Here is a 56,489-nt window from a genome sequence, read left to right on the forward strand (position 1 = left end):
TGTTCGACGCGCCCCGGATGCGGATCGGTCGCCACCCTGCGGGTCAGCTCCGCGACCTTCGGCGCCACGTCCGAGGCGAGCAGGACGGCGTTGCCGAAGCGGCGTCCGCGGAACACGGTCGGGTCGGCGGCGAGCGCCAGCTCGGGGAAGACGGTCGCGGCGGTGGCGATCTGGCCGCGCAGATGTGCCAGCGGCGGCCCGTCGGCGAGGTTGGCCACGTAGCTCCCGCCGGGCTTCAGGACGCGGCGCACCTCGGCGAGGAACTCGGTGCTGGTGAGGTGGGCGGGGGTGCGGGCCCCGCTGAAGACGTCGGCGATGACGAGGTCGGCCCAGCCGTCCTGGATCTTCCCCAGGCCGGCGCGGGCGTCGGTGGCCCGGACCCGGATCCTGGCCTGCGGGTCCAGCGGCAGTTCCCGGCGCACCAGTTGGACGAGGGCGGCGTCCACCTCGACGATCTGCTGGGTGGAGCGGGGGCGGGTCGCGGCGATGTAGCGGGCGAGGGTGAAGGCCCCGCCGCCCAGGTGCACGACGTGCAGCGGCTGCCCCGGGGGCGCGACCAGGTCGGCGATGTGGCCGATCCGGCGCTGGTACTCGAACGAGAGGTACGTCGGATCGTCCAGGTCCACATGGGACTGCGGGGCGCCGTCGATCGTCAGGGTCCAGGCGCGCCGGCGCTCCCGGTCGGGCACCAGCTCGGCGGCACCGCCGTCCACGGCCTCGGTGACGTTGCCGGCGGGGCGCTCGGAGCCGCGCGCCGCCTTGCGGTCGGTCCTGCGGTCCGTGCGCTGCTTGCGGTCGCCCGCGCCGCCGGCCGCTCCTCGACGTGCCACTGCCCTCGCCCCTGCTCACTGCTCATCACGTCCGGGGCCGGTCGGGGACCGGCCGTGACGGGCTGATTCAAGGCGCCCGCCGTCCGGCCATTATGGGCTCAGCGGCAGTTGTCGGCCGCTTCGATCAGGCGGGCGGCCTGGTCGAGCGCGGCCCGCAGCGCGACGGGGTCGGTGACCGGGGTGTCGACGGCGGGAGGCAGCAGCCAGCCGCTGCCCTGGACCGGCGGCTCGGCGGGGAGGCGCAGCCCGCGGCCGTCGGTCCGCGTACAGGCGCTGCCCGGTACGTCCCACGCCTGCGCGGTGCCCGGGGGCACCAGGAAGCCGAGGGTGGCGCAGGCCCCGTCGTGGAGCACCGGGCCGACGGCCTCCTGGTGGGCGCCGCGCCGCAGGATGTCGACGGCCTCCAGCCCCTGGCGGGCCGGGACGGTCACCAGGTCGCAGGGCTCGGGTTCGGGGGGCGTGCCGCATCCCTCCGCGGGCGCCGTGGTGCCGGTCGGCGCGGGCGCCGTCTCCCCGGTCGTCGCGGTCGTTCGCGATCCGGTCGCCATGCCGAGGTGCAACAAGGGACCTCTCCTCTCATCGCCGGGCGGAGCCGGACTCCGTCTCCGCATGGACCAACGCGGCGACCGCGTCAAGGGCTACGGTGCAGCACCGCCGCAAAGGGTGGCAGTTCATGGCAGATCGTGGGCGAGATGCCTGTTTTGTAACCATACGGAGCGTGTGCGACCTGTCACAGCAGGTACGTTCTTGCTCCGCCGGGACACCGGAAACAGCGCCCGGCTCGCACCAGAGAGGGCGCCGCCATGGTGTCGACAGGGGCAGTTCCCAACCTCGCTTTCCGGCGGCTGCGCGGACAGCGCTCCGCCGGGGAGTTCGCTGCCGCGGTACGCAGGTCCGCTCGCGAGATCGGTGAGCAGGTCGCGTGCGACGCCCGGTACATCGGCCGCGTGGAGTCCGGCGAGATCCGCTGTCCCAACTACGCGTACGAGCGGGTCTTCCGGCACATGTTCCCCGGGGCGACCCTGGCGGACCTGGGCTTCTCACCGCGCGAATCGGTACGCGGCCGGGGAGCCCGGCCCGCGGCCGACCCCCCACCACCGACTTCCCCGCTGCTCGTGCTCGGCAGCGACACCGACGAGGAGAGCGACGTGCTGCGTCGCGCATTCATGACGAGCGGCACCACCGCGGTGGCCGCCGCCTCCCTGGGCCTCGGACTCGGCGGCCCGGCGGCCGCCTCCGTGCCGGCGCAGCGCCGGGTGGGCGAGGCCGAGGTGAGTGCCGTCGAGAAGGCGGTGCGGCAGATCCGCCTGCTGGACGACCGGCACGGCGGTGACGGCTTGTACCGGCGGGCCTCGCAGCCGCTGAGGGCGGCGTACGCGCTGCTCGACTCCGGCACCACGACCCGCCGCTCCACGGCGGACCGGCTGCACGCCGGCGCCGGGGAGCTGGCCATCTCGGTGGGCTGGCTGGCCCATGACTCGGGCCGGTTCGACGACGCCCGCTCCCACTACGCGGAGGCGCTGGCCACCGCGCGGCTCGCCGGGGACCCGGCGCTGGAGGCGCACGCGTTCTGCAACGCGTCGTTCCTGGCCCGCGATACGGGACGGCCTTGCGAGTCCGTGCGCGCGGCGGAGGCGGGGCAGCGGGCCGCCCGGCCGCTGGGCTCGCCGCGCCTGCTGGCGCTGCTCGCGCTGCGCGAGGCGGGGGGCCGGGCGGGGCTCGGGGACCGTACCGGCTGCGAGAAGGCCCTCGGCCGGGCACACACCGCGTTCGGGAAGGGGCCGTCCGCGGCGGACCCGGAGTGGATGACCTTCTTCCGCGAGGCGGAGCTGGAGATGCTGGAGGCGCAGTGCTGGTCGGCGCTGGGCGACTGGTCGCGGGCCGCACGCCACGCACGACGGGCGACGCGGCTCCAGGACCCGCACTTCACGCGCAACCTGGCGCTCTACCGGGCCGAGCTGACCTGGGACCTGGCGAGGGCGGGCCTCACGGAGGAGGCGGCGGCGACAGGCCACCGGGTCCTCGACCTCCTGGACCAGGTCCAGTCCACCCGCATCCGGTCGATGCTGTCCGACGCGGTCACGGTCCTGCGCCCCCAGGGCCGGGGCTCCGTGGACGTCAAGGACTTCCTGGACCGGCATGCGGTGTCGGCGGCGGGGGGGTAGGGGGGCAGGCTCGGCCCGTCCGCGCGCGCCCGGACGAGTACGCCCGCCCCATCAAGCCGGCCCGCCCGCCCCCCGGGCGGAACGAGAACGCCGGCCCCATCAAGCCCGTCCGGCGTTTGAGGACGGAACCCTCGGCCTGCACCGGGGCGCACCAACCAGCCCGCCCGGCGCTTGAGGGCAAAGGCCCGCGCCCCGGAACGGGCGCACCGGTTCCGTCCTCAAGCGCCGGACGGGCTGGAAATCGCACCCCGGCCACGATTCCGCGCCCACCCCCGGGGCCAAGGGTTCCGTCCTCAAACGCCGGACCGGCTGGAAGGCACCGACCCGCCGAGCGCACCGCGTGCTACCGCTCCAGGTGCCCTGTGTCGTTCCACCGCTCCAGGGCCGGCGCCCCGTACGCCCAGCCCAGGACCGACAGCGACGTCGGGTCCAGGCGGATGCGGGCCGCGAACGACGCGTCCTCGCCCAGCCACCGCGCCGCCAGCACCCGCAGGATGTGGCCGTGGCCGAAGACCAGGACGTCGCGGTCGGCCGAGCGCGCCCACGCGACGACCTCGTCGGCGCGGGCCGACACCTGGGCCATGGTCTCCCCCGACGGCACCCCGTCGCGCCAGATGAACCAGTCCGGGCGGATCGCCTTGATCTCCGCGGGCGTCATGCCCTCGTACGCGCCGTAGTCCCACTCCATCAGGGCGTCCCACGGCTCGGCCCGGTCGCCGAACCCGGCGATCTCACACGTCTCGGACGCCCGCACGAGCGGGCTGGTGCGGACTTCCAGGCCGGGCAGGTCCGCCCACGGTCCGCGGTGCAGTCGCTCCCCGAGCAGCTTGGCCCCCTCGCGCCCGGAGTCGAGCAGTGGAATGTCCGTCCTGCCGGTGTGATTGCCCTTGACGGACCATTCCGTGCGGCCGTGCCGGGCCAGCAGGATGCGCGGTTCCATGTACAGCTCTCCCTGAAAAACTGAGACCTGAGATGCGGGATCTGAGATCTTGGACGTCGGCGGGGACGAACGGGGAACGGATCGTCCGGATTTCCATCATCGCGTACCTTCGCGGGAGGCAACCCGTGGGGCCGCCCCGGCGTCCCACTGACCACAGACGAATCCGAGCAGCTGTGCAGCGCCCGAAAGTCCACCCCGGGCGAACGGCGGCCGACCCGCACCGTACGGTGGAACGCCCGCCGTCGGCCGCGTGAACACATGATGGAGAACTTCCGGATGCCGCATGCCACCACCGCGCCCGCGCCGAGCCCCCGGCCCCGCTGGTGGACCGAGCTCCCGCTCCTGGCCCTGGTGTACGGGGCGTACTCGGGCGGCAGGCTCCTGGTCCGGGGCGACGTGTCCACCGCCGTCGACCACGGACTGCGCATCCTGGATCTGGAGAAGGCCCTCTTCCTCAACGCGGAACACCCGCTCAACCGGCTGTTCACCGCGCACCCGTCCATAGGCATACCCGCCGACTTCGCGTACGCCTCCCTGCACTACCTGGTCACCCCCGCCGTCCTGATCTGGATGTTCCGCCGCCACGCGGCCGCGTACCGCAGGGCCAGGACCTGGCTGATGACGTCGACGATGCTGGGCCTCATCGGTTTCACGCTGATGCCGACCTGCCCGCCGCGCCTGCTGGCCGCCGGGCACGGTTTCGTCGACACGATGGCCCAGTACAGCTCGTACGGCTGGTGGGGCGCGGAGGCGAGCGCACCGCGCGGCATGGGCGGCATGACCAACCAGTACGCGGCGATGCCGAGCCTGCACGTCGGCTGGGCCCTCTGGTGCGGCATCCTCCTGTGGCGCCACGGCAGGCATCCGCTCCTGCGGGCCGCCGGCATCGCCTATCCGCTGATCACCGTCATCGTGGTGATGGGCACAGCCAACCACTACTTCCTCGACGCCGTCGCCGGAGCCGCCGTCATGGGCGTCGGCGCGCTGCTGGCCAGGCCCGTGCTGCGCCTCGCCGACCGGGTCAAGGACGCCGCCCGGGCCCGCTTCGCACGGGTGTCCCCCGCCACGGGGTCCCCGGATGTCAGTGCCGGATGCAAGACTTCCGCGGGTGAGCGAATCCCCGGCCAGCGGACCTCCTCCGCAGACCCCGCCGATGCAGCAGCACCGGCCGGCCCGCCTGCCCCGGCCGATGTCCCCGCCCCCGCGGGAAGAGCCGCAGGCGGTGACGCTGCGACGGCGGCTCGCTGAGCTGAGGGGCCCGGCCGTCGCACCCCGTCCGCTGGACGCCCGCGCGCTGGCCGCCCTGGCCGCCAACCCCGGCTGCAAACGGCGCGCCCTGCTCGACGGCGCCGGGGTCGACAAGGGCGCGCTCGCGGCCGCGCTCGGTTCGCCGGCCGCCTTCGGCCAGTCCCAGTTCGCGTTCATGCGGGGCAACGCCTTCGAGGCCCGGGTCAAGGCCGACGGGGGTACGGAGCTGATGCGCCTGCTGCACCAGGCGTTCGGCGTGCCCGGCGAACCGCCGGGTGACGTGTCGGCGCCCGACCTGACCGCCGCCGGCCCCGAGGGCCGCGCGGCCCGCACCGCGCTCGCCCTGCGCGAGGCGACCGCCTCCGGCGGCTGGGCGCTGCTCGACCACCCGATGCTGGCCCTGGAGGTGGCGGGGTCCCCCGCCTATCTCGAGCCGGACGCCGTGGTGGTCCACCCCGACGGCACCTGGACGGTCGTCGAGATCAAGTCGTTCCCCCTGATCGACGGCTCCGCCGACGCGGCGAAGGTGGGCGCGGCCGCCCGCCAGTCCGCCGTGTACGTGCTGGCGCTGGAGCGGGTCGCCGAGGTGACCGAGGGCGCGGAGGTCGGCCACCGGGTGCTGCTCGTGTGCCCCAAGGACTTCTCCAACCTGCCGGCCGCGTCCGTGGTCGACGTACGCAAGCAGCGCGCGGTCACCCGCCGGCAGCTGACCCGGCTCACCCGTATCGAGGACATCGCGGCGGCCCTGCCCGAGGGCACGACCTTCGATCCGGAATGCTCGCCGGAGGAGCTGGACACCGCGGTCGAGTCCGTCACCGCGGCGTACGCGCCGGAGTGCCTGGCCGCCTGTGAGCTCGCGTTCCACTGCCGGGCCAGGGCCCGCGCCGCCGGTGCGGTCGAGGCGCTCGGGCGGAGTGTGCGCGGTGAGCTCGGCGGGCTGACCACGGTCACCGGCGTGCTCGCCGCGGCCGCCGGCAAGGAGGGCGACCCGGCGGACCCGACGGTCGCCGCACTGCTCCGCGCGGCCGCGCTGCGCGCCGAGGCACTGGAGGGCAGCACCGCATGTCGCTGATCGGCACCCTGGCCCGGCTGGAGGCCGTGGAGAGCGGCCGCGCCCAGCCGATGGCCACCGTCCGCCACCGTCACCTCGGCGACCGCCCGCTCGTGCTGGTGCCGCTCACCACGGCGGGAGAGGCGGGCGCTCCGCTCGGCGCGCTCGTCGGCACCGACCGGGACGCGCCCCGCCTGCTGGCCGTCGCCCAGCCGCGCGACCGCGACCTGCGGTTCGCGTTCCTCGCCGAGCTGGCCGAGTCGGTCCTGCCGTACATCGAGTCGTACGCCGACGGGGTCGAGCCCGCCGAGCGGAGTGAGACCGACCCCGGCACCGGCAAGAAGGTCAAGGTCGAGACCGAGCTGTGCACCGACGCGGCACAGCTGATCGTGCCGAGCCGGGCGGGCATCGAGTTCGTCCGGCTGCTCGGCCGCTCCATGCGGTTCCGGCGCACCGCCGAGGACGACCCGGACACCCCGTATCCGGCGCCCGCCCGCGTCCCGCTGCTGGGCCGCTGGCTGACGCACTACGGCGAGCGGGCCCGGGTGCCCGGCTCCTCGCTGCTGCTGGCCTGCACCGATCTCCTCAACCGGCACTGGGCGACCGGCCAGTCCTCCCTGGAGGACCAGCACCTGGGCGCCCTGCTCGCCTGGATCGACCCGCCGGCCGGCGGCTCCGGGGCCGAGGCCGCGCTCCACGCCGAACTGGCCCGGGACGCCGGGGGCCAGCTGCTGTGCCCCCCGGCCGGACCGGCGACCGATCCGGACTTCGACAACCGGCTGCTGGCCCCCGCGATCGAGAGGTACGACCGGGCCCGCACCTCGCTGGCGGCAGCCGAGGACGGTCTGGCGGCCGATGCCCGCCTCGCCGCACTGACGGCCGCGGAACGCGAGATCCGAGGACTGCTGGCCGGCGTGCTGCGGCCGACGTGGGACGCGGTGTGGCGGGGCCTGGACCTGCTGCGGGAACTGCCGGAGGGATCCCGGGCCGAGGACCGCTGGACCCGCGACCGCTGGTCGTTCACCGGCCATCGCGACCGGGTGCGCGCCGGTGAGCCGCCGCAGCCCCGCCGGGACGACGCGGTGACGGCGGCCCGCAAGCTGGCGGCGCGGGAGACGGCGCAGGCCCAGCTGGAGGCCCAGGAGGCGCTGGACGATCCGCTGGTGCTGGCCGGCCGGAGGCTGGCGGGCGAGGCGTTCCTCGGCGAGGTCACCGCGGTGGAGATGGCGTACAGCGAGTCCAAGCGCCCCTCCCCGCGCCCGCTGGTCACGGTCCGCACGGCCGAGCAGCCCCATCTGGGCGAGCGCGTGAAGGTCTACCGCTCGCTGGACGGCAAGCCGCAGACCGCCGAGTTCGCGGGCCGGGCGGTGACGGACGACGGCGGGGAGGCCGGCGGCGACGGCGGCACGCAGTCCTTGGTGCTGCGGATCACCGACCGGATGGGCCGCGGCAAGGAGCCCGCCCCGGGCTCGGTGCCGGAGCCCGGTGACGTCATCGCCTGGACGCTCTTCGAACACGATCAGCGCGGCGGCCCGCAGCTCCCGGACCCCGAGGACACGCCGTGGACCCACGGCGGCCCGCCGGGCGGCGCGACGGCTGCCGAGCACCCCGACCCCGTGACCACGGAGGACCTGCTGTGACGGCGGTATTCGACCCGGGCGCGGCGGCGGGCCTGGCCACCGAGCGCATCCTGGACGACACACTGAACGGCTCCGCCCGCGGCATCGTGGTCGACTCGCCGCCCGGGGCGGGCAAGTCGACCCTGGTGGTGCGCGCCGCGCGGGAGCTCGCGGCGGCCGGACGTCCGCTGATGGTGGTCGCGCAGACGAACGCCCAGGTCGACGACCTGGTGGTGCGGCTCGCCGAGAAGGATCCCGGCCTGCCGGTCGGCCGGCTGCACAGCAACGACTCCGATCCGTACGACAAGGTGCTGGACGGCCTGGCCAACGTACGGAAGTCGGCAAAGGCGGCGGACCTGGCCGGGCTCGACATCGTCATCTCGACGGCGGCGAAGTGGGCCCATGTGAAGAACGTCGAGCCGTGGGGCCACGCGATCGTCGACGAGGCGTACCAGATGCGTTCGGACGCGCTGCTCGCGGTGGCGGGACTCTTCGAGCGGGCGCTGTTCGTCGGGGATCCCGGCCAGCTGGACCCGTTCTCGATCGTCGGCGCGGACCAGTGGGCGGGGCTGAGCTACGACCCGTCGGCGAGCGCGGTCACCACCCTGCTCGCGCACAACCCGGAACTGCCGCAGCACCGGCTGCCGGTCTCGTGGCGGCTGCCGGCCTCGGCGGCGCCGCTGGTTTCGGACGCGTTCTACCCGTACACCCCCTTCCGCAGCGGTACGGACCACGGCGACCGGCTGCTGTCGTTCGGGGTCCCGTCGGACGGGTCGGCGGCGGACCGGGTGCTGGACGAGGCGGCGGAGTCGGGCTGGGGCCTGCTGGAGCTGCCGGCCCGGCACACCCCGCGCACGGACCCGGAGGCGGTGCGGGCCGTGGCGCTGGTGGTGCGCCGGCTGCTGGACCGGGGCGGCGCGGCGACCAGCGAGCGTTCCCCGGACCCGGCTCCGGTGACGGCGGACCGGGTGGCGGTCGGCACGGCCCACCGGGACCAGGCGGCCGCGGTCCGGGCGGCGCTCGGCGAGCTCGGGGTGACGGGGGTGGCCGTGGACACCGCGAACCGGCTCCAGGGCCGCGAGTTCGATGTGACGGTGGTCCTGCACCCGCTCTCCGGCCGCCCGGACGCCACCGCGTTCCATCTGGAGACCGGCCGGCTGTGCGTGCTGGCCTCCCGCCACCGGCACGCCTGCATCGTGGTGTGCCGGGAGGGGGTTTCGGACCTGCTGGACGAGCACCCGTCGACGGAACCGGTGCAGCTGGGCGTCACCGTGAAGTTCCCGGACGGCTGGGAGGCCAACCACGCGGTACTGGCCCATCTTGCGGAACACCGGGTGGGCTGGGCGCGTTGAGCACGGGGGCGTGTGCGGGCGCGGGCCGTCGCACGCCCCCGGGAGTTCGCGAGGACCGCAGGCGCCCTTGCGGGGGGCTGGACAATGGAGGGTGGCCGATCGGGCCCACCGGAGGAGGAAGAACCCCATGGCACAACCCGAGCGGAACGAGCAGCAGCGGCTGCGCCCCGCACCCCTGCTCTTCGAGCCGTCGGCCGCCGTCGCCGATCCCGAGCACTTCTTCGACCTGGAGTCGATGGATGACCCGAAGGAGCTGCTGAGCCGCGCCACCGAGCTGACGCTGGCCTTCCGTGCCGCGACGGACCGGGCGGTCGAGTTCCAGGCGATCGCGGCGGCGCAACTGGCGGACCCGCGCCGGTTCGACCGGCTGACGACCGCGGACATCGCGCGTCGGGCGGAGTGGACCGAGGACTACGCGGTGAAGATGGTCGAGTTCGGCCGGAGCCTGCTGAACGAGCCGAAGCCCTGACGCCGCGGCGGTCCGCCCGAGACTCCTCGCCCGGGCGATCACTCCGGGTACAACCGTTGGCATATGCCAGGTGGGCAAGATACCCCTCGCGACCCCGCCCTGTCCCGACTTTCGGCAACTCATCGAATCCGGTCGATCACGCCCGGTACACCTGGGTGCATGACCGCATGGCTGCCAGACGAAACGACCCTGCATCTCGGCGACGGACCCCGCCGTCACGATCACACCGGTGAGGGCGCCGACCTCTTCGCCGTCCTGCGTGAGCAGGCCGGCCATCAGACGGCCCAGGTGACCGCGGCCGGCGCGGCCTGGCTGGCCGGCGCCACCGCGTATCCGCGCAGCACCCTGGCGCAGTGGGAGTCGCACCCCTGCGCGCCCGGGGTCCTGCCGTGCGGTTCCGCCTTCGACGTGGTGAACGTGCCCACGCTCTTCGGGCGACGGATGCTGGAGCACCTGTGGGCCGACGGTCCGGGCTCCGGCCCGGTCGCCACGCACCGGGGCAGGATGCTGCTGTTCGCCTCCCCCGGCACCGCCCAGCGCCTCCCCTCACTGCTGGACTGGGAGGAGTGGGGATCCGGCCCGCGAGGCCGGGCCGCCGGGCGTCCGGCGGCGTCGGACGACGACGGCCCGAAGGTGCCCCCGCTGCTCTGTCACGGTTCCGGGGACGCGGTGACGGTGCCGCCGCTGACCTGCGGACCGTCCGCTTCCGGGCCTCGCTGGCTGGTCGCTCCCGACACCCGCAGTCCCTGGCTCCCGGGGCCGGACGTACTGCTCTGGGCCTGCGTCCGGGTGGCCAGATCGGTGCCCGCCCCGTCGCCCAGGATTTCGATTTTTCCTCCCACGGATCAGGGTGCTAATGTCTACGACGTCAGCAGGCGCCGCTAGCTCAGTTGGTTAGAGCAGCTGACTCTTAATCAGCGGGTCCGGGGTTCGAGTCCCTGGCGGCGCACAGACGGAAGAAGCCCCCTCGCGAGAGCGAGGGGGCTTCTTCGTTGGCGTGGCCCGCTCTACGTTCCCGTCGTGATCCGGACCGTCCAGGCCCCCGACGGCGTCCGGTCCGTGACTTCGACCGTGGTGTGGACGCCGGGGACGGAGAACGTCTCACCGACCCTCAGCGGGGCGTCCGCGAGCGGCGGATAGACCGAGCGGTCCCAGCAGGCGTCGGTGTCCGGGTGGGTGTCGAGGACGTCGACGGGTCCGCCGCCGGACGGCGTCTCGTTGCGGATCCGGTAGAGCAGGACGCCTTCGGTGCAGGTGGCGCTGTCGTTGCCGGTGGCGCTGCGGGCCTCGACGGCCACGACGCTGCCCTCGCCGGTCCGGATCACGGCGAGCCGGGTCCCGATCGACGCGCCGGGCACGGGCACGGCCGCCATCGGCTCCAGGGTGACGAGCCGGTCGCCCTGGATGCAGGTCACCTGCCGGTCGTCGAGCCAGCCCAGCTTCCACTTGTGCCAGCCGAAGAGGTCCGGTGCGAGGCCGAACTGGCTGCCCATGACGTCCCAGTCGCCGACATAGGTGTCCCAGTCCCCCTTGCCGTCCGAGGGCCGGTGGTACAGGTCCGGCAGGTCGAAGACGTGGCCCGTCTCGTGGGCGAGGACGTTGTGGTCGGGCGGGTGCTGTTCGAAGACGGTGACGACGCGCCTGATGTCCGTCCCGTCGGCGCTCAGCGGCCGGTCGAAGTTGACGACCTTGGTGGCGTCGGAGTCGACGCCCGGGGCGTCCGGGTCGGCCACGAGGTAGACGACGTCGTACTTCGAGAAGTCGACGTGGGGGTCGGCGGCCTCGATCGCGTCGCGCAGATAGGCGCTGCGCCGGCCGCCTTCCCAGTCACGCTGTATCCCGTAGCTGACCGAAGGTTCGGGCATCCGGATCCACTGCCGCTGGGGGTGCGGGCGCAGGGTGAACTTTCCGTACGAGGCGCGCTGGAAGAACCGCGTGGTGGCGGGGAAGTGGTCGGCGGCGAGTTCGGCGGGCGTGGTGACGGGCCGGGAGTCGGGGAACGAGAGGAAGAGCATGACCGCGTCGAGGGTGTGGTCGGGCCGCGGGTAGGCGCCGTTCCAGTCGTCCAGGCCGAGCGAGTGGTGGACGCCGGTCCGGGGCAGCGCGCAGGGGGCCGCCTCTCCGCCGACGGCCGCGGCGGGGCCCGCGACGAGAGAGGTGGCGACGAGCGCCAGGAGGGAGACCAGCCCGGCCGCCACCGCGCGGGGAGTGGGTCGCTCCATCCCTGCGGGCCCTTGCTGACGCGGCACGTCTACCTCCGGTGCGGGGTGCGGCCTCCAGGACCCTCCTGACCCTGCTGACCCTTCTGACCACCTTGTGGCGTCGAGGGAGGTACGTCCTGTTGAGCTGCCCCAGTCGGGTCAGCGACCGATCCGGCCCACCTCCTTCACGTACAGTCACAATCGATCACCGGAACATCCGGAGGGAACAGAACCGCGCAGAAACAATCAGTCACGGGCAAACCGGATCACCCGGCGAATGGCTCAAGTACGGCGGACGCGAGGCCCGTAACGGTCGGGGCGCTGGAACGGCCGAGGTGCCAGCCTCTATGCTTCACCTCGCTTTCCTGCGCGGTTTCCGCCCCTGACAACGGCACTCCACGCGGCGGGCCAGGCCGACCTCAGGTGTCCGGGACAGAGACTGCACGGCGGGAGCGAACGGTGAGCGGAACCTCCGAAGGGCCCAGGCTCGCGGCAGGCACAGCCCCTCCTCCCCTCCCACCGATCCTCACGGAGAGTGACGGCACGTGGCCGTCCGCCGGGTCCCCCTCCGAGGCGCACGACTACCGCGCCGCGTTCCGGGTGGCCACCCTCCCGATGGCCGTCGTCGACCGCGAGGGCCTGATCGTCACCGCCAACGAGGCGCTGGGCACGCTGGCCGGGGTCGGCGCCGCGGCGCTGACGTCGCAGTCCGCGTCCGATCTGGTCGATCTCGCCGCCGACGGCCGCACCTGGCGCGCGTACCGCGAGGTCCTGCACGGCCGGCGCTCCCGGTTCCGCTGCACCCGGCGGCTCAAGCACCCCGACGGGCGCTCGCTGTGGGCGGAGATCACCCTCGTGCCGATGGCCGCGCCCGCCGGGCAGGGGGCCGGCGACGTCCCCGGACAGGTGCTGCTCACCGTCGCCGACGTCAGCGACCGGCGCGAGCTCCAGAAGCGGCTGCGCCACCTGGAAATGCACGACCCGGTGACCCGGCTGCCCAACCGGACGCTGTTCTTCGAGCGCCTGTCGGCGGTTCTCGAGTCCGTGCCGTACCAGGACGACAGCCTGCCCGGGCGGGGCCGGATCGGGCTCTGCTACCTCGACCTGGACGGCTTCAAGGCCGTCAACGACACCCTGGGCCACCGCACCGGCGACCGGCTGCTGGCCGCCGTGGCCGCCCGGCTCACGGACTGCGCCGAGCAGGAGGCTCCGCACCCCACCGGCGCACATCTGGTGGCACGCCTGGGCGGGGACGAGTTCGCGATCCTCGTCGAGGAGTCCACCGGTACGGAGCAGCTGACCGATCTCGCACGGACGGTGCTCGCCGCGTTGCAGCAGCCCTTCGACCTGGCCGGTCAGCGGCTCTCGGTCTCGGCGTCGATCGGCGTGGTGGAGCGGCCCGTCGCGGGCACCTCGGCCACGGGCCTGATGCAGGCGGCGGACACGACGCTGTACTGGGCGAAGGCGGACGGCAAGGCCCGCTGGACCCTCTTCGACCCCGAGCGCAACGCGCACCGGATGACCCGGCAGGCCCTGTCGTCCACGCTCCGGCCGGCGGTCGAGCGGGGTGAGTTCACCATCGAGTACCAGCCGCTGGTCTGCATGGCCGACGGTGTCGTACGGGGGGTGGAGGCGCTGGTCCGCTGGAACCACCCGCAGTTCGGCATGCTCTCGCCCAACCGGTTCGTCGCGATCGCCGAGGAGGACGGCTCGATCGTCCAGCTCGGCCGCTGGGTGCTGCGGGCGGCCTGCCGGCAGGCAAGGCGGTGGCAGCTCGACCACCCGGACGAGGCGCCGCTGTTCATCAGCGTCAATGTCGCCGTACGGCAGGTCTGGGACTCGGACCTCGTCACCGACGTCGCGGAGATCCTCGCGGAGACGGGTCTGGACCCGGCGCTGCTGCAACTGGAGCTGACGGAGTCCGCCGTGATGGGGTCGGCGGGCCGGCCGCTGCAGGCCCTCCAGTCGCTCAGCGACATGGGCGTCCGGATCGCCATCGACGACTTCGGCACCGGCTACTCCAACCTCGCCTATCTCAGCCGGCTGCCGGTCTCCGTACTGAAACTGGACGGCGCGTTCGTCCGCGGCTTCCGGTACGAGGACGGTACGCACCCCAGCCCCGCCGACGAGACGATCGTCGAGGCCATGGTCCAGCTGGCCCACCGCCTGGGCCTGACCGTCACCGCGGAGTGCGTGGAGACGGCCGGCCAGGCGGAACGGCTGCGCCGGATCGGCTGCGACACCGGGCAGGGGTGGCTCTACTCCCGCGCGGTCGCCCCGGAGCGCATCACGGAACTCCTCGGCGCGAGGGCCCTGAACGGCTCCTGACCCCGTCGGGCGCCGGGAGCCGTCAGGCTCCCGGCAGGCCGTACGCGTCCGCGATGAGGCCGTAGCTGCGCAGACGGGCCTCGCCGCCGTGCGCGTTCGCGGTGATCATCAGCTCGTCGGCGCCGGTGCGCTTGGCCAGGCCGTCGAGGCCCGCGCGGACCTCGTCGGCGGTGCCGTGGACGATGTTGCCGAGCCAGCCGTCGACGAAGTCCCGCTCCACCGGGGTGAAGGAGTACGCCTCCGCCTCCTCCGGCGTCGGCACGAGTCCGGGGCGGCCGGAGCGCAGGCGCAGCATCGACAGCGCGCCGGTCAGCACTTGGCGGCGGGCCTCCCGCTCGTCGTCGGCGGCCAGCGCGGCGACGCCGATCAGGGCGTACGGCGCGTCCAGCACCGCGGACGGCTTGAAGGACTCGCGGTACAGCTCCAGGGCCGGAATCGTGTTCTGGGCCGAGAAGTGGTGGGCGAAGGCGAAGGGCAGCCCGAGCATGCCGGCCAGCCGGGCGCTGAAGCCGGACGAGCCCAGCAGCCACAGCGGCGGGCGGTTCGGGGACTGGACACCGCCCTCCGAGGTGGCCTGCACGGGGCCGGGGACCGCGTGGATCCGGGCGTAGGGGTGGCCGTCGGGGAAGTCGTCGTCCAGGAAGCGCGTCAGCTCCATCAGCTGCTGCGGGAAGTCGTCGGCGCCCTCGTTCAGGCGCTCGGTGCGGCGCAGGGCGGCGGCGGTGGCGCCGTCCGTGCCGGGCGCGCGGCCGAGACCCAGGTCGATGCGGCCCGGGGCCATGGCCTCCAGGGTGCCGAACTGCTCGGCGATGACGAGCGGCGCGTGATTGGGCAGCATGACGCCGCCGGAGCCGAGCCGGATGCGCTCGGTGACGGCGGCGGTGTGCGCCAGGATCACGGCCGGCGAGGAGGAGGCGACACCGGGCATGGAGTGGTGCTCGGCGACCCAGTAGCGGTGGAAGCCGCGGCGTTCGGCGAGCTGTGCGATCTCCACACCGGTCCGCAGGGCCTGGGTCGCGGTGCGGCCCTGGCCCACGGTCACGAGGTCAAGGACCGAAAGGGGCACGGGTGCCGTCCCCTCCGCCTTGCCACGGATCTCGTCGCCTCGAATCTCGTCCACGTCCTGACCTCTCCGGTGGTGCGTCTGGTCCGGAGCAGATCAACAGGAGGTGGGCTCCGTTTATTCCGCCGACGGATACCGGCCCGTTGTGCCTTCGGCCGGTCCGGCCCCGCTAGGACGGATTGCCGTGGGCGTACGAGCGGCCGCTGCCCCACTCCACCGGCGCCGGCGGCGCTTCGCGGGCCTCGAAGAGGGTGCCGAGTCCGGGCGCCCAGGCGGGCCGGTCGGCGAGCCGGAGGGCTTCCCGGGCGGCCACCTGGTTCGCGGTGAGGACCGGCTTTCCGAGGAACTCCTCCAGCGCGGGGAGGTGGCTGACGGTGTGCAGGGCCGTGTCCGGCAGCAGGACGGCGTCGGCCTCGGGGCGGTCCGCCGCGGCGACCAGCTCCTTCAGCCGGTCCAGCCCCCAGCCTGCGGCCTCGGCGGCGCCGGTCGCGCCCTCCGCGTGGGTGGCGACCACCTCCATGCCGGTGGCGCCGAGGAAGGCGGTGAACCGTGCGGCGATGTCCTCGGGGTAGGTCGCGGCGACGGCGACCCGGTTGGCGCCCAGCTTCCGGACGGCGTGGACGAAGCCGAGGGACGTGCTGGAGGCCGGCACGCCCACCGCCCGGGCCACGGCCATGACCTGGTCGTGGGCGCCCTCGTGGCCGTAGAGGAAGCTGCCGCCGTCGCACGCCCAGACGACGGACTGGGCCCCGGAGCGCTGGAGGTCCTCGACGCCGGCGGCGAGCCTCTCGGGAGTGCCGAGCGCACGCAGGGCGTCCTCGCGGTAGGCGTCGTCGGGGCACTCGGTGTGGCGGACGACGAGCCTGATGGTGCTGTCGAGCAGGATCTCCATGCGCGGGTAGTCGTCCTCCGCGAAATGGCCCGGGTAGAGGAATCCGACGGTCGTCATGTCCACCCTTCCTGTACTGCCGTGCTGCCTGGGCTGCCTGTACCTGCCAGCTTTGCCGCTACTCATCCAAGTATTCCCCCATCCGCCCGTTCGCCGCTGCGACCGGTTGACGGGCCGGGGCGAGGCTGCGAGCGTGGTGCGTCCACGGCCCCTGCGGACCCAGCCGACGCGGAGGAACCGCCCTCATGCCGGAGCCCGTCCTGCTCGTCCTGGACGCCGATCCGCCGCCCCGCCTCGGCGCGCTGACCGGGCGGGTGCGGGTCCGCCACACCGACGGACCCGGTCTGGCCGGGGCGCTCCCCCGGGCCGACGTCCTCCTCGTCTGGGACGTCGCCTCGGACGCGGTGCGCGCCGCCTGGCCGGGCGGCGGACCGCGTCCGGCCTGGGTCCACACGGCGAGCGCGGGCGTGGACCGGCTGCTCTGCCCGGAGCTGGTGGAGAGCGGCACGGTGGTGACCAACGCGCGGGGCGTCTTCGAGCAGCCGATGGCCGAGTACGTGGCGGGCCTCGTGCTGGCGTTCGCCACGGACCTTCCCGGCACCCTGGACCTCCAGCGCCGCCGTCGGTGGCGGCACCGCGAGACCGCCCGGGTCGCGGGGTCGCGTGCGGTGGTCGTCGGGGCGGGCCCCGTCGGGCGCGAGATCACCCGGCTGCTGATGGCGCTCGGCGTCGAGGTGGCGCTGGTGGGCCGCACGGCCCGGCGCACGATCCACGGCGCCGGGGACCTGGACCGGCTGGCCGCCCGCGCCGACTGGGTGATCTGCGCGGCGCCCCTGACCCCGCGGACGTACGGGATGTTCGACAGCCGGTTCTTCGGGCTGATGCAGCCCTCGGCCCGGTTCATCAACGTGGGCCGCGGCCCGATGGTGGTCGAGGCCGATCTCGCCGGCGCGTTGCGCAAGCGGTGGATCGCGGGGGCGGCGCTCGACGTGTTCGAGCATGAACCGCTCGGCCCGGACAGCCCGCTGTGGGACGTGCCGGATCTGATCGTGTCGCCGCACATGAGCGGTGACGCCGCGGGCTGGCGGGACCGGCTGGGCGAGCAGTTCGTCGCGATGTACGACCGGTGGGCGGCCGGGGAGCCGTTGCCGAACGTGGTGGACAAGCGGCTCGGCTACATCCCGGGTACGGATGCGGAGGACTGACCCCGCCTCACCCGGACGTGCGCCCCGATTCGCCACCACATGACGGATATCTGCGAATGATGCCCCGTCACCCTCCTTATGCCGCAACGGAATACGGGCCGCACCCAATCCGTCGCACTCCGCCCGCATCAGGACACGGGAAGGTCACCCTCCGGCCGCCGTTCGGTTACATGCGACCGCCTCCTGCATAGACGTACCGGATCGGGCAGGCGCTCACCCTGTCCGGACCGTCCGACCCCTCCAGGAGATCGTGAACCATGGCTGACTTCCCTCACCTGTCCCGCCGGAGCTTCCTCAACCGATCGGCAGCTGTGGGTGGTCTGCTCGTCGTCCCGGGCCTGCTCACCGCGTGCAGCAAGACCGGTGCCGACTCCGCGGACGGCGAGGGGGCGCTCGCCAAGCTCCGCAAGCAGGGATTCGTCCGGGTCGCGTACGCCGACGAGGCCCCGTACGGGTACATGGAGGGCAAGGAACTCAAGGGCGAGGCGCCCACCCTGCACCGGGAGATCTTCAAGGCGCTGGGCGTGGACGAGCTGCGCCCGACCCTGTCCGAGTGGGACGGGCTGATCCCCGGCCTCCAGGCCGGCAAGTACGACGTGGTCAGCGCCGGCATGGCGATCACTCCCGAGCGCTGCGCCAACGCCCTGTTCTCGGAGCCCGAGTTCATCTCGCCGACCGCGCTGATGGTGAAGAAGGGCAACCCCAAGAAGGTCACCGACCTGGCGTCCGCGAAGGCCGCCGGGATCACCGTCGGAGTGATGGCGGGCGCCGTCGAAGGCTCGTACGCCGAAGGCGCCGGCATACCCAAGGACAGGATCAAGTCCTTGCAGAAGCCGCAGGACGGTGCGGACGCGGTCAAGGGCGGCCGCGTCGACGCGTTCCTGCTGACCGGCATCTCGCTGCGCTGGCTGGCCAGGACCAACCCGGAGACCGAGGTCACCGAGGCCTTCCTCCCGGAGCTCGACGGGGTGAAGCAGTACAGCCCGGGCGGCGCGGTCTTCCGCAAGGGCAACGAGGAGCTGCGGGACGCCTTCAACCGCGAGCTGAAGAAGATCGTCTCCGACCGGTCGCGCTATGGGGAACTGCTGCGGGACTACGGCTTCGGGGCCACCGAACTCCCGCCGGGCACGCTGAAGACGGCCGAACTGTGCAAGGGCTGACGGGAACGGGGCCCGCCGCATGAATGATTTCCTCTCCGCCTTCGCCGACGACCTGCCCCAACTGCGCTCGGGCCTGTGGGTGACCCTGGAGGCCACCGTTCTCGGCGCGCTGCTCGCGCTGCTTCTCTCGTTCGTCCTGGGCCTGATGTCGATCAGCCGGCTGCTGGTCGCGCGGGGCGTCTCCCGCGTGGTCGTGGAGTTCTTCCGCGGGACCTCGCTGTACGTCCAGCTGTTCTGGCTCTACTACGCGATGCCGCCGCTGACGGGGTACGAACTGACACCGCTGCTCTGCGGGGTCGTCGCCTTCGGCCTCAACTACGGGGCCTACGGCGCCGAAGTGGTGCGCGGGGCCATCAACTCCGTGCCGCGCGCGCAGTACGAGGCGGCGGTCGCGCTGAACATGACGCCGCTGCACCGGATGCGCAAGGTGATCCTTCCGCAGGCGTGGGTGCAGATGATCCCCTCGTTCACCAACCTCCTGATCCAGCTTCTGAAGTGCACGCCGCTGCTGTGGCTGATCTCGGCGGCCGACCTCATGACCGTGATCGAGAAGCTGCGCAGCCGCACCGGTGAGACGCTCACCGCGTATGTGACCCTGCTGGCCTGCTACTTCGTGCTGGCCTACGCGCTGACCCTGCTGATGAACCTGCTGGAGCGGTCCGCCAAGCGGCGGCTCGGCCTGGCGAGCGGCGGGGCGAGCCTGCTCAGGACCCGCAGCGCCGTGACCGCCCCGGCCGCCGGAGGTGCCCGGTGAACGACGGATTCGACTGGAACGCCGCCGGCGAGGCACTGCCCCTGCTCCTTCAGGGGTTCAAGGTCACCCTCCTCGCCACGGTGCTCGGCACGCTCGTCGCCGCGGTGCTCGGGCTGGCGATCGCGGTCGCCGGGCGGGCCCCCACCCGCTTCGTGACCGTGCCGGTGAGGGCGGTGATGGAGTTCATCCGCTCCACCCCGCTGCTGGTCCAACTGGTCGGAGCGGCAGCGGTCTTCACCTCGGTGGAGCCGCTGACGATCGGCATCGTGGTGCTGGGCGTCCACTACGCCACGTACACCTCGGAGGTGTACCGCGCCGGGATCGACGCCGTCCCGAAGGGGCAGTGGGAGGCCTGCCGGGCCCTGTCGCTGACGCCCCGGCGGACCTGGCAGGCGGTGATCCTGCCGCAGGCGGTGCGCAACGTGCTGCCCGCACTCGGGAACTACGCGATCTCGATGTTCAAGGAGACCCCGTTCCTCGCCGTGATCACGGTGCAGGAAATGGTTTTCGAAGCCCGTACGTACGGGGGCGACCACTTCGCGTACACCGAGGTGTTCACACTTGCCGGACTGGTCTTCCTGGTCGCGAGCTACCCCACGTCACTCCTGATGAGGAAGCTGGAGAAGCGCCTTGGCCACTGAACCCCTCCCCCTGCAGAAGACCGCGGCGACCGCCGCCGAGGACGCCGTCGCCGTTCCCGCCCCCCTGGACACCGGGCATCCGCTGGTCCGCTTCGACAAGGTCGTCAAGCGGTACGGGGACCACGTCGTCCTGGACCAGCTGGACTTCACGGTCGAGCGCGGCGAGCACGTCACCCTGATCGGGCCCAGCGGCTCCGGCAAGACCACGATCCTGCGGCTGCTGATGACGCTGGAGAAGGTCAGCGACGGCGTGATCCGGATCAACGGCGATCCGCTGTCGCACATGCCGGCGGCGGACGGCTCCCTGAAACCGGCCTCCGAGAAGCATCTGCGCGAGGCGCGGAAGAAGATCGGGATGGTCTTCCAGCAGTTCAACCTCTTCCCGAACATGAAGGTGCTGCAGAACATCACCGAGGCCCCGGTCAACGTCCTCGGCATGGACCGCGACCGGGCGGAGACCCGCGCGCGGGAGCTGCTGGACCTCGTCGGGCTGTCCGCGAAGACCGACGCCCATCCCTCCCAGCTCTCCGGGGGACAGCAGCAGCGGGTCGCGATCGCGCGGGCGCTGGCGATGGAGCCGGAGATCCTGCTCCTGGACGAGGTGACGTCCGCGCTCGACCCCGAGCTCGTGGCGGGCGTGCTGGAGCTGCTGGGCGACATCGCCAGGAACACCGACATCACCATGCTGTGTGTGACCCACGAGATGAATTTCGCCCGGGACGTGTCGGAGAAGGTACTGATGTTCGACGCGGGGAGGGTCGTGGAGTCGGGTTCGCCGGAAAAAATCTTCTCCGACCCCACACACGAACGTACTCGCGAATTCCTCAACGCGGTGCTGTGACCTCGGCATCCGTCGAACGGACTTGACGCTGGCATATGCCAAGAGGGTGCGCCGCAGCTTACGGGGCCGGGGCGCACCAGCCAGTAGTCAACAGCCGCCCCTGAACAGCCTCTTGGCGGCTATCGTGGTGGCAGAGCTTGCGGTCACAACCTGGTAGGGGGAAACCGTGGCGTTGAAGCCCGAACCGATCGCGCCGTTCCATTCGGTGCAGTACGCCCTTCGCGTGCTCGAAACGGTCTCCAAGCACGGCAACGGCGTGATGGACGCCCAGATCGCCCGGGAGACGGGGCTGCCCCTCGGGCATCTCACCTCCCTGCTCCTGACGCTGCGCCGCGAGGGGTACGTCGAGCAGATCACCGACGGCGCCTATGTCATCGGCGCCTCGCTGCTGCTCCTCGGCTCGGGCGCGGCCCGCCGGCAGGCCCTGGAGGCGCGGCTCCAGCAGACCCTGGTGCAGCTGCGGGACTCGGTGGGCGCCGCGGTCTACATCAGCCGGTACGTGGACGGCGAGATCCGGGTGACGCAGTACGCCGACAGCCCCGGGACCCCCGCGGTCAACGAGTGGGTGGACTTCCGGTCGGCGGCGCACGCCTCGGCGATCGGCAAGTGCCTGCTGACCCAGCTCGACCAGAACGGGCGGCGCGACCACCTCTCGCGGCACAAGATCGCCCGGTTGACCTCACGGACGATCACGAGCGAGAAGGCTCTCCTCTCCAAGCTGGACAGCCAGCCGGCGACGGTGCCCGTGCTCGACCTCCAGGAGTACGCGGTCGGCACGGTGTGCGCCGCCGTACCGCTGACGGCCGGGTCGTCGGCGGGCTGCCTGGCCCTGTCCCTGCCGGTCGAGGACGCCCACCGGCTGCGCGCGGCGGCCGACACGCTGAACCGGCGGGCGGCTCCGATGCTGCTCTCGCTGGCCCTCTAGGGCGCGTTTCGAAAGTCCCGCCTGCTCGGCGACGCCTGGCACTTCCCCGAGCTCTCGGCTTCGCTCGAGCAGGGGAGACCCCATTGCTCGCCGCGTTGTCGGGGTCGCCCCGATACAGCCAGTATCGGGGCGACCCTCCGCCTTGCGATCGCACGCACCAGACGCCGCCGAGCCCGCCCTCCGGGCGGACGGCGCTACTTTCGAAACACGCCCTAGCAGGTCCGCGGCGGGCCCATGGGCACGTGTCATCAGCACCCCTGAGGACCAGGTATTATTTTCGAGTCAGCAGGCGCCGCTAGCTCAGTTGGTTAGAGCAGCTGACTCTTAATCAGCGGGTCCGGGGTTCGAGTCCCTGGCGGCGCACAGACACCACACGAGGCGGTCTCCGTTCCACGGAGACCGCCTCGTGTGTTTTGTGCTGCCCGCGCTCATGTACAAGCGTTTTACACATACGTACTAGACAAACGTCATACACGCTCGTATATTTCCTGGCATGACGAATCCCACGAGCACGACCGCCCGTCCCGGCGATCTCGCCGGCCGTCGGGAGTGGACCGCCTTCGTGGTCCTGCTCCTCCCTCTCCTCCTGGTCGCCATGGATGTGTCCGTCCTCTTCTTCGCGATCCCGTCCATCGACCGGGACCTCGCCCCCAGCGCCACCCAGCAGCTCTGGATCTTCGACGTGTACGCCTTCGCGCTCGCCGGGCTCCTCATCACGATGGGTTCGCTCGGCGACCGGATCGGCCGCCGCAAGCTCCTGATGTTCGGCGCGGTCGCCTTCAGCACGGCGTCGGTGGGCGCCGCCTACGCCACCAGTCCGGAGATGCTGATCGGGGCCCGGGCCCTGCTCGGGATCGGCGGGGCGACGCTGATGCCGTCGACCATGGGCCTCGTACGGAACATGTTCCGCGACGAGCGGCAGCGCGGCCGGGCCATCGGCATCTGGTCCGGCGCGATGGCGGGCGGGATCGCGCTGGGGTCGGTGCTCAGCGGCGTCATGCTGGAGCACTTCTGGTGGGGTTCGGTCTTCCTGATCAACGTGCCCGCGATGGTGCTGCTGCTGGTCCTGGTGCCGGTGCTGGTGCCGGAGTTCAAGGACCCAGCCCCCGGGCGCTTCGACTTCCTGAGCGTGCCCCTGTCCATGGGGGCCGTGCTGCCGGTCGTCTACGGGCTCAAGGAGACCGCGGCCGAGGGGCTGGATCCACGCAACGGCCTGATCATGGCCGCCGGCCTCGTCGTCGGCCGGGTCTTCGTCCGCCGCCAGCGCACCCGCACCGACGCGATGATCAGCCGCGAGCTGTTCCGCGACCGGAACTTCGCCGCCGGGATCGGGCTGAACGCGCTGGCCGCGTTCGCCATGATGGGGTCGTCCTTCTTCACCACGCAGTACCTGCAGTCGGTGCTCGGGATGAGCACCATGGAAGCCGCCCTGTGGAGTCTGGCCCCGTCGCTGGCGGTGGGGGCGGCCGCACCGGCGGCCACCGCGATCGCCCAGCGGACCGAGCGCGCCCTGGTGATCTGCGCCGGGTTCGTCATCGCGGCCGCCGGTTTCGGTGTCCTCGCCCTGTCGGGGACGGACTCCCTGGCGCTCCTGCTCATCGGCTCGGCCGTGATGAGCAGCGGCATCGTCACCGTGATGGCGCTCGTCTCGGATCTCGCCCTGGCCGCCAGCCCGCCGGAGAAGGCGGGGTCCGCGGCCTCACTGCTGGAGACGGGGCAGGAGTTCGGCGGCGCGATGGGGATGGCACTGCTGGGCGCGGTGGCGACCGCCGTCTACACCGCGGACATGCCGGACGCGGCCCCGGAGGCGGCCCGCAAGACGCTGCCGGGGGCCCTGTCCACCGGTGACGGCTCACTGATCGCCGTCGGGCGGGACGCCTTCGTGCACAGCATGCAGTACGCCTCGGTGGCCGGAGGAGTGCTCCTGCTGGTGGGGGCGGTGCTGGCGGCGACGCGTCTGCGGCGGGCGGCCGCCCCGGGCCCGTCCACCACGTGAGGACGGCAGGCCGTGACGCCCGCCCGCCTTCCCCGCACTCCCGCAGCGGCGGCCCCGGCCGGGGCCGCCGCGCTCAGCCGACGGGCGAACCCGGTGGCGTGGTCCTCCGACCGGGCGTCAGAACTGGACGTCCGAGCACGCGTAGAACGCGTTGGCCGTGTCGGCTATGGTCCAGACGCTCAGGATGATGTGCTTCCCGGTCTTCTGGGTGGGGATGGTGCCCTGCTGGGTCAGGGTCGACGGCGGCTGCTGATTGCCGTACGGCACCGTCATGAAGGGCTGGGACTCCAGGTCGGACCTCTTGAGCGGCTTGGTGGGGTCCCAGCCGTTCTTGGTGATGTAGTAGCGGAAGTCCGTCGTGGCGTGGCGGGCGGTGAACTGCCAGCGGAAGCTGAAGCCCTGTCCGGCGGTGACCTTGGTGGCCGGCCACTTGCCGCCCCGCGGGTCGTCGAGCTGGGCGAACTCACCGTGGCCGCCGGAGCAGATCGCCCCGTCGGCGGGGCCGGCCGCCGGGAAGCCCTTGGGGCCCTCGACGCTCTGCGGCTCCCACTGGATGTTGCCGCAGCCCGTCACCGTGCCGTTGGCACAGAGCTTCTGGCGGCTGATGGGGTTGTCCGTGTACCCGTGGCTGCCGGCACTGCTGGTCGCGAACATCGAGACGCCCGCTACCGCGAGCCCGACCAGGGCCGCACCTGTCTTCTTACGCATTGCTGCCGCTCCTCGGAGACGTGGGGGAGGTTCCATGAGCACTGCTACGCGCGGTTCTGCGGTCTAGACCAAGTCCCAGATTATGGACCCGGCATGAACATGTCCAGACCAATGTGCGCGGGATTCCCGTGGTCTCCGAGGTGACGGAAGATCGGCTCAGGCGCCGTCACCACCGGTGCGGCCGGTGTAGAAGGCCACCGTCAAGTCCTTGACCAGGGACTTGCGTTCGTAGTCGTCCAGCTCCACGAGGCCCCGGGCGGTCAGCCGGTTGACGGTGTCGTCCACGGCGTCCACCACCGAAGTCAGCACGCTGTCGCGGTGCTTGGCGTCGATCGCCGCGATCCGGCGCCGCTGCATGGCCGCCGCCACCTCGGGCGCGTACTCGATGCCGGTCGGCTGCGCCGAGTACACCTCGACGCCGACCGGTTCGCAGTCCGCCTTCAGCATCCGGGTCAGCGCGTCGCCGACCGCTTCCGCGTTGCGCAGGGTGTGCGCGTCCTCGTGGAAGGCGTCGGCGGGCAGCTGCGAGAGGACCCGCGCCATCGCCGCCTCGACCTGCTCGCGCAGGTACTCCTCGTGGTCCTCGATCCCCAGCGTCGCCCGCGCGGTGTCCTTGACCCGCCATACGACGAGGACGACGACCCGCAGCGCGGTGCCGTTGGCGTCCATCGCGGGGAGCGGCTCGCTGCGCCAGTGCCGCAGCCGTACGTCGACCCGGCGGCGCAGCAGCAGCGGGCTGACCCACATCAGCCCGGTCCGCCGCACGCTCCCCCGGTACCGGCCGAAGAGCGTGAGCACCCAGGCGTACCCGACCCGTCCCCGGCTCAGACCTCCGAACGCGAAGAGCACCACGGTCACCAGCAGTGCGAGCCCCGCCCAGGCGCCGACGCCGAGACCGTCGTAGGGACGCGGGCCGATCCCGGTCCGCGCCAGCAGCCGGGCAGGCAGCGCCCCGGTCCACCACAGGGCTGCGCCGATCATCGCGATGCCGCCGAAACCGGTGAGCAGCGCGGCCCAGCCGGGCAGCGACGGCCCCGGCCGTTCGTGGAGCCGGGGGTCGGCGACGGGCGAGGGCCGGGTCGAGGGCCGCACCTGCGGAGCCCTCGCCACCGGCGCCCGCCGGACACCGGCCGGCTGCTCGCCGCCGGGGGCCCTGCGCACGACGTCGGCGGGCAGGGCCGCGGCGTCGGCCCCGGCCTCGGGCTCCTGGCGGAAGAGCAGGTGGACGGGGATGGAGGCCGTGCGCTCGTTGGCGATGACCGCCTGGTGCCGGCCGGTGTCCACGCGGGCGTCGGGGTCCCCCCAGGGGTCCGTACGGAACTCGTCGGCGTCCTCACCGGTGTGCTCCGGGGCCTGCTCGGGGTCCGGGGGAGGAGGCGGTACGGACTCGGGGGCTTCGGGGGCTTCCGTCGGCTCGGAGGGCGGGGCGACCGCGCGGGCCTCAGCAGCCTCGAAGAGCTCAGGGTTCTCCCGGGCCTCAGCAGCCTCGGAGACCTCAGGGTTCTCCCGGGCCTCAGGGTTCTCCCGGGCCTCAGGGAGATCCCGCGACTCAGGGAGATCCCGCGACTCGCGGGTGTCCCGGGCCTCAGTGACCTCATGGGCCCGGGAGGTCTCCCCGGCCTCAGGGGCCGCGTGCACCTCGGAGCTCTCCCAGACCTCAGGCACTGCGAGCGCCCCGGGTCCGGAGGCGGCTCGCTGGCCGGCCTCCGGCGCGGGAGCGGGGAGCAGGTGCGCTGCGTGCCCGCCGGCATCGCGGGGTCCCGTCTGCCCGCCGGCACCACCAGCTTCGGCACCGGCTCCGATACCGGCCTCGGCACCGGCTTCGGCGGCCCGGCGGACCCCCGGGCCGGGGGCGGCGGCCTCCCGCGCCGGGGCGCTCCCCGCCGCTTCCACGGCCTGCCCCGCCACGGACGCCGGTACCGACACCGACGCCGAGGCCGCCCCGAAGCCGGCACCCCGACGCTCGCGTTCACCCTTGCCGGGCAGCAGGTCGAGCACGAGGTCGACGACGGACTCCGCCCCGGCCGCCGACGGCCCGGACACCTCCGCCCCCGACGCGGACGGCCCAGCCTTCGCCCCGGACACCTCGGCGGGACGGTAGACGGCCGACGCCCCGGACACCTCGACCGGCCCGGGCGCCGGCACTCCGCGCACCTCGACCGGCCCGGAAGCACGCGCGCGCGAACCGGAAGCACGCCCGCCCGGATCGGAACCACGCACGCCCGGACCGGAAGCCGGCGCGCCCGCCCGTTCCGCCGCGGCCGCCCAGGCGTCCGTGACCGTCCCGACTCCCTCCGGTCCCACCCATTCCCGTACCGGCACCGCCCCGTACCGTCCCTCCCCGTACTCCAGGTCCTCCCGGTTCTCCGGGTTCCCGGAGCTGTCCGACACCGTGGATCGCATTCCCGCCTCCGTCATGTGCGTCGTGTCACGCGAAGAGTCGCCGCCAGGTCTCCGGACCCGGATAGCCGTCGGCCTCCGAGCCCTTCCATCCCTGGGCCTTCTGGAAGGCCTCGACATTGCGTCGGTCCGCCTCGGTCCACCGGGGACCGGGGCCCGACAGGTAGTGCTTGCCGTATCCCTTCTTCACCAACTGCCTGCCGAGCCTGTCGACATGGCTGTTGGACTGACCCGGCCGGAAATAGGCCCGTCCGGGGAAGCCCGGAACCGACGAGGAGCCGCCCGGCCCGGCCGCACCGCCCGCGGCGGGGATGTCGTGGCCGGTCCCGTTCACCAGGAGGCCCCAGGTGTCGGGACCCGGGAGGCCGTCGGCCTCCGAGCCCTTCCATCCCTGGGCCTTCTGGAACGCCTGCGTGGCGAGCCGGTCGGCGCTGCTCCAGGCGGGGCCGGGGCCCACCTTGTAGAAGCGCTTGCCGCCGCGGCCGACGAGCATCTCGCCGAGCCGGGTGACGTAGTCGTTCTTCGCGCCCGCGCCGAACATCCCGGCGCCCGGGAAGGGGGTCTTCGACGGGGTGCTGCCGCCGGTTCCGCTGGTCAGCCCCTTGTAGCGGTAGGCGACGTAACTTCCCGAGTGGGTCCAGTACGCCATGGGCGTCGTCTGCTTGCGGGCGTGCGGCTTGGTCTGCTCGTACGCCGTGTAGTGGGTGTGCGTGTAGTCGGTCCAGCCGCCGAAGATCGTGACGTGCGAGCCCTTCGCCGGGTCGGCGAGGTTGTGGAAGAGCAGGATGTCGCCGGGCTGGAGGTCCTCGCGGGCGATGCGCGTCCCGTACGCGGCGAGGCTGCCGGTCCACTCGTTGCCGGCCAGGTTCCAGGCCATCGACACATAGCCGGAGCAGTCCTGGCGGTATCCGTCCGACCAGTACTTCGTCATGCTGTACGGAACCTGGGCGGTGACCCATTTCTTCGCCCGGTTGATGATGTCGGCCCGGGTGGTCGTGCGCGGCGCGGCCGCGTCCGTCCGGGCCGGCGGGCCCGAGGCTCCCACCCCGCGCAGCGGCCCCGGTCCGCCCTGCGGACTGTCCGGCCCGGACGCGGCCGCGTCGGCCCCCGGGCCGGGGTCCGTCACCGGGGCCGGGTCCGCCACCGCCCCCGCCGCCTCCGCGAGACCGGCGCTCAGCACCACTCCGGCAGCGGTCACCAGCACCATCGCGCGCCGTGCGCCGTGCGCCGCCGGATGCCCTCCGTACCGCGCGGGCAGTCCGGCGGCCGCGGTGCGCCGCTGCACGGCGCACCCCGCACAGGTGCAGTCGATGGCGGGCACGTACTCCTCGAAAGCCGGCACAGTCATGCGATTCCCTCCGCACTCGTCAAGATCTTTGGGCGCATCTGCACGGGCGCCAGCGTGGCAACTCTGCTGACATATGGCATTTTGACGGATAGAAGAGAAAAAACGACCATCCGACAGGCCGTCACCGACGGGAAATGGTCAGGAGCACGGCCGGGGATCGGGTAGAGTTCTCCAGGTCAGCAGGCGCCGCTAGCTCAGTTGGTTAGAGCAGCTGACTCTTAATCAGCGGGTCCGGGGTTCGAGTCCCTGGCGGCGCACGCAGAGTAAGGCCCCCTCACCACGCGTGAGGGGGCCTTAGTCGTTTCGACGCGCTCCGCGGTCCCTCGCACGGGCGGCCCGCAGCCCGCCACGTCCGGGGCATCACGCCTCCGCCGGCCCTCCACGTCGCACCTTGCCCGCTCCCCTCACCCCCAGCGCGCGCGTCCGTGGCGGCCGCCGCCTCCGGGTGAGCCGACGGCACGGCGAGCTCTCCCCAGGCCCGTACCGCCCCCGCTCCACCCCCTCCCCCTCCCCGCCGCCGGGCCGTCGGCCGCGCTCCAGGGGGACTCGCGCCGGACGAGGGAGACGACCGGCCGACCACGCGGCCGCGCGGGCGTGCAGGGGGATGACCCAGGAGGTCGACGCCGCCGGGCGCCCGGCAGGACCACGCCTCCTCGGACCACGCAGCTCCGGAGACCCCCGCACCTGCGACCCGGGACCCGGCGGCGACGGCAGAAGAATGCGCTGCCCGGCCACGACTACGAGCACTCCAGCCGGCTCGCCGGGCCTCCGGCCCAGCCCCGGCCCCACCCGGCCCGCACCGCGAGCTTCCGCTCGCCCCTGCCCCAGGAGCCTCACCGCATCCGTTCGGCAGCCCTGCCAGGGGTCCGCCCCGCTCGTCGCGCTGAGCCTCTTCGCCCGGCCGGCACAGCCCGGGCCCCGGGCCCCCGAAGACCCCGGAGCGGATGCCCGGCTGCTTCCGCGCCCCGGACGTCGGCTTCGCCATCGGCCCGCAGGCCTGCGCACCAGGGCCACCCCCCGCCCTCACCGCGTCACCACATCACCGCGTCACCACGTCACCACGTCACCACGTCACCGACGAGCCGATACGGCGAGTTCACCCCACTCTGCCCGGCCCGTCCGCGTGCGGAGGGTGACCGGTTATCGACGTACCGTCAGAAATCCGCTGGGCGCGCGGAGTTCACGCCCCTACAGTGGGGCGTGCGGCGGACCGGACGCCCCCGGTGCGGCGGCCTCGGACGCCCCCCGACCTCCCGTGTCCGCGCCGGGCCACTCCCGCGGCCCGCGCCCCGCGGTCGAGGACCGGCCCGGCCGGCGCCCGGAGAACCGGGCAGCCGGCCGGGCCGGGTACCGAAGGGTCAGCCGCTCCAGCCGGCCGCCGCCAACGGCCACGGCGACCGGACAGCGATCGGGGCGCCCGCCCCGGCGCGGTCCTGAGCGGGCGGACCCGCCTGCTCGCGCGTCTCTTCCCGCGCCTCCTCCTTGGCCTTCTCCTGCGACTTCTCGCCCGTGAGGTACGCCGAGACGACCACGTTCGCCGTGTACGACTTCGACGCCCGGTCGTACGTGCCGCCGCAGGTGATCAGCCGGAGCTCGGCCCGGCCGTCCTTGCGGGGGCCGTACGCCTTCTGGGCGTTGAAGCGGGCGCGGGTGAAGACCTGGACGTCGTCGACGGTGAACTCAGCGACGGTGCCGTCGGTCCGGGTCACTTCGACCTTGGCGCCGGGGCGGGCCGCGCTGAGCCCGTAGAAGACGGCCGGCTTGGTCTCGGTGTCGACGTGGCCGACGAAGAGGGCCGGGCCCTTGGCGCCGGGCTCGGTGCCCGACCCGTACCAGCCGACCGTCTGGGGCGTGTCGAAGGACGGCGGTTCGATCGCCCCGTCCTTGTCCAGGCCCCGGGAGACGACCGGGGCCCGGATCCCGATCGACGGGATCGCGACACTCTGCGGCGCGACGCCCTCGATCGGGTCGTGAGCCGGGGGCAGCGGTACGCCGAGGGGCCGGCCGACCGCGGCCACGTCACCGGTGGTCGGCGCGGAACTGGCGCCGGAGCCACCGGTGATGCCGCGGCCCCAGAGCCACAGACCCAGCAGGAGTACCGCCCAGGCCACTCCGGTGAGCAGCCTGCCGTGCCCCGCCGGGCGGTCCGAGGCGGACACGTCAGCCGGAGGCCGGGCGGCGGCGTCGCACGCTGCGGAAGGCGACGGCGACGGCGGCAACGGCGGCCAGTCCGAGGCCGACCACGGCGTGAACGGTGCCGGGACCGTCCTGCTGGGCAGCGGCCTGGTCGGCGGCGAGTACGGCGGTGCCTCCGCCGCCCGCACGGACCGGGGCCAGCGGCATGGGCCGGCTGCGGTGGACGACGGTCAGCACGGCGGACGCCTTGGTGTGCTTGTCCTTGCAGACCACCTGGACGTCGTAGTCGCCGGGCTCGGCGTCCGAGCGGACGCGGGCCTCGGCGAAGAGCGTCCTGTCCTCGCCGGGCGAGAAGCGCACCTCGGAGTCGAACGCGTCGGAGCTTCCCTTGGCCTCCTTGCCCTTGCAGCCGTCGACCTCGAGGTCGACCTCGCCGCCCGGGGAGACGGAGGACGGGGAGAGTGTGAGGGTGGCCCGGGACCGCGAGTCCTCGTGGTCCGAGTCGGAATTGGCCAGTGCGACGGAAGCGGGCATCAGGGTCGCCGCGACCGCCGCGGCGGCACAGAACGTGAGCGGTATGGAACGCATCGTGAACCTCCTTATGGCAGGTTCACGCGGCCACCCGGATTCCGCATCCGCAGGGGGGCGGCACTGGGCCGGTGGAGTGGGGCGGTTCCGCTCGCACCCCACTCCCCCCGGCCGGTGTCAGCCCAGTTCGATCAGGTCGACGAGGTCGGCGATGGAGTCGACGACCGTGGACGGCCGGAACGGGTACTTGTCGATGTCGGCCACCGTGGTGAGCCCGGTCAGCACCAGGAAGGTCTGCATTCCCGCCTCCAGACCGGCGAGCACATCGGTGTCCATCCGGTCGCCGATCATGGCGCTGGACTCGGAGTGGGCGCCGATCGCGTTGAGCCCGGTGCGCATCATCAGCGGGTTGGGCTTGCCCGCGAAGTAGGGCGCCTTGCCGGTCGCCTTGGTGATGAGGGCGGCGACGGAGCCGGTCGCCGGCAGCGGGCCCTCGGCGGACGGGCCGGTCTCGTCCGGGTTGGTGCAGATGAAGCGGGCGCCGCCGTTGATCAGCCGGATCGCCTTGGTGAGCGCCTCGAAGGAGTACGTACGCGTCTCGCCGAGGACCACGTAGTCGGGCTCGTGGTCGGTGAGGACGTAGCCGATGTCGTGCAGTGCGGTCGTGAGGCCGGCCTCGCCGATGACGTAGGCCGTGCCGCCGGGCCGCTGGTCGTCCAGGAACTGGGCGGTCGCGAGCGCGGAGGTCCAGATGTTCTCGACGGGGACGTCGAGGCCCATGCGGCTGAGCCGGGCGTGCAGGTCACGGGCGGTGTAGATCGAGTTGTTCGTGAGGACCAGGAAGGGGAGCCCCGAGTCCCGCAGCCGCTTGATGAAGGCATCGGCGCCGGGGATCGGCGTCCCCTCGTGGATGAGGACTCCGTCCATGTCGGTGAGCCAGGACGAGATCGGCTTGCGCTCTGCCATGTGGGACTCCAGTTGCCGTACGCCAAGTGCGGGGACGCCGGCGGCACCGCGTTGTGCAGCGCCGACGGCCCCGATTTTAGGGTGCTCGTTCGACCGGGAGTACTGCCTGATCACAGGGAAGCGATCTTCGTACCGATTTCTTTCGTGGGCGGTAGGCGATTTCGGGTACGTGTCGCGGGCGGGCGCCCTGCGCGGCTCGGGGCCGGGATCAGCCGCGGCGGGTCCTGCGGGACCTGACGACGATGGCTCCGGCGCCGATCAGGAGGCTGGAGACGGTGAGTGCCGCGGGCAGCGGGACCGGCAGGGAGGCCCCGGTGCTGGCGAGTTCCGGAATGGCGGCCGGGTCACGGCCGGGGGCGACCGGGCGCGGGCGCGTGGTGCCGGTGCTCCCCGTGGGGCGGGGGTCGGCTGCCCCGGGGGTCGCGTCGGCGTCGGGGCGGGTGAAGCCGTCGCTCCCCTTCTCCTTGCCGGCTTCCGCCGTGCCCGTCTTCTCCTTGCCCACGTCTTCCCTGCCCATGTCTTCTTTGCCCATGTCTTCTTTGCCCACGTCTCCGGTCCCGGCCGGCTCGTCGGCCCGGCCCTCGCCCGTATCGGTCTCACCGGGTTCGTCCGTGCCGGTAGCGCTGCCGTGGTCCTCGACGACGGTGAAGGGGTAGTCCTCGGACTCCCCGACCCATTCCCCGTCGAGGCCCTGGGTCGCGGAGCCACCGTCGCTCGTGTCGCCGCCGGCGCGCTGGCGCTGGACGATCGCGGCGTTCGCGGTGATCCGGCCGGGGCTGGTGTCGGAGGTGAACGCCAGCCTGACCTGGACGGTGACGGTGCGGCCGGCCGGCACGGTGAAGCCGGGGAAGGAGTCGTCGCCCTCGCCGCCGAAGACGCCGATGTGCTCGTCGCGGTCGGTCGTCTCCCAGTGGACGCGGTGTTCGACGCCGGGCCGGGTGCGCTCGGAGAACTCCAGCTGGATCTGGTCCGAGGTCAGGGCGCGGTCCTCGTCGGTGAGGACCAGGACCGGGTGGATCGCGCGGCAGGACTCCGCGGTGGTGTTGGTCAGGTCCAGGAACCAGGTGCCGTAGCCCCCGCCGGAGGCGTAGGTGTCCGGGCCGCCGTGGATCCGGGTGTCGATCGGGAAGTCCGCGGCGCGCGCCTCACCGCAGTCGGGCCGCTGGTCGGCGGTGACGGAGCCAGGGGTCAGCTTGGCGGCCGGGGTGGTGGCCGCGTTGCGGTGCGGGGCGGCGGACGCGCCCGCGGTGCCGCCGAGCACGACGGCGGGCATCACGCTCGCCGCGGCCAGGCCGAGCACCAGCCCGTGCCGGGGGCGGCCGGCCGCGGGGGGCGGCGGCGACGGAGGGCGCGCCGGGACGGAGGGTTCGGGGGAAGGGTTCGGCGGGGGCGGGGTGGCGGGCATCGTGGGGCAGCCTTCACTTCTCGTGGAAACGGTCGGCTCGCCCCGGGCCCGGAGTTCACCGGCAGGAAACCGCGACGCTGTCACGTACGGGAGGACCGGCCGCCCCCGGCATACCGCGAGGTCGTCCGGCCGGCCGCCGGAAACCGCTCGATCAGCCCAGTTCCGTACGGTCGGGGAGCGGAGCGGAACCGGCTCCCGAGCGGCCTTCCCCGATGCCGGCTCCCCCGTGCGTGCGGCCGAAGAGCGGGGCGAGGATCAGCTGCGCCGCCCCCTCGGCGACCGGCCGGTCGCCTCCGCCGACGGCCGCGACCGGTACGGGCGCCGCGCCGGCCCCGTCGCGCGCGGCCCGTTCACCGAGCACCGCGCGCACCCCGCGTACGTACGCGTCGGGGTCGGCGGCGACCGTACGCCCGCCCAGCACCACGCGGTCGATGTCGAGCAGCCCGACCAGGTTGGCGGCACCGGCCCCGAGCACCCGCGCGGCCTCGGCGACGTCGCCCCGGCCGACGGCTGCCAGGCAGAGCGCCTCGATGCAGCCGCGTGCGCCGCAGCCGCACAGGACCCCGTCCAGCTGGAGGGTCTGGTGGCCGAACTCGCCCGCTCCGGTACGGGGGCCGCGGTGCAGCACCCCGCCCAGCACCAGCCCGGCTCCGAGGCCGCTGCCCAGGTGGAGGTAGGCGAAGTCGGCGGGGTCCGGGGTCTGGAGGGCGAGGCCGAGGGCGGCGGCGTTGGTGTCCTTGTCGATGACGACGGGCAGGCCGGTCCGCGCCGCGAGGGCGTCGCTGAGCGGGTAGCCGTCCCACTGTGGGAACCCGGTGACGCGGTGGAGCACCCCGGCGCGATGGTCGAGCGGCCCCGGTACGGCGACCCCGGCCCCGAGCACCGGCAGGGACCCTTCCCCCCGCACGGCGGCCACCGCCCCGGCCGCCGCCGCGAGCACCTCGTCCGCCGGGGCGCCGAGGTCCAGCGGGGCCGTACGGCTCGCGGTCACCGTGCCCGCGAGGTCGACGAGCACCACGGTCAGCACGTCGCGGTCCAGGTGCAGCCCCACCGCGTGACCGGCCTCCGGCACCAGCCGCAGCACGGTCCGCGGCTTGCCGCCCGTCGAGGCGCGGCGCCCGGCCTCGGCGGCCAGGCCCTCGGCGCGCAGCCGGGCGGTGATCTTGCTGACGGCCTGCGGAGTCAGCCCGGTCCGTGCGGCGAGACCGAGCCGGCTGATGCCGCCCTCGCCCGCCGCCCGCAGCAGGTCCAGCACGAGGGCGGCGTTGTGGCTGCGCAGTGTCGGCAGGTTCGCGCCGCTATTACTCCTGTTCACCCACCCATTGTCGCCCGCGCTTGCACTTTGGCAACAGCGTTGCCAAAGTGGATGGCATGACAGCCCACGCGACTCACGAGACCTCCCCGACCCCGCTGCGCGTCGGACTCGTCGGCTACGGCCTGGCGGGTTCCGTCTTCCACGCCCCGCTGATCACCGCGACCGAGGGCCTCGTCCTGGACACGGTCGTCACGTCGAACGAGGAGCGCCGCGAGCAGGCACGCGCCGAGTTCCCCGCCGTACGGTTCGCCGCCTCGCCGGACGAGCTGTGGCAGCGCGCGGACGAGCTCGACCTGATCGTGATCGCGTCGCCGAACAAGACCCACGTCCCGCTCGCGAAGGCCGCGCTGGAGGCCGGTCTGCCAGTGGTGGTGGACAAGCCGGTCGCGGGCACGGCGGCCGGGGCCCGGGAGCTGGCGGCACTGGCCGAGGAGCGCGGGCTGCTCCTGTCGGTCTTCCAGAACCGCCGCTGGGACAACGACTTCCTCACCCTGCGCGCACTGATCGCCGACGGTGAGCTGGGCGAGGTGCAGCGCTTCGAGTCGCGCTTCGAGCGCTGGCGCCCGCAGCTCAAGGGCGGCTGGCGCGAGTCGGGCGATCCGCAGGAGATCGGCGGCCTGCTGTACGACCTCGGCAGCCACGTGGTCGACCAGGCGCTGGACCTGTTCGGTCCGGCGGCCCAGGTGTACGCGGAGTCGGACGTACGCCGCCCGGGTGCGGCGGCCGACGACGACACGTTCCTGGCGATCACGCATGTGAACGGAGTCCGCTCGCACCTGTACGTGAGCGCGACCACGGCCCAGCTCGGCCCGCGGTTCCGGGTGCTCGGTTCGGCCGCCGGATTCGTGAAGTACGGCCTCGACCCGCAGGAGGCCGCTCTGCGCGCGGGCGCGCGTCCGACGGCGGACGAGCCGTGGGGTGTGGAGGACGAGGCGCTCTGGGGCCGGCTCGGCGCGGGCGAGTCCCCGCTCACGGGCGGCGGCACCCCGGTCCGTACGCTCCCGGGCGACTATCCCGCGTACTACGCGGCGGTCGCCGACGCGCTGCGCGGGAAGGGCGACAATCCGGTGACCGCCCTCCAGGCCGCCGCCGCGCTGGACGTCCTGGAGGCCGCCCGCCGCTCGGCCCGGGACGGCGTCACGGTCTCCCTGCCCGCGGCCTCCGTCTCCGAATCGACCACCGCTCACGCCACCGAGGAGCAGTCCGCATGAACCCCACCGCTCCCACCATCTCCGAACTGATCGCCCAGGAGCGCCGGCTGACGCTGCCGCACTTCGGGTACGACGACGCGTACGCGCTCGGCGGCCTGCTCGTCACCCTGGCCCGGCAGCGGCACGCCCCGGTCGCGATCGACATCCGGCGCGGCGCGCAGCAGCTGTTCCACGCCGCGCTGCCGGGTTCGAGCGCGGACAACGACGCGTGGATCGACCGCAAGCGCAAGGTCGTCGAGCGGTACGGCGAGAGTTCGTACCTGGTGGGCACCCGGTTCCGGGCCAAGGGGACGACCTTCGACGAGGCCTCGCGCCTCGACCCGGACAGGTATGCCGCACACGGCGGCTCGTTCCCGATCGCGGTCGAGGGCGCGGGCGTCATCGGCTCGGTCACGGTCTCGGGCCTGCCCCAGGCGGAGGACCACGCGCTGGTGGTCGAGGCCCTGGAACAGTTCGTGACAAAGATCAGCGACTGACCGGACCCGGTACGGACGGAGGGGTGGGGGCCGCCACCGGCGCGACCCCCACCCCTCCGATCTTTACGCACGAAGCCGAGGCCGCGCATCAAGCCGCTGAGGCGGCGCATCCGAGCCGCTCCGGCGGCTGAGGACGTCTTTTCAACCCCGCCCGCCCCGCGAGGGAGGACGAGGCGGGCCCGGGCGCACCCGCCCGAGGGCCGGCCCCCTACGCCCCCTTCAGCTCCTGCCGCTGGCGCCCCAGCCCCTCGATCTCCAGCTCCACCACATCCCCGGCCCGGAGATACGGCTTCGGCTCGGGCTGCCCCATCGCGACGCCCGCCGGCGTCCCCGTGTTGATCACGTCGCCCGGGTACAGCGTCATGAAGTGGCTCAGGTAGCGCACGACCTCGCCGACCGGGAAGATCTGGTCGGCCGTCGTGCCGTCCTGCTTCAGCTCACCGTTGACCCAGAGCTTCAGCGGCAACGCCTGCGGGTCGGCGACCTCGTCGGCCGTCACCAGCCAGGGCCCCAGCGGGTTGAACGTCTCGCAGTTCTTGCCCTTGTCCCACGTGCCGCCGCGCTCGATCTGGAACGCACGCTCGGACACGTCGTGCGCCACCGCGTACCCGGCGACGTGCGCGAGCCCCTCCTCGGCGGAGTCCAGGTACCGGGCGGTGCGCCCGATGACGACCGCGAGCTCGACCTCCCAGTCGGTCTTCTCGCTGCCGCGCGGCACGAGCACCGTGTCCTCAGGCCCCACGACCGTGTCCGGCGCCTTGAAGAAGAGGATCGGCTCGCCCGGTATCTGGGCGCCCGTCTCCGTGGCGTGGTCGTGGTAGTTCAGCCCGATGCACACGATCTTGCCGATCCTGCCGAGCGGCGGGCCCACCCGCAGCCCTTCCGCGTCGAGCGCGGGCAGCTCCCCGGGCGCGGCCGCGGCGGCCCGAACCCGGTCCAGCGCGTCCTCGTCGCCGAGCAGCGCGCCGTCGATGTCGGTGACGATCCCCGACAGGTCACGCAGGGTTCCGCTCTCGTCCAGCAGTGCCGGTCGTTCCGCGCCGGCCGTACCCACACGAAGAAGCTTCAACGGTCTGTCTCCCCTTGGTCGAGATCGGGCCCGTCGGATGGGTTGCGGCCATCGCAGGCTTGTCCGATCGTCCAAGACATCCGATCAACCCGCAAGACCTTGTTCACACACTGGACCGGCGTACTCGCGGACCCGATTACGCCGCCGTGGCCATGGCGGCACCCGCAGCGGGCATGTCGCGGTACAGGTACGCCCGCTCGATCGCGGTCCAGGTGGTGCTCGTGACGACGTACAGCGCGGCGGCCAGCGGCACGAACGCCACGGTGAAGAGGGTGAAGAACGACATCAGCGGCATCACCTTCGTCATCGCGCCCATGCCCGGGACCGGCTGCCCGTCGGGGCCTGCGGCCGGGGTGACGGGGTTGGCGGCCATCTGACGCTTGGTGCGTCCGTAGTTGAACGTGGCGACGGCGGCCACGATCGCGAACAGACCCAGGTACACGAGGCCCTGCGCCCCGAACATCCCGCCGTCCGCGAGCGCGTCACGCCAGCGCTCGCCGAGCGGGGCGCCGAGGAGCTGGTGGCCGAGGAGTGCGTTGGCGTCGTCGCCGATCTTCGTACTGGAGAAGAGGTGGTACAGCAGGAAGAAGGCCGGCATCTGCAGGAGGCTCGGCAGGCAGCCGGAGAGCGGGGAGACCTTCTCCTCCCTGTGCAGCTCCATGAGCGCCTTCTGCATCCGCTCGGGGTTCTTGGCGTGCTTCTTGCGGAGTGCGGCGATCTGCGGCTGGAGCCGGCGCTGCGCCTTCTGTCCGCGCGCCGCGGCCCGGGAGAGGGGGTGCACGGCGAGGCGTACGAGTGCGGTGAACAGGATGATCGCGGCGGCGGTGGACGCGTTCTGGAAGAGCGGGTGGAGCGCGTCGGCGAGGGCGCCGACCAGACTCGCGAATGCGGACATGAAAGCGGACATGGATGACCCTCCGTGGGTCTCGTCGTGCCGGGAAGTGGATCAGCTTCGGCAGGACGATCCGCGCGGGCCGGCCCCGCGTACGCGCACATGGCGTACGTACCGGGACGGGAAGGAGGAGGGGCGAGCCCTACGCGGCCGTCAGGAGGACATGGCCGGGGGCTCGGGGTCGCCGGCGCCCCTTGGCGTCGGGGTCGCGCTGCGGGAGGAACGCGGTGCGTTTCTCCCGGTCGCGCATGGCGGTGCGGACCCGGGTGCGGGGCACCGGGGCGGCGCAGCGCGCGCTGATGACCGAGCAGGCGACGAGCGCGGTGCCGGCGGCCGCGGTGGCGGCGAGCGCGACGGCGGCGGAGAGGCTGCCGCCCTCGGCGAGCAGGACTTCGGTGAGGAAGAAGAGCAGGATCCCGGCGGGCCGGAGCACGCGGGCGAGGGCCCCGCGCACGCGGTGCGTGGCACGCGCGTCCATGGCTCCTCCCCCTTTCCGTTCTCCTGCGTCCGCGCGGTCGCGCGCGGACTTCAACCGTTAACCGTTATACACGATGGTTTTCGCGGGCCGGCGGCTCGAAAGAGCGTCCCGGTCCATGAACCGGCCCCCTCAAGGAGCCGGAACCGCCACCTCCTCCCCCTCCAGCTCGTCCCGCGCCAGCACGTCCTCGTCCGGCCGTTCGTCGCGCTCGCGCGGCCCCGCGTACGTCACCGCGAGCGCGACGGCGAGATTCGCGCCGAGCGCGACGATGCCGGCGTTCACCCCCCACACCGGGTCGTTCTCCGTGAACACGAACCCGCACACCACACCCACCCCCACGACCAGCCCGCTCATCGCCCCGAGCAGGGTCAGCCGGCGCCACAGCAGGCCCAGCAGCACCATGGGGAGCAGCTGCGCCATCCCCTCGTACGAGATCAGGGAGAGCCGTACGAGCGTGTTCGGCGCGGTGTAGGTCAGCAGGAGCGCCAGGCCGCCCGCGATCACGACGACCAGCTGCGCCGCGCCCTTCTGCCGCTGCTCCCACCGGGGCACGAGCGAGAGGACGCTGCGTCCCCACATCGTGCCGATGACCAGCATGAAGACGGCCATGGGCACGATCGAGGAGAGCGCGGCGGCGACGCCGATGATCCCCACCGACCAGGCGGGCAGCGAGTCCACGACCAGCTTGAACAGCGCCAGGTTCGACTCGGCCCCGACGAGCCCCGGGACGACGAAGAGCGCCGCCATGCCGAGCAGCATCGGAACGAAGAGCAGGACGTTGTAGGCGGGCAGCAACACCGCGTTGCGCCGCAGCACGTCGGCGTTCCTGGCGCCGAGGTAGCCGGCGACGGTGGTCGGGAAGATCACCACGGTGAGGGAGTTCAGGAACGAGGTGGTGATGAACCAGGCCTGCCCGAGGCCGCTGTCCCCGTGCCCGGGGAAGGTCAGCCACTCGCTCTTCTCCGTGACGAGCCGGTCGAGGAAGGGCCCGTAGCCGTCGAAGTAGTGCAGCGGTACGTAGATCGCCAGGAAGCCGAGCGTGGCGATCACCATCACGTCCTTCAGCACGGACACCCACGCGCTGCCGCGCAGCCCGCTGACCACGACGAAGGCGGTGGTGACGGCGAAGGCGATGAAGTACGCCCAGTCAAGGCTGATCGCGCCGTAGGAGATGGTCGAGACGACGACGCCCATGCCGGTGACCTGGAGCTGGATGTACGGGAGCAGGAACACGGTCGCGAGGACGGCGACGAGCGCCCCGAGCCAGGGCCGGCCGAAGCGGTGCGCCACCATGTCGGTGATCCCGACGAGGCCGTGCTTGCGCGCGTACGCCCACAGCAGCGGCCCGACGACGTAGCCGACGGCGTATCCGCACGACATGTACGCGACCACGTACAGGACGGGCGCCCCGTAGTTGTAGCCCCAGCCGGCGGCGCCGAGGTAGCTGAAGCTGGTGTAGCCCTCACCGGCCATCAGCACCCAGATGAACACGGTCCCCAGGCTGCGCCCGCCCACCGACCACTCGGCGAGCCCACCGCCCCCGGACCCGCGCCGGCCGCGCACGGCGAGCAGCCCGAGGGCCACGGTGGCGACCATGAAGACCCCGAAGACGGAGGTCGCGACGGCGGCGTTCACCGGCGGTCACCCCGCCGGGCCATCCATACGGCGACGGGGGTGAGGACGGTCGCCCCGAGCAGCCAGAAGAAGAGGAACGGCAGCCCGAGAACGACGGGATCGACCCGGTTCACGAAGGGCAGCGCCCCCAGGTAGAGCACGTAAGGGACCAGCAACCACAGCAACTGCGGACGTCGTCTGAGCACGTCAGAGAACCTTAGACCTCTCCCCCTCGCCTCTTCTCCGCCTCCCCGGTGATCAGCGCTGCCGGACTCCGCTCAGCTTCCCCCACACCACGAGCCGGTACCGGGAGGTGAATTCGGGCGTGCACGTCGTCAGGGTCAGGTAGGACCCCGCCGTGCGGTAGCCGGGGTACGGCTTCGCGTTGCTGCGCGGCACGGCGGCGATGACCCCGCTGTCGCCCGGCTGGGTCCGGGCGAGGGTCTTGTCGACGGTGTACGTGTACACGGCGTCCCGGGTCTCGACGGTGATCGGGTCGCCGGGCCGCAGCCGGTTGATGTGGCGGAAGGGCTCGCCGTGGGTGTTGCGGTGCCCGGCGAGCGCGAAGTTCCCGGCGCCGCCGGGCTGGGCGGTGCCGGGGTAGTGACCGGCGTACCCCTTGTCCAGGACGCCGCGCTTGCTGACGCCCTGGGCGACGGGCGCGGTCAGCCCGATGCGCGGGATGCGCAGGACGGCGTACGCCTGCGACCGGCGGGGCGCGGGCGCGGCGGCGGTCCGCCCGCCGCCGTCCCCGCCGGTCTGCTCCTCCCCCACGACGGGGGTGTCGTCGTCCATGTCCACCGGCTCGGGCGTGTCCTGCGCGGGCTCCGCCGGATCCGAGGCCCGTTCGGGCCCGCCCCAGTCCCGCTCCAGGGCGTGCACGGTGTCGGCGGCTTCGGCGCGGGCCTGCCGGTTCGTCCACCACAGCTGATGGGCGACGAGCAGCAGCAGGACGACGCCGAGGGTCACCACCAGCTCCGCGCCCGTCCACAACCCGCGCGCGACCGCCCGCCTCCCGCGCGCGTCACGCTGCACGACCACCGGTATCCGCTCACGCCTCGGCTCCCGCACGGCCCGCACGATAGGGCCGGGGCCGCCAACTCTCCAGAGCCGCGACAGAGCCGCCCTGCTGTCGGAGCGCCGCCCCACTCCCCGGACCCGTAACGGCTCACCACCGACGCCACACCTTCCGGGCCCGTAACAAGGCTCACTGCCGACGCCGCTCCCCGGAGCCGGAACACCCCTCCGCATCGCGCCCGCACCGCAGTACCGTGTGGTTCATGCGCCCCGACACGCCTGCCGACCACACCACCGAAGCCGAGCGCCTGCTGCGCACCGCGGCGCAGTATCCGGAGGACCACGAACCGCTGCTCCTCCAGGCGGCCGCCCATCTGGAACTCGCCGGCGACCGCACCCGTGCCACCTCGCTCTACGACTCCCTGCTCAGCGACCCCGACACCGAGCACCCCCACCTGGTGAAGGCGCTCAGCGCCGCCAACCTGTGGGAGTACGGCCACGAGGCGGAGGCCCGCGCGATCATCGACGGCATCCGCGTCGCCGCCCCGGCGGAGGCGGCCCCCTGGGAGATCGCGGCCGAGACCCTGGAGGCCCACGACGAGCTCGAAGCGGCCCACGACTACTTCTCGACCGCGCTCACCCTGCTCATCGCGCCGGGCGAGGAGGTCCCGTATGCCACCCAGTCGCTGCTGACCGGCCGCCACCGCGTCCGCCGTCTCATGGGCGTCACGCACGACGCCTGGGACGAGCTGGCCGACGCCCTGCACACGGCGGCCGTCCCGCTGGACGAGCTCCACGACCCGAAGCGGCTGTGGGCGCTGGGCTCCTCGGACCCGGGCGAGCTGCGGGCCGAGATCACCCGCCTCCGCGCGGAACTGGGCACGTACCGCACGGCCCTGTCCCGCCCCTTCCCGGTGGCGGTGCTGCACTGGCCGGAGCCCGAACTGCGCGAGCTCCTGACCGCGTACCCGGGCCTCGGCAGCGAGTACGCCTCCCACCCGGACCACCTGGCCCGCCTGGAAGCGGCCCTGCGCGACCTTCACGCGGCGGGGACCCCGAACCTCGGCATCGTGACGGGCACGGTCCCGTCGTACGAGGCGTTCGCCGCCTCCGAGGCCGCCTCCCCGTCCGACCCGGACCTGCTCCCCCAGTACGCGACGACCCTGGCCGCCCGCGGCCGCGCGGTCCCGTGGCCGCCGGCGAGAAGCGCGGCGTGCTGGTGCGGCTCGGGGCGGTCGTACCGGGACTGTCACGGGCACGCGTAGACGAAATCCCGGCCGAAGCGGAAGGGCGGGGTACGGGTACGCGTGCCCGTGCCCGAACGGCCGTCACCTGGCTGCCCGGTCCACGTCCGGGGCGCGGGGTTCGGTGGGGCATCAGCCTGGGAGCTGCACCGAACCCCGCGTTTCAGATCAGGAACCCTCGATCAGTTCCTGTACCTCGGGTGGGAGCTCCGAGTCGGAGGAAACGGCGAAGAACCTGGCTGTCTCCGGCGTGTCCCCCACGGCGATGGCGACCTCGGGAGACATGCCGTCCACCTCGTAGGCGGCTTCCGCCGCACCGGCCGGCTCCTCGGTCTCGCTCCTGCCGCCGGTGTCTTCGCAGGGTGGCGCGGTGGCGACTCCGAGCTTCTTCCCGGCTGTGAACTTCACGTTCCCCACGTCTTGATAGGTGAGGTCCTGGTAGGTGTACCGAGCCACGCAGGAGGCTTCGGCCCCACCCCCGTCGGCCGTGCACGCGGCTACTGGCATCACCATGGCCGCCGCCACCAGCAAGCCGGCGGATCGCCTGGTCCAGCTCATGTGTTTCCCCCCTCAACGGATGCTGCGAAGAGGAGGAGTGCCTCCTCTTCGCCGAGTGACCTCGCCCTCACTCAGCACAGGGAATGAGACCGTGCCGATGACGAGGCTCCCGTGTTCCACCCTTCGACGTCGGCACCTCGGATCAGGTTCCCGACTGACTCGCCCAGATGATCAGGACTTGATACGCGCCCCACGAGGGTCCTGACCTGACGATCACGTGCACCCGCCGTGGAGGCAGAAGGCCCGAGGTCGGGAATCGGCGCAGGCAGGGCTGTTCTCCGCCGTGTCAAGGCACCGTCAGCACCAGCGTGTGTGGCGGCAGATGTGCCCGCCGTCGCCGGAACCGCCCGAACCTCCGGAACCGCCGGGGATTCCGTTCGGGTACAGCCTCGTGCGGTTCCGGTCACGGGGGTACGGGTCGAGGTAGTCCGGATCACCGTCGTCGTCGCGGTCCGGCAGGTAGGCGTCCCTCCCCCGGTCCGGGGCCGGGCAGCCATGGTCGGGCGAGGAGAGCGCGAGGCTTACGACGTACACCTCGTCGGTGAGGGAACCGCCGCTCGCCGGGTCCTGTCGGCACACGCGCCAACCGTCGTACTCGCCCTCACGGGGAAGCGTGTCGTTGAGGTAGGCGGCCTCGGCGTGCACATCGTCGTCGGGAACACCCGCCGCCGTCACCTTCGGGACGGCGGCGCGCCAGGTCAGCCCCAGGACATCGGGCATCTTCTGCCACGGCACCGTTGTGCCCTCGGCCTCAGGGCACGGTTCCTCGCGGCGTACGACACCGAAGTCCACGATCGGCTCCTCGGACGATCCGTTGGTCCCCTGGAAGCAGACCTTCCACAGTGAACGCGCCGTCACCACCCGCTTCTGGTCCGAGGCGTCGTGGTAGATGACCGTGAAGCCCTTCCTCCGCGACTTCGGGAAGGCGACGTCCAGCGAGTCGCCCGTGAAGTCGGGCACCGTGGGCATGGTGGCCTCGGGCGTCGCCGGCGAGGCGGTGGGGAAGCGACTCGGGCGTGTGGGCGGCTTCGCGGCCTCGGCGTTCGCCGCCCGGGCCGGGGTATCGGCGGGCTGCTCGGGCAGCACCGCCCCGAAGAGGGCCATCGCCGCGACCGAGGCGACGACTCTGCCCGACCTGGGCCAGGGGTTGCGCCACCACAAGAGGAACAGAGCAACGAGGAGCGTCACCCCGCCGAGCCGATCATTCGCCAGCCCCAGCAGGGGAACGGCGGCGATGGCACCCACGCGTGCCGCGCCCGACCGCCACCAGGGGCCGGGGCCGGAGGAAGGGGGAAGCGAGGGCGCGTGCCTCTGGGGACCGGGCATGGTGGCGCGGAGCCTTTCCATCCATACGTGCGAAAGCTGACCGCCCGCATCGTACGCACGCGGTGGAAGCCGCCCTTCCGGGTGGCGCCCAGAATGCGCCTGGTGAACGGGCTGGTGACGGTTCAAGGGCAGTACCGAGAGGCTGGGCGGGCGCTCCCGGAACAGCGTCCGCGGCCGGTGGCCGGGGACTGTCGGACAGGCCCTAGTGCTGAGGCGGGCGGGCGGCGCGCCGGGGCAGGTGGCTGTCGAGTACGGCGCGCAGCCGTTCGGTGTCGTCCCTGCCCAGGGCGCGCTTCGGCAGGTAGTGCACCACGAGCAGGTAGGGCGCGGGCGACAGCAGGACGAATCCTGCGGCGGTCTCCACGTACCCGCCGAGGCTCTGCCAGCCCCGGCGCGTCGCCATGTGCGCGCCCATGAAGCACACCGCGTCGTCGGAGTCGCTCACGGTAACGGCCCAGGGGCCCATCGTGGCACCCGCCTTGGCCTGACGCACGGCCAGAACGCCCGTCCTCGCGGCGAGACCGATCAGGCAGCCGACGAAGGCGCAGCCCGCCGCCAGGGCGCTGTCGGCGATCACCCAGGCCACCCCCGCGAAGAGCAGAGGCGCCAGCAGACCCCGCAGCCGTCCCCTGACCCCTTGCGCTCTCGCGCGTGCGCGCAGGGCGTCGGACCAGTCCGGCTGGCCCAGCTCGTACCTCAACTCGACGACGGCGACACCCTCCGCCGCGCTTGGCGCCTCTGCCATGGCCCCTCACCTTCCCCCTGCCGAGCCGCGATCGTAGCGGGAAGGCAGCCATGCCGACGATCGATCGCGCACGGCCCGTCCGAGACCCGATCGGCCGGGAGAGGACCCCTCAGCAGCCGTCCAGAACCGGGCGGCCGAACCGCCGGCCCCGAAAATCCCGAGCCCTCGGCACGCCCAGCGCCTACCCTGCCGCCATGCCCGAACTCCAGCGCCTGCGCCCCGACCACGCCCCGGCTCTCCTCGCGTTCGAGGAGGAGAACCGGGCGTTCTTCGCGGCCTCGGTTCCGGACCGCGGGGACGACTACTTCACGCACTTCGCCGCCCGCCACGCCGACCTCCTCGCCGAACAGGCCGCCGGCGCCTGCCACTTCCACCTGCTGATGGCGGAGGGCGGCGAGGTGCTGGGCCGGTTCAACCTGGTGGACGTGGCGGACGGCTCCGCGGCCCTCGGCTTCCGCCTGGCCGAGAAGGCCACGGGCCGGGGCCTGGCCACGGCAACGGTCCGCGAACTCTTCACCCTCTGCACCACCGCCTACGGGCTGACGCGACTGCGCGCGGCGGCCGCCGTCACCAACACCGCCTCACGCTCGGTCCTGACCCGGACGGGCTTCGTCCCGACGGGAGAGGCGCCGCTCCTGAGCGGGAAGCGGGGGGTGGGGTACGTGCGGGAGCTGGCCACCGGGCTGTCCGACGGCGTCTGACGCCGTGATGCCCAGGTCGTGGCGCATGGCCTCCTGCATCACTCGGATGAGATCCCAGACCTGCATCACGTCGGCGTGGACGCCCTGCCACTCCTCCTGATCCAGTTCGGCCGCCTCGTGAAGAGCGGCTATCCCCTTCCTGGCGGCCGCAAGCGCCACACGCACCTCATGACACGGCCCCAGGACGGAGTCGGGGATCAGCATCTGCGCCTGTGCGTAGACGTCCTGGAACTCCAGCCGGGCGGCTTCAACGGCCCCGTCCGCGTCCAGCGGATCTCCGCTCCGCAGAGCGTGGACGTCCTCCATCATCAGAATCCGATACCGGCGGACGCTGGAGTTCAAGGCGACGTAGGTCTCCCGCCGCCGTTCCACGTTCTGCTGAGCCTCTTCGAAGCGCCGTTGCGCCTGCTCGCCACGTTGCTGCAGTTCGAACTCCTGGAGCCGGGCTCGCGAACCCACCCACGTCGTGGTGACCGGAGCCAACAGCGTGCCGGCCACACCGATCGCCGCCACTAGCAGCGCCATGACCCCGGCGTCCATCTCTCCCCCGCTCGGTAGGCCGTGCTGCGCACGGCCTACCCCTTCGTCGGACGGGCCTGCACCACGCGTGCCACGCGTCGATAACTACGCACCCCGGCCTTCGTTCAAACTCCCCGGCGCCTTCATGTCCAACAGACCCGCCACGCGACGGCCGCAGCGTGTGAGCCGAGGGGACGTACAGCGCCGGTCGCTCGCACCGGCGAGCGACGTGTGAACCGGCTCCTCAGCGACATCGTCGCGATGCACGGCCTCACACCCGTGCGGGCGATCAGCGCAAAGCCCCTGTGCGTTCAAGCCGCCATCGGCAGGAGGCAGTACGCGAACCCGTCCCCGCCCTGGCCCCGGCGCCCTTGTACGCCGAGAACGGATCCCTAAGCTTCATCCGCCACATGTGACGCCGGTCCGGCCAGCCCGTGCAACAGCAGATCCGTGAGGGTGTCGATGACACGCGGGTCGTCTTCGCCGCCGGGGGGCGTGAGCACGGCGTAGTTGAGGGTGACGAGCATCGCGCCCATCGCCGCCGCGATGAACTCGGGGTCGCCGGGAAGCTGGTGTCCGCGCTCGACCAGGTACTCCAGATGCTCCCGAATGGTTGCCGTCTGCTCGCGCAGGTCGCGCCAGGCCCGTCCCGTGCCGGGGTCGTCGGCCACCATCGCCTGGAACTGTGCGAGCGTGACCGGGCGGTTCTGCCGCATCACCGTCCACGCCACGCCGAGGTGGTCGCGCAGTTGGTCGCGGTCCGTCAGGTCGTGATCGCGGGGATGTTCCAGGCCGACCATACGATCGTCGATCGCCCTCTCCATCTCGGCGTGGAGCGCCTGGAGCAGCTCGTCCTTGCCGGCGAAGTGTTCGTAGAACGAGCCGGTCGAGCGTCCGGCCGCTGCGGTGATGTCGGTGATCTTCGTATTGAGGTAGCCGCGTTCGCTGAAGAGCCCGCGCGCCGCGTCCAGCAGCGCGGCACGGGTCTGGGCCGCCCGGGCTTTCCGGCCGGCGGTACTCGCCTGCGGCATGTGGTCCTCCATCGGCTGTTGACAGATGCCAGCGTATCGGAACACACTTTCACCGAATCAACATTCAGTGAATCAAAATTCAGGGAGGCGTCGTGCGAACGATCGTGATCGGTGGCGGGATAGCCGGACCCGCCATCGCCCTTGCACTGCAGCAGATCGGTCACGAGGTGACCGTCTACGAGGCGTACGAGATTCCGCCCGAGGACGTCGGCGCCCACTTCAGCCTGGCGGTCAACGGCCTGCGCGCACTGGAGAAGCTGGGCTGCCTGCGCGACGTACAGGCGGTCGGATTCCCCATCGATCGGATGCGGTTCTACACGGCGGGCGGCCACCTCCTGGGCGACGTCCCCCGCCTCCGGCGCGGTGCCGACGCGCTGCGCAGCATCTCGCTCCCGCGCGGACAGCTCGTGGCGGTCCTGCGGCGCGCGGCGCTCGACGCGGGCGCTCGGATCGTCACCGGCGAACGCCTGGTGGGCGCGACGGAGTCGGCGAACAGCGTGGTGGCCGAATTCGCCTCCGGCCGGCGCGAGACCGCGGAGCTGCTCGTGGGTGCCGACGGCATCTGGTCGACCGTGCGCGGGCTGATCGACGCGTCCGCGCCGCGCGCGGAGTACGCGGGGCTCTACGGAGTCGCCGGAATCTCCACCCTGACGGGCCTCGAGCCCGGGGTGTGGAACCTCGCCTACGCACGCAACGGCGCCTTCGTATACACCAGCATCGACGAACAGACCCAGTGGTGGACGGCTCAGATCGGCGATCCGGTCAAGCCCGACCTGCGAGGCATCGACGACGCGCAATGGCTGCGACGCGTCAACGAGCTGTTCCCGGAGGTGATGCCGAGGGCCGTCGTCGGAGCCGCGACATCGATCGTCGCGTCCGGCCACCTGAACGTCTGCGACCCGATCCAGAAGTGGCACAGTGGGCGCATGGTCCTGGCCGGCGACGCCGCCCACCCGGTCGGCGTCGGGCACGGCGCTTCGATGTGCATCGAGGACGCACTGGAGCTCGCGGCGGCGCTGAGCGGCGCCCCGACCGTCCCAGCGGCACTCCAGGCCTACGACGAGTCCCGCCGCCCGCGCATCGACAAGCTGCTCAAGCACGGGCACAACGCCCGTGAGAGCAAGCGGCCCGGTGCCGTGAAGCGACAGGTCAACGCGGCGAAGATGCGCGTACTCCTCCCCTTCTTCGAACGGGCGCAGGGATACCTGTACGACTACGAGCCGCCTTCCCTGTCCGCCGTGGGCGGACCACAGTCCGCCACGCGCTAGAGGTACTGACCCGCAGGATTGTTGACGCGGGTGACCGGCGACGGGTGTCGGCAGGGCGTCCCTCACAGGGGGCACCGGCGCATGTGACGGGGACGAGTGGGGGGCCGGGTCCTCATGCCCGATCGGTGATGACGCTCAACGTCCCTATCGGAGACGGCTCAAGACCGTACTGACCGGCCATCGACCGACCCGAACGGATGGCCATCCGGTGTGGTGCCGCATCGAGGGCGATGCGGGCACCACACCCACCGAGAAGGAGAGGCATTTGCTGACATCGCGGGTGAGGAAGAACCTGGCCATCGGACTGGTGATCACGGCCGTCATCGCGTCGCTGTCGGTGGTCATCGCGGATGACGGCAGCAAGGCGGAAGAGTTCAGGAAGTCGCTGATCATAGGCTTTTCGGTGACGGGGGCAGTGACAGCGGTTACCTGGTTGCTGCAACGGAGGCGTTCAGCACCGTGACCGACGTCCGGAGCACCGGTCTTTGGGTTACCGGCGCTGCAACGGCACTCAGGCGTCCATCTCAACCCCGCTCAGAACACCGCAGCAGTCATCCATGTCCGTCCCCCTTGATACAACTGCGTACGTACGTATCGCAGCGAGGGGGACGCGGCCATGACCAGCCATGCTCAAGAAGATGCGGCGCCCGTTGCCGGACTGTACGAGACGCTGATCACCCGGCGGCTCGAAGATCGTATGAAGCAGCTCGATGCCTCGGGTTGGCGTGCGATCGATGACGTGGTGGGAGTCGAGTCCGCGCCTCACGTTCTGTCTCGCCACATCGCGAGCACCGTTCGTCGGGTGCTTCAGGGCCTCCAACCGGCAGAGCAGGTCGTTGCGGCGAACCACATCCTCGAATCCCTCAACACCATTGAGGGCGCCACTGAGTGGGTCGACCTAGTCATCGAGGGACCCCGTCAGCTTCTCGCCGTAGCAGAGCGGGAAGCTCCGGGCGTCTACGCGATACGGCCACACACTCCCCTGTCCGACACCGCGCTGATCACCAACGCCCCCGACGATCCGAGCTTGGGCTTCGAACTCCGGGCGGAACTGGCCACGGCGGACCGTGTAGACCTGCTCTGCGCCTTCGTGAAGTGGCACGGTTTGCGGGTTCTTGAGCAAGCGCTGACATCGGCCCGCGATCGCGGCGTCCCCATCAGAGTTCTCACGACGACGTACATCGGGGCGACAGAGCGTCGCGCCCTCGACCGACTGGTTCGCGAGTTCAGTGCCGAAGTGAAGGTGAACTACGAGCTCCGCTCGACTCGTCTCCACGCGAAGGCATGGCTGTTCCGGCGAAAGAGCGGCTTCGACACCGCCTACGTCGGCAGCTCCAACCTCTCCAAGGCCGCGCTCCTCGATGGCCTCGAATGGAACGTACGGCTGTCATCGATCGCCACCCCGTCGGTCCTGCGCAAGTTCGAGGCAACCTTCGATGCGTACTGGAGCGAGCGCTCCTTTGAGTCGTACGACCCCGATAGCGACGCTCAGCGCTTGGACGAGGCCCTTTCTCGCGCCGGTGGCGCGGCCGGCCGGCAGGGCAATAACGTCATCAGTCTCTCTGGGCTGGAAGTGCGCCCGTACCCTCACCAGCGGGACATGCTGGAACGCCTAGAGGTCGAGCGCACCGTTCACGGGCGGAACCACAATCTCCTTGTCGCAGCAACCGGCACGGGGAAGACGGTGATGGCGGCCCTGGACTACAAGCACCTGCGGCACAAGCTTGGCCGGGACCTCCGTCTGCTCTTCGTTGCGCATCGAAAGGAGATCCTGGAGCAGTCCCTGCGGGTGTACCAGAACGTGCTGGTCGATGCGAACTTCGGTGAGCTTTTCTTCGGTGGTGAGGTACCCGAGGACTGGAACCACGTCTTCGCGAGTGTTCAGTCACTCAACGCGCGTGCTCTGGAACGCCTCACTCCTGATCACTTCGACGTCATCGTGATCGACGAGTTCCACCACGGCACTTCTCCGACCTACCGAAAAATCGTTGACCACTTCGCCCCGAAAGAGTTGCTCGGCCTCACCGCCACCCCAGAGCGCATGGACGGGCTGAACGTCCACGATGAGTTCTTCGACGGCCGCATCGCAGCCGAGATGCGGCTCTGGGAAGCACTTGAGAACGAGCTGCTGAGCCCATTCCACTACTTCGGCGTCACCGACAACACTGACCTCAGCACCGTCATGTGGAAGCGGGGAGCGTACGACCCAGTCGCTCTTGGCAACCTCTTCACGGGCAACGACGCGCGAGCCAGGCTCGTCATCAAGGCAGTGAAGGACAAGGTCACCGACCCCGGGACCATGCGGGCTCTGGGCTTCTGCGTCTCGGTGGCACACGCCCAGTTCATGGCTGAGTTCTTCAGACGCGCCGGCCTCAACGCCGTCGCGCTCTCCGGCGACACTCCCAAGCCCGAGCGCAAAGCAGCTCTGGAAGAACTCCGCGCCGGGACGCTGCAAGTCATCTTCTCTGTAGATCTATTCAATGAAGGACTCGACATTCCCGATGTCGACACCCTTCTGCTCCTACGACCGACCTCAAGCGCGACGGTGTTCCTTCAGCAGCTGGGTCGTGGGCTGCGCCGTACCGAGAACAAGGCGGTCCTCACCGTCCTTGACTTCATCGGTCAGCACCGCAAGGAGTTCCGGTTCGAGGAGCAGTTCCGTGCCCTGACCAACCTGACGCGAAACCGTCTGCTCTCCCACATCGAAGACGACTTTCCGCAGCTGCCATCCGGCTGCCAGATCATCCTGGAGACCAAGGCCAAGGCGCTCATCCTCGACAACATCCGGAACCAGATCGGGGTCAACGTCACCCAGCTCGCTCGCGAGGTTGCCGCCTACGCCGAGCCCCGGCTCGCGGACTACCTCCGGGAGAGCGGTCGAGAGCTCAAGGAGATCTATCGGGGTAACGGAAACTCTTGGACCGGCCTTCTACGCCGCGCCAAGCTCCTCGACCCTGTCGCCCCCGAGGGCGAGGCAGCGCTCCTAAAGCGGGTATCGGCGTTCCTTCATGTCGACGACCCGGCACGCGTCTCTGCATACACGAAGCTCCTCGTCGACGACGCCCCCACGTATGACCAGCTCACCGCTCAGGAACAGGCGTACGCCCGCATGTTCTTCTTCTCCCTCTGGCCCTTGGGCGGCGATTTCACGAGCTACCAGGAGGGCTTCAACACGCTGCGCACCCAGGATGCGTTCCGTGACGAGCTCCGCCAGGTACTGGCCCACGTCCTCGACCTAGCCGACCACCTGCCGATTCCCTTGCTCGGCGCGCATGTGGATCTCCCCTTGGCAGTTCACGCCTCGTACAGCCGTGAAGAGATCCTCCCTGCACTGGGCCAGTCCACCGTGGACGGTTTCATGCCCGGGCACTTCCGCGAGGGTGTGAAGTGGTGCGAGAACATCGAGACGGATGCTCTTCTCATCACCCTGGAAAAGGACGAGAAAGACTTTTCGCCCGAAACTCGATACAAGGACTACGCGCTGAACGAGTCCGAGTTCCATTGGGAGTCCCAGAACCAAACATCAGCAACCTCCCCAACAGGCCTGCGTTACCAGACACACCGAGAGAAGGGCACTCAGGTCCTCCTCTTCGTCCGACGCTACAAGAAGACAGACATCGGAGGCCCTCAGCCCTGAATGCTGCTGGGACCAGCCGAGTACGTCTCACACAAGGGCAGCAAGCCCATGGCCATCATATGGAAGCTACGTCACGAAATGACAGCGGACGTCTGGACGTATTCAGCAATTGCCGCTGGGTAGCCTTCGACCTAGAGACCCTGCGACCGGTCCGCCCAACGACCGCGGTGTTGCTGCAAGCTCGCAGGATCTATTTGGTGCTCGGGTAGCACATTTAGGTCGCCAACTACCTTCGACGTGAGGGCATCGATGACCTTGAAATCATCAGTGATGAGTCGCGCCCCACTATCAAAGAGCACGTGACAGTTCGGGCAGAGACAGAGAATGTTTCTGCGCACGTCAAGACCATCGTGCGGCCTGCCGAGCGCATGTATGTGTGCACCCTCGCTGTACCGAGCGCCATTTGCGTCCACCACCAACGGGATGTTACACATCTGACAAATATTCTCGTAAAGATCCTTTATGGCGCGCGCCTCAGCACTGTTTCGTACCCGTCGCTGGATGCTTACATACTTCGCAACCACCTTTTCCAGCGACGTAACTGCGTTCCCTTCATCCACATCGCCCGACTTCCCCGAGTCCCAACGCTCACCCGCCAAGGACTTCGCTAGGCGAAACTGCCACGTGATGTACCCGCGTTCGGTCCGCACACTCCAGTAATCTTCAACCAAGTAGAGACCGCGATACCTGTAACCCTTTGTCGCCTTTCCTCTTTTGATGCCTAGGCCACGCACGTACCGGATGGGCAATCCCTCCCGATAATTGATCAGCATCCCTTCATTGACTCCAGTCAACTCCTGGTCCGCTGTGATGTATCCGCGCTCATCGGGGGCACCGCCCTGGGCGGTATAAATGATTACGTCACCCAGATCCTCATCTCCAGCGTAGCCACCACTGGCCACGATGGAGTCGACGCCTTCGTGCGACGTTCCAGAGATACCTTGGCCTCTGAACCTGTGCACGTCAGCGGCATAGAGGGCGTCGTGGGTACGGAACCAATCCCCCTCTTGCGCGTGCGGAGGGGGGCCAAAGCGGATGGGTTTCGAGGGTGACATGCGAACATATTGTCGATTCCTGCTCGCCGATCAACACTTTATCTGGATCATGGCCTAATTCCGACTAACGGTGCCCAAAACACACTCCATGAGGGCAGCGATTGGTCGCGACCGCTGGCCCGCCCGTACCCGCGAAGGGGGCGCACGCAACCACAGACCAGAGCCGTTTGGCGGCCCGCCGAACAACACGAGCTCGTCGAGGTTGCGGTCGTCCACGAACATGAACCTACAGTCGGCGTGCTGCTCCCCCTCTCTGACGGAACGAACGTTGTGAGATGCGAGAAGTTCGTGACACAGCGGCTCCAGTCGCCCGACCGTCCCACCGACCGCAGCTCTCTGTTAGCGCAACTCGCCCTCGCGCACCGATCCGACAAAGTACGCCCATGCCCCCGGGCCGACATGGAACTGGCCATCGCCGGGACGCTTACTGTCACGCACGAGGGTGCCCACGGTGGTGAAAGCAGCCTCAAGGCACTCCGTGCCGCTACCGCCGCTGTAAGACGACTTGAACCACCGGGCGTCCTCGTGATCCATCACAGCTCCTCGCAAACCTGGGTCAGGAGCGCGGCAGAGGACTCGAGGTCCAACGCCTGCGCGCGCAAGTACTCGAACGCCAACTTATAGCGTTCGAGTTCCTGCGGCTTCTCCATGAACAGTCCGCCGCCGATGATGTCCACGTAGACCACGTCGAGTTCAGGCGTTGCCCCGCCCAGGATGACGAAGCTGCCGACCGCCGCGGCGTGAGCACCTGCTGCGAACGGCAGAATCTGAATGGTGACGTTGGGCTTGGCCGAGACGGTCAGTAGGTGTTGCAACTGCTCGCACATGACGGAGGGTCCTCCGACCATCCGCCGGACGACGGCCTCATCGATTACTGCCCAGAGGTGTGGCGGCTCGTCTCGCGTAAGAAGTTCCTGCCGCTTCATCCGGATATCGACCATGTGATTGATCTCTTGGTCCGTGCACCTCATCTCTGAAGCGCGGTGAACCGCCTCTGCGTAGGCGCGCGTCTGAAGCAACCCGGGCACGTACATGCAGGCGTAGTGGCCCTCACTCACCACCTCGTCTTCGAGGGTCAGCATGAGATTCATGGACTCGGGGATGGGATCAGCGAGGGAGCGCCACCAGCCCTGAATACGAGCCCCCTTGGCCAGGCCGACCAGCGATTCTCGCTCCTCGTCAGAGGCCCCGTACTCACGACAAAGGGCATCTACAGCCGGCCATTTGACCGTCCCCTCCTTCGTCTCATACCGGCTCAGAGTGGCCTTTGAGATGCCCACGCGGGTGCCTGCCTCCTCCAGAGTGAGGCCCTTCGTCTCGCGGAGTCGACGCAGATCGGCTCCCAGTTGACGCCTGCGTGTGGTCGGTCCAACTGGCATGTCTTCGGCCCTTCAAGTCGGTCTCCGAGAGGGTGCACGGGGGTGAGCCTTGCAGGCAAGGTGGCGCGCGCCGGGGGCGCGCGCAAGCGGGGCGCGCCCCCGAGAGCGTCTTTTGAGAGTTCCATTTTGAGAGTTTCACTGCCACCTTATGGAGTGGGACGGGCGCACTGGGTGACCGTCGGACAGCGCGAAGGGTGACCGGTATGAGTGGGTGTCGCTTTGGTGTCGAGCGTGAAAGGTGGGAACTGCCGTTCCTGGCTGAGGCGGAGGAGCTGGCTGGCCTTCGCCGAGTGATCCGCCTTCACCTTGAGCTGTGGGGGCTCTCATCGACGATCTATGCGGCTCAGATCTGCGTAACTGAGCTCACCAGCAACGTGATCAAGCACGTGGGTGCAGGGACCTCGGCCTGCCTGACGGTGAGCATGAACGGAGGTTGCCTGCGTATTGAGGTGAGCGACTCCGGAGGGCAGCGACTTCCGACGCTTACCAGAGCGGCCGGCCTAGACGAGCAAGGGCGAGGCATGCAACTGGTGGAGGAAGTGGCAGCCCGGTGGGGAGTGATCGTGCGCGGCACCTCCAAGACGACATGGTGTGAACTCGCCACAGGCTTGCAGTCGGCCGATGGTCATGTCGCTGATGAACAGGTGGCCAAAGCAGAAGCCCTACTGGGCCTCTGCGGGTTGGGGGAACGCCGGGAGTCCGCGCACCTGAAACCGATGAGCGTGAAGGAAGCCGCAGAAGTGGCCACCGGCTTGATCGCGGACCTTCTGCTCTGGCTGAGGGCGCATGGCTGCGACGCTGACGAGGCGCTTGACCGTGCGCAAGTCCTCTTCGAGGTTGAGTCCGAGGCGGAAGGGGCGGCGTGAGCCGTCGTGGCCGTGGCACCCGGGCGTACGGCCCGACCGGCGAGCCGGTCGGGCCGTAGCTTCACCTACCCGCCTGGAATAGGGCCCCCCGCTCAGGGCGAGCGGCGAAACAAGCCCTGATGGTGCTCTTCCGCGCACCGGACTCCTGCGGCCCCTGCCGCCGCATGCCCGGCACCCCCGCCGTGGCCCTCCCTCCACTCCCTGGACCCTGATGCCTCGTGTCCCCGACGCGGCCCCGCGCCGCGTCTCTCAGTCATGCCCGAATCCGGATTGGCGGCCCGTCCCCCGCCCCTTGCAGGAGGTGTCCGCGACCACTGCTCGGCATGCGCAGCCGCGGGCCTGGCTGCGTGCGGTGGAGTGGCTGGTCGAGGAGGCCGGGCTGCATCCGAAGGCCGGCGAGGCGACGTTATGCGTCGCGCGGGATCTGGCCGGGCGGATGGACTACATCGCGGGGACCGTCCTGTACGACCTCGACGGGACGGCCGCGCGCTGCGGTCTGTCCCGGGCGACGGTGAAGCGGCACGTCGCATATCTGCGGGAGTTGGGGGCGCTGGTCTGGGCACGGCATGGGTCGCGACGCAATCTGCGGCTTCCCGGGCGTCCGTACGCGGGGACGGCGACGATCTACGCGGCCACCATTCCGTACGTCTACGACCGGGCGCACGGTCACCGGATCGAGGGCCGTGGGTTCGGCGCCCGGGTGCTCGGGGTGCCGGTGCCGGCCGGGAGCACCACAGCGGCGGGCAGGCCGGGTCGCCGGGGGCGTGAGCCCCAATCTCTTGCCGCTCGCCCCCACGCACGTACAGCTGAGGAAGAGGGGAAGTTCACAGACACCCCGCGCAGGCGCGCGAGAGCCCGGACCATCTCCCGCCCCCGAAACTCGACGCGGAGAAGCCCGCTCCAGGTCGCCGCCGACATCC

51 protein-coding genes, 3 tRNA genes and 1 pseudogene (2 of these 55 running past the window's edge) are annotated in these 56,489 nt (G+C 71.4%); 28 read left to right on the forward strand and 27 right to left on the reverse strand.

Going from position 1 to position 56,489, the window contains the following annotated elements; translation table 11 throughout:
* Together E6R60_RS06420 and E6R60_RS06425 are read right to left on the reverse strand one after the other, a co-directional pair.
* A protein-coding gene (locus E6R60_RS06420; RefSeq protein ID WP_240802409.1) for a fused MFS/spermidine synthase crosses the window boundary here: on the reverse strand, positions 1-830 show its 5' portion. The gene continues 97 nt to the left of window position 1, outside the view; the window shows 830 of its 927 coding nt (coding positions 1-830); the start codon lies at positions 828-830; its stop codon lies off the left edge, out of view.
* Positions 831-928: 98 nt separating this feature from the next.
* The gene (locus E6R60_RS06425) at positions 929-1,393 is read right to left on the reverse strand and encodes a hypothetical protein (RefSeq protein WP_136325413.1); all 465 of its coding nucleotides are present in this window, start codon (positions 1,391-1,393) and stop codon (positions 929-931) included.
* A 240-nt stretch (positions 1,394-1,633) separates the two neighbouring features.
* Here E6R60_RS06425 and E6R60_RS06430 point away from each other — a divergent pair, with 240 nt between their 5' ends.
* The gene (locus E6R60_RS06430; RefSeq protein ID WP_136325414.1) at positions 1,634-2,995 is read left to right on the forward strand and encodes a tetratricopeptide repeat protein; all 1,362 of its coding nucleotides are present in this window, start codon (positions 1,634-1,636) and stop codon (positions 2,993-2,995) included.
* A gap of 343 nt (positions 2,996-3,338) precedes the next feature.
* Here the strand turns inward: E6R60_RS06430 and E6R60_RS06435 are convergent, their stop codons facing one another.
* Positions 3,339-3,935, reverse strand: coding sequence for a histidine phosphatase family protein (locus E6R60_RS06435; RefSeq protein WP_136325415.1), 597 nt, complete (start codon positions 3,933-3,935; stop codon positions 3,339-3,341).
* 276 nt (positions 3,936-4,211) lie between these two features.
* On the opposite strand from E6R60_RS06435, the gene E6R60_RS06440 reads away from it, so the two are divergent.
* From E6R60_RS06440 to E6R60_RS06470, 7 genes are all read left to right on the forward strand, one after another.
* Complete coding sequence (locus tag E6R60_RS06440; RefSeq protein WP_168713549.1) at positions 4,212-5,183, forward strand: phosphatase PAP2 family protein; 972 nt, start codon at positions 4,212-4,214, stop codon at positions 5,181-5,183.
* On the forward strand, positions 5,089-6,255 hold the full coding sequence (locus tag E6R60_RS06445) for a hypothetical protein (protein WP_240802410.1): 1,167 nt from the start codon (positions 5,089-5,091) through the stop codon (positions 6,253-6,255). The genes E6R60_RS06440 and E6R60_RS06445 overlap by 95 nt, the downstream gene beginning before the upstream one ends.
* Positions 6,246-7,874 carry a hypothetical protein gene (locus E6R60_RS06450; RefSeq protein WP_136325416.1) on the forward strand — a complete coding sequence of 543 codons (1,629 nt, stop codon included), beginning with the start codon at positions 6,246-6,248 and terminating at the stop codon, positions 7,872-7,874. The genes E6R60_RS06445 and E6R60_RS06450 overlap by 10 nt, the downstream gene beginning before the upstream one ends.
* Positions 7,871-9,205 carry an AAA family ATPase gene (locus E6R60_RS06455; RefSeq protein ID WP_136325417.1) on the forward strand — a complete coding sequence of 445 codons (1,335 nt, stop codon included), beginning with the start codon at positions 7,871-7,873 and terminating at the stop codon, positions 9,203-9,205. Before E6R60_RS06450 ends, E6R60_RS06455 begins: the two co-directional genes overlap by 4 nt.
* A 127-nt stretch (positions 9,206-9,332) precedes the next feature.
* Positions 9,333-9,674, forward strand: coding sequence for a hypothetical protein (locus tag E6R60_RS06460; protein WP_136325418.1), 342 nt, complete (start codon positions 9,333-9,335; stop codon positions 9,672-9,674).
* Between the two features lie 159 nt (positions 9,675-9,833).
* Positions 9,834-10,559 (forward strand): bifunctional DNA primase/polymerase, encoded by a 726-nt coding sequence (locus tag E6R60_RS06465; RefSeq protein WP_136325419.1) that lies wholly within the window; start codon positions 9,834-9,836, stop codon positions 10,557-10,559.
* Positions 10,550-10,623 (forward strand) — tRNA-Lys (locus E6R60_RS06470). The genes E6R60_RS06465 and E6R60_RS06470 overlap by 10 nt, the downstream gene beginning before the upstream one ends.
* A 58-nt stretch (positions 10,624-10,681) precedes the next feature.
* On the opposite strand, the gene E6R60_RS06475 is transcribed toward E6R60_RS06470, so the two are convergent.
* Positions 10,682-11,896 (reverse strand): M6 family metalloprotease domain-containing protein, encoded by a 1,215-nt coding sequence (locus E6R60_RS06475; RefSeq protein ID WP_136325420.1) that lies wholly within the window; start codon positions 11,894-11,896, stop codon positions 10,682-10,684.
* A gap of 438 nt (positions 11,897-12,334) precedes the next feature.
* On the opposite strand from E6R60_RS06475, the gene E6R60_RS06480 reads away from it, so the two are divergent.
* Positions 12,335-14,203 (forward strand): EAL domain-containing protein, encoded by a 1,869-nt coding sequence (locus tag E6R60_RS06480; RefSeq protein ID WP_136325421.1) that lies wholly within the window; start codon positions 12,335-12,337, stop codon positions 14,201-14,203.
* Positions 14,204-14,225: 22 nt separating this feature from the next.
* Here the strand turns inward: E6R60_RS06480 and E6R60_RS06485 are convergent, their stop codons facing one another.
* A complete protein-coding gene (locus E6R60_RS06485; protein ID WP_136325422.1) occupies positions 14,226-15,323 on the reverse strand; it encodes an LLM class flavin-dependent oxidoreductase in 1,098 nt (365 codons plus the stop codon).
* Between the two features lie 112 nt (positions 15,324-15,435).
* A complete protein-coding gene (locus E6R60_RS06490) occupies positions 15,436-16,215 on the reverse strand; it encodes an aspartate/glutamate racemase family protein (protein ID WP_136325423.1) in 780 nt (259 codons plus the stop codon).
* Between the two features lie 185 nt (positions 16,216-16,400).
* Here E6R60_RS06490 and E6R60_RS06495 point away from each other — a divergent pair, with 185 nt between their 5' ends.
* The 8 genes from E6R60_RS06495 (at position 16,401) to E6R60_RS06530 (ending at position 23,677) form a co-directional block, all read left to right on the forward strand.
* Positions 16,401-17,360: a D-2-hydroxyacid dehydrogenase gene (locus E6R60_RS06495; RefSeq protein WP_136325424.1), complete on the forward strand. Its 960-nt coding sequence runs from the start codon at positions 16,401-16,403 to the stop codon at positions 17,358-17,360.
* A gap of 257 nt (positions 17,361-17,617) precedes the next feature.
* On the forward strand, positions 17,618-18,520 hold the full coding sequence (gene ehuB, locus E6R60_RS06500) for an ectoine/hydroxyectoine ABC transporter substrate-binding protein EhuB (protein WP_136325425.1): 903 nt from the start codon (positions 17,618-17,620) through the stop codon (positions 18,518-18,520).
* A gap of 19 nt (positions 18,521-18,539) precedes the next feature.
* On the forward strand, positions 18,540-19,274 hold the full coding sequence (ehuC, locus tag E6R60_RS06505) for an ectoine/hydroxyectoine ABC transporter permease subunit EhuC (RefSeq protein WP_136325426.1): 735 nt from the start codon (positions 18,540-18,542) through the stop codon (positions 19,272-19,274).
* Positions 19,271-19,915, forward strand: a complete 645-nt coding sequence (gene ehuD / locus E6R60_RS06510; RefSeq protein WP_136325427.1) for an ectoine/hydroxyectoine ABC transporter permease subunit EhuD — start codon at positions 19,271-19,273, stop codon at positions 19,913-19,915. Before ehuC ends, ehuD begins: the two co-directional genes overlap by 4 nt.
* A complete protein-coding gene (ehuA, locus tag E6R60_RS06515; RefSeq protein WP_136325428.1) occupies positions 19,905-20,756 on the forward strand; it encodes an ectoine/hydroxyectoine ABC transporter ATP-binding protein EhuA in 852 nt (283 codons plus the stop codon). Before ehuD ends, ehuA begins: the two co-directional genes overlap by 11 nt.
* Before the next feature lie 166 nt (positions 20,757-20,922).
* A complete protein-coding gene (locus E6R60_RS06520; protein ID WP_136325429.1) occupies positions 20,923-21,681 on the forward strand; it encodes an IclR family transcriptional regulator C-terminal domain-containing protein in 759 nt (252 codons plus the stop codon).
* A 289-nt stretch (positions 21,682-21,970) separates the two neighbouring features.
* Positions 21,971-22,044, forward strand: a tRNA-Lys gene (locus tag E6R60_RS06525).
* 130 nt (positions 22,045-22,174) lie between these two features.
* Entirely contained in the window at positions 22,175-23,677 is a 1,503-nt protein-coding gene (locus E6R60_RS06530) for an MFS transporter (protein ID WP_136325430.1), read from the forward strand.
* A 117-nt stretch (positions 23,678-23,794) separates the two neighbouring features.
* On the opposite strand, the gene E6R60_RS06535 is transcribed toward E6R60_RS06530, so the two are convergent.
* The 3 genes from E6R60_RS06535 to E6R60_RS06545 all read right to left on the reverse strand — a co-directional run bounded on the left by E6R60_RS06535 (position 23,795) and on the right by E6R60_RS06545 (position 28,133).
* Positions 23,795-24,385 (reverse strand): lytic polysaccharide monooxygenase, encoded by a 591-nt coding sequence (locus tag E6R60_RS06535; RefSeq protein WP_136325431.1) that lies wholly within the window; start codon positions 24,383-24,385, stop codon positions 23,795-23,797.
* Between the two features lie 156 nt (positions 24,386-24,541).
* Positions 24,542-26,788 carry an SPFH domain-containing protein gene (locus E6R60_RS06540; RefSeq protein WP_136325432.1) on the reverse strand — a complete coding sequence of 749 codons (2,247 nt, stop codon included), beginning with the start codon at positions 26,786-26,788 and terminating at the stop codon, positions 24,542-24,544.
* 25 nt (positions 26,789-26,813) lie between these two features.
* A complete protein-coding gene (locus tag E6R60_RS06545; protein ID WP_136325433.1) occupies positions 26,814-28,133 on the reverse strand; it encodes a peptidoglycan-binding protein in 1,320 nt (439 codons plus the stop codon).
* 183 nt (positions 28,134-28,316) lie between these two features.
* Between E6R60_RS06545 and E6R60_RS06550 the strand changes: the two genes are divergently transcribed.
* Positions 28,317-28,390, forward strand: a tRNA-Lys gene (locus tag E6R60_RS06550).
* A 1,101-nt stretch (positions 28,391-29,491) separates the two neighbouring features.
* Here the strand turns inward: E6R60_RS06550 and E6R60_RS06555 are convergent.
* The 5 genes from E6R60_RS06555 to E6R60_RS06575 all read right to left on the reverse strand — a co-directional run bounded on the left by E6R60_RS06555 (position 29,492) and on the right by E6R60_RS06575 (position 34,483).
* Complete coding sequence (locus tag E6R60_RS06555; protein WP_240802411.1) at positions 29,492-30,292, reverse strand: class F sortase; 801 nt, start codon at positions 30,290-30,292, stop codon at positions 29,492-29,494.
* Position 30,293: 1 nt separating this feature from the next.
* A complete protein-coding gene (locus tag E6R60_RS06560) occupies positions 30,294-30,857 on the reverse strand; it encodes a hypothetical protein (protein ID WP_136325434.1) in 564 nt (187 codons plus the stop codon).
* 117 nt (positions 30,858-30,974) lie between these two features.
* Positions 30,975-31,763: an HAD-IIA family hydrolase gene (locus E6R60_RS06565; RefSeq protein WP_136325435.1), complete on the reverse strand. Its 789-nt coding sequence runs from the start codon at positions 31,761-31,763 to the stop codon at positions 30,975-30,977.
* Between the two features lie 208 nt (positions 31,764-31,971).
* A complete protein-coding gene (locus tag E6R60_RS06570; protein ID WP_136325436.1) occupies positions 31,972-33,168 on the reverse strand; it encodes a hypothetical protein in 1,197 nt (398 codons plus the stop codon).
* A 151-nt stretch (positions 33,169-33,319) separates the two neighbouring features.
* Positions 33,320-34,483, reverse strand: coding sequence for an ROK family transcriptional regulator (locus E6R60_RS06575; protein WP_136325437.1), 1,164 nt, complete (start codon positions 34,481-34,483; stop codon positions 33,320-33,322).
* A 56-nt stretch (positions 34,484-34,539) separates the two neighbouring features.
* Here E6R60_RS06575 and E6R60_RS06580 point away from each other — a divergent pair, with 56 nt between their 5' ends.
* On the forward strand, positions 34,540-35,694 hold the full coding sequence (locus tag E6R60_RS06580; protein ID WP_136325438.1) for a Gfo/Idh/MocA family oxidoreductase: 1,155 nt from the start codon (positions 34,540-34,542) through the stop codon (positions 35,692-35,694).
* Entirely contained in the window at positions 35,691-36,170 is a 480-nt protein-coding gene (locus E6R60_RS06585; RefSeq protein WP_136325439.1) for a heme-degrading domain-containing protein, read from the forward strand. Before E6R60_RS06580 ends, E6R60_RS06585 begins: the two co-directional genes overlap by 4 nt.
* 208 nt (positions 36,171-36,378) lie before the next feature.
* Here E6R60_RS06585 and E6R60_RS06590 read toward each other — a convergent pair whose 3' ends face one another.
* The 6 genes from E6R60_RS06590 to E6R60_RS06615 all read right to left on the reverse strand — a co-directional run bounded on the left by E6R60_RS06590 (position 36,379) and on the right by E6R60_RS06615 (position 41,258).
* A complete protein-coding gene (locus E6R60_RS06590; RefSeq protein WP_136325440.1) occupies positions 36,379-37,239 on the reverse strand; it encodes a fumarylacetoacetate hydrolase family protein in 861 nt (286 codons plus the stop codon).
* A gap of 136 nt (positions 37,240-37,375) precedes the next feature.
* Entirely contained in the window at positions 37,376-38,146 is a 771-nt protein-coding gene (locus E6R60_RS06595) for a YidC/Oxa1 family membrane protein insertase (protein ID WP_136325441.1), read from the reverse strand.
* A 127-nt stretch (positions 38,147-38,273) separates the two neighbouring features.
* Entirely contained in the window at positions 38,274-38,609 is a 336-nt protein-coding gene (locus E6R60_RS06600) for a DUF6412 domain-containing protein (RefSeq protein ID WP_136325442.1), read from the reverse strand.
* Positions 38,610-38,738: 129 nt separating this feature from the next.
* Entirely contained in the window at positions 38,739-40,244 is a 1,506-nt protein-coding gene (locus E6R60_RS06605) for a sodium:solute symporter family protein (RefSeq protein ID WP_136325443.1), read from the reverse strand.
* Positions 40,241-40,399, reverse strand: coding sequence for a DUF3311 domain-containing protein (locus E6R60_RS06610; RefSeq protein ID WP_136325579.1), 159 nt, complete (start codon positions 40,397-40,399; stop codon positions 40,241-40,243). Before E6R60_RS06610 ends, E6R60_RS06605 begins: the two co-directional genes overlap by 4 nt.
* A gap of 82 nt (positions 40,400-40,481) precedes the next feature.
* Entirely contained in the window at positions 40,482-41,258 is a 777-nt protein-coding gene (locus E6R60_RS06615; protein WP_240802423.1) for a class E sortase, read from the reverse strand.
* A 245-nt stretch (positions 41,259-41,503) separates the two neighbouring features.
* On the opposite strand from E6R60_RS06615, the gene E6R60_RS06620 reads away from it, so the two are divergent.
* Entirely contained in the window at positions 41,504-42,505 is a 1,002-nt protein-coding gene (locus E6R60_RS06620; protein WP_136325445.1) for an SEC-C domain-containing protein, read from the forward strand.
* A 147-nt stretch (positions 42,506-42,652) separates the two neighbouring features.
* On the opposite strand, the gene E6R60_RS06625 is transcribed toward E6R60_RS06620, so the two are convergent.
* From E6R60_RS06625 to E6R60_RS06635, 3 genes are all read right to left on the reverse strand, one after another.
* A complete protein-coding gene (locus tag E6R60_RS06625) occupies positions 42,653-43,042 on the reverse strand; it encodes a DUF6281 family protein (protein WP_240802413.1) in 390 nt (129 codons plus the stop codon).
* 297 nt (positions 43,043-43,339) lie between these two features.
* On the reverse strand, positions 43,340-44,287 hold the full coding sequence (locus tag E6R60_RS06630) for a hypothetical protein (RefSeq protein WP_136325446.1): 948 nt from the start codon (positions 44,285-44,287) through the stop codon (positions 43,340-43,342).
* Between the two features lie 283 nt (positions 44,288-44,570).
* On the reverse strand, positions 44,571-45,113 hold the full coding sequence (locus tag E6R60_RS06635; protein WP_136325447.1) for a hypothetical protein: 543 nt from the start codon (positions 45,111-45,113) through the stop codon (positions 44,571-44,573).
* A 194-nt stretch (positions 45,114-45,307) separates the two neighbouring features.
* On the opposite strand from E6R60_RS06635, the gene E6R60_RS06640 reads away from it, so the two are divergent.
* Positions 45,308-45,814, forward strand: coding sequence for a GNAT family N-acetyltransferase (locus E6R60_RS06640; RefSeq protein WP_136325448.1), 507 nt, complete (start codon positions 45,308-45,310; stop codon positions 45,812-45,814).
* Positions 45,815-45,832: 18 nt separating this feature from the next.
* Positions 45,833-46,330 carry a hypothetical protein gene (locus E6R60_RS36595; protein ID WP_168713550.1) on the forward strand — a complete coding sequence of 166 codons (498 nt, stop codon included), beginning with the start codon at positions 45,833-45,835 and terminating at the stop codon, positions 46,328-46,330.
* 395 nt (positions 46,331-46,725) lie between these two features.
* On the opposite strand, the gene E6R60_RS06650 is transcribed toward E6R60_RS36595, so the two are convergent.
* A complete protein-coding gene (locus tag E6R60_RS06650; protein ID WP_136325449.1) occupies positions 46,726-47,364 on the reverse strand; it encodes a TetR/AcrR family transcriptional regulator in 639 nt (212 codons plus the stop codon).
* A gap of 92 nt (positions 47,365-47,456) precedes the next feature.
* Between E6R60_RS06650 and E6R60_RS06655 the strand changes: the two genes are divergently transcribed.
* The 3 genes and pseudogenes from E6R60_RS06655 (at position 47,457) to E6R60_RS06665 (ending at position 52,392) form a co-directional block, all read left to right on the forward strand.
* Positions 47,457-48,632, forward strand: coding sequence for an NAD(P)/FAD-dependent oxidoreductase (locus E6R60_RS06655; protein WP_136325450.1), 1,176 nt, complete (start codon positions 47,457-47,459; stop codon positions 48,630-48,632).
* Positions 48,633-48,897: 265 nt separating this feature from the next.
* The gene (locus E6R60_RS06660) at positions 48,898-49,095 is read left to right on the forward strand and encodes a hypothetical protein (RefSeq protein ID WP_206309324.1); all 198 of its coding nucleotides are present in this window, start codon (positions 48,898-48,900) and stop codon (positions 49,093-49,095) included.
* A 153-nt stretch (positions 49,096-49,248) separates the two neighbouring features.
* Positions 49,249-52,392: pseudogene (locus tag E6R60_RS06665) on the forward strand (DUF3427 domain-containing protein).
* Between the two features lie 8 nt (positions 52,393-52,400).
* Here E6R60_RS06665 and E6R60_RS06670 read toward each other — a convergent pair.
* From E6R60_RS06670 to E6R60_RS06680, 3 genes are all read right to left on the reverse strand, one after another.
* On the reverse strand, positions 52,401-53,324 hold the full coding sequence (locus E6R60_RS06670; protein WP_136325451.1) for a YDG/SRA domain-containing protein: 924 nt from the start codon (positions 53,322-53,324) through the stop codon (positions 52,401-52,403).
* 339 nt (positions 53,325-53,663) lie between these two features.
* Positions 53,664-53,858 (reverse strand): DUF397 domain-containing protein, encoded by a 195-nt coding sequence (locus E6R60_RS06675; RefSeq protein WP_136325452.1) that lies wholly within the window; start codon positions 53,856-53,858, stop codon positions 53,664-53,666.
* Positions 53,858-54,703 carry a helix-turn-helix transcriptional regulator gene (locus E6R60_RS06680; RefSeq protein WP_136325453.1) on the reverse strand — a complete coding sequence of 282 codons (846 nt, stop codon included), beginning with the start codon at positions 54,701-54,703 and terminating at the stop codon, positions 53,858-53,860. Before E6R60_RS06680 ends, E6R60_RS06675 begins: the two co-directional genes overlap by 1 nt.
* A gap of 203 nt (positions 54,704-54,906) precedes the next feature.
* Between E6R60_RS06680 and E6R60_RS06685 the strand changes: the two genes are divergently transcribed.
* Together E6R60_RS06685 and E6R60_RS06690 are read left to right on the forward strand one after the other, a co-directional pair.
* Positions 54,907-55,569: an ATP-binding protein gene (locus E6R60_RS06685; protein ID WP_136325454.1), complete on the forward strand. Its 663-nt coding sequence runs from the start codon at positions 54,907-54,909 to the stop codon at positions 55,567-55,569.
* 301 nt (positions 55,570-55,870) lie between these two features.
* Positions 55,871-56,489 carry the 5' portion of a cell wall protein gene (locus tag E6R60_RS06690; RefSeq protein WP_136325455.1) on the forward strand. 488 nt of this gene lie beyond the right edge of the window, so 619 of the gene's 1,107 nt are visible here — the first part of the coding sequence; its start codon is at positions 55,871-55,873; its stop codon lies beyond the right edge, outside the window.

Source organism: Streptomyces sp. A0642, from assembly GCF_004795105.1.
In the GTDB taxonomy this organism is placed as follows: Bacteria; Actinomycetota; Actinomycetes; order Streptomycetales; family Streptomycetaceae; genus Streptomyces.

What these genes read in the sequence shown, in the direction of transcription:
- E6R60_RS06595 (WP_136325441.1), bottom strand. Translation starts at nt 38,146, where the DNA reads ATGTCCGCTTTCATGTCCGCATTCGCGAGTCTGGTCGGCGCCCTCGCC.
- E6R60_RS06460 (WP_136325418.1), top strand. Translation starts at nt 9,333, where the DNA reads ATGGCACAACCCGAGCGGAACGAGCAGCAGCGGCTGCGCCCCGCACCC.
- E6R60_RS06495 (WP_136325424.1), top strand. Translation starts at nt 16,401, where the DNA reads ATGCCGGAGCCCGTCCTGCTCGTCCTGGACGCCGATCCGCCGCCCCGC.
- ehuC (WP_136325426.1), top strand. Translation starts at nt 18,540, where the DNA reads ATGAATGATTTCCTCTCCGCCTTCGCCGACGACCTGCCCCAACTGCGC.
- E6R60_RS06535 (WP_136325431.1), bottom strand. Translation starts at nt 24,385, where the DNA reads ATGCGTAAGAAGACAGGTGCGGCCCTGGTCGGGCTCGCGGTAGCGGGC.
- E6R60_RS06430 (WP_136325414.1), top strand. Translation starts at nt 1,634, where the DNA reads ATGGTGTCGACAGGGGCAGTTCCCAACCTCGCTTTCCGGCGGCTGCGC.
- E6R60_RS06620 (WP_136325445.1), top strand. Translation starts at nt 41,504, where the DNA reads ATGCGCCCCGACACGCCTGCCGACCACACCACCGAAGCCGAGCGCCTG.
- E6R60_RS06635 (WP_136325447.1), bottom strand. Translation starts at nt 45,113, where the DNA reads ATGGCAGAGGCGCCAAGCGCGGCGGAGGGTGTCGCCGTCGTCGAGTTG.
- ehuB (WP_136325425.1), top strand. Translation starts at nt 17,618, where the DNA reads ATGGCTGACTTCCCTCACCTGTCCCGCCGGAGCTTCCTCAACCGATCG.
- E6R60_RS06540 (WP_136325432.1), bottom strand. Translation starts at nt 26,788, where the DNA reads ATGCGATCCACGGTGTCGGACAGCTCCGGGAACCCGGAGAACCGGGAG.
- E6R60_RS06530 (WP_136325430.1), top strand. Translation starts at nt 22,175, where the DNA reads ATGACGAATCCCACGAGCACGACCGCCCGTCCCGGCGATCTCGCCGGC.
- E6R60_RS06600 (WP_136325442.1), bottom strand. Translation starts at nt 38,609, where the DNA reads ATGGACGCGCGTGCCACGCACCGCGTGCGCGGGGCCCTCGCCCGCGTG.
- E6R60_RS06640 (WP_136325448.1), top strand. Translation starts at nt 45,308, where the DNA reads ATGCCCGAACTCCAGCGCCTGCGCCCCGACCACGCCCCGGCTCTCCTC.
- E6R60_RS06490 (WP_136325423.1), bottom strand. Translation starts at nt 16,215, where the DNA reads ATGACGACCGTCGGATTCCTCTACCCGGGCCATTTCGCGGAGGACGAC.
- E6R60_RS06650 (WP_136325449.1), bottom strand. Translation starts at nt 47,364, where the DNA reads ATGCCGCAGGCGAGTACCGCCGGCCGGAAAGCCCGGGCGGCCCAGACC.
- E6R60_RS06625 (WP_240802413.1), bottom strand. Translation starts at nt 43,042, where the DNA reads ATGAGCTGGACCAGGCGATCCGCCGGCTTGCTGGTGGCGGCGGCCATG.
- E6R60_RS06450 (WP_136325416.1), top strand. Translation starts at nt 6,246, where the DNA reads ATGTCGCTGATCGGCACCCTGGCCCGGCTGGAGGCCGTGGAGAGCGGC.
- E6R60_RS06435 (WP_136325415.1), bottom strand. Translation starts at nt 3,935, where the DNA reads ATGGAACCGCGCATCCTGCTGGCCCGGCACGGCCGCACGGAATGGTCC.
- E6R60_RS06580 (WP_136325438.1), top strand. Translation starts at nt 34,540, where the DNA reads ATGACAGCCCACGCGACTCACGAGACCTCCCCGACCCCGCTGCGCGTC.
- E6R60_RS06570 (WP_136325436.1), bottom strand. Translation starts at nt 33,168, where the DNA reads ATGCCCGCCACCCCGCCCCCGCCGAACCCTTCCCCCGAACCCTCCGTC.
- E6R60_RS06680 (WP_136325453.1), bottom strand. Translation starts at nt 54,703, where the DNA reads ATGCCAGTTGGACCGACCACACGCAGGCGTCAACTGGGAGCCGATCTG.
- E6R60_RS06670 (WP_136325451.1), bottom strand. Translation starts at nt 53,324, where the DNA reads ATGTCACCCTCGAAACCCATCCGCTTTGGCCCCCCTCCGCACGCGCAA.
- E6R60_RS06445 (WP_240802410.1), top strand. Translation starts at nt 5,089, where the DNA reads ATGCAGCAGCACCGGCCGGCCCGCCTGCCCCGGCCGATGTCCCCGCCC.
- E6R60_RS06585 (WP_136325439.1), top strand. Translation starts at nt 35,691, where the DNA reads ATGAACCCCACCGCTCCCACCATCTCCGAACTGATCGCCCAGGAGCGC.
- E6R60_RS06675 (WP_136325452.1), bottom strand. Translation starts at nt 53,858, where the DNA reads ATGGATCACGAGGACGCCCGGTGGTTCAAGTCGTCTTACAGCGGCGGT.
- E6R60_RS06560 (WP_136325434.1), bottom strand. Translation starts at nt 30,857, where the DNA reads ATGCGTTCCATACCGCTCACGTTCTGTGCCGCCGCGGCGGTCGCGGCG.
- E6R60_RS06465 (WP_136325419.1), top strand. Translation starts at nt 9,834, where the DNA reads ATGACCGCATGGCTGCCAGACGAAACGACCCTGCATCTCGGCGACGGA.
- E6R60_RS06565 (WP_136325435.1), bottom strand. Translation starts at nt 31,763, where the DNA reads ATGGCAGAGCGCAAGCCGATCTCGTCCTGGCTCACCGACATGGACGGA.
- E6R60_RS06440 (WP_168713549.1), top strand. Translation starts at nt 4,212, where the DNA reads ATGCCGCATGCCACCACCGCGCCCGCGCCGAGCCCCCGGCCCCGCTGG.
- E6R60_RS06545 (WP_136325433.1), bottom strand. Translation starts at nt 28,133, where the DNA reads ATGACTGTGCCGGCTTTCGAGGAGTACGTGCCCGCCATCGACTGCACC.
- E6R60_RS06475 (WP_136325420.1), bottom strand. Translation starts at nt 11,896, where the DNA reads ATGGAGCGACCCACTCCCCGCGCGGTGGCGGCCGGGCTGGTCTCCCTC.
- E6R60_RS06685 (WP_136325454.1), top strand. Translation starts at nt 54,907, where the DNA reads ATGAGTGGGTGTCGCTTTGGTGTCGAGCGTGAAAGGTGGGAACTGCCG.